The sequence below is a fragment of the Micromonospora sp. NPDC050495 genome (genome assembly GCF_040655175.1).
Lineage (GTDB): Bacteria > Actinomycetota > Actinomycetes > Mycobacteriales > Micromonosporaceae > Micromonospora.
In genome coordinates this window covers 113,849-170,261 of record NZ_JBFAJK010000004.1, presented here as the reverse complement: position 1 = coordinate 170,261, position 56,413 = coordinate 113,849, and the positions used below count along the sequence as shown (strand labels likewise).

Genomic DNA, 56,413 nt, shown 5'->3' with positions numbered 1-56,413 from the left:
CAACTTCTCTCCGTCCGGGTGGTTTGATCATGACTCCTTGACCGAACGGCCCCTGGCGACCTAGCCTCGCCATACAGGCTCACTTTGCCCGACCAGCGCAGGCTAAGCGCACAACATAGATCTCGTAACAGAACAGCATCACTTTGGCCAGCTTCACCGGCCCTTGACGGGTGCTCCGGAGCCTTCCGGAGCGTCCGACAACTGCAACCGGCCGTCAGCGGTGCCCCGCCGGGACACCGCCGACGAAAAGCTGCCCAGAGCCAGCCGCTCAGGTCGGGCGTCCAGAGCCGCAGGCGCGTGTCCTTCGCACGTGTCCTGCGGCGCCGACGTTCAGGGGGAGGCGGCCATGGCAGGGCGGCACAGGTTCAGCGGCGGTCTGCCACCCGGCCCCGATCCGTCCTCGGCGGGCGATACGGACCGCTCGGGCAACCAGCCCCGACAGCACGGCGACCCCAGGCAGCACGGCGACACCAGGCGGCACGGCGAAACCGGGACCGACCGGGTCCCCGGAGGGCGTCGGGCGGGCGTGTCCGCGTACCGGTGCGGAGCCGCCGGATGAGCGCCTTCGACATCGTCCTCCTCGTGGTCGTGCTGCTGCTCGTCGTGGTGGTGGTCGGCGCCGTGCTGTTCGGCGTGCGTACCCTCAAGCGACTCAGCCTGGCGCCCGCCCCGGAGGATCCGGCGTTCATCGCCGAGAAGGACCGGCAGGAACAGTCCCTGGCCGCCCTGCGCACCGCCGCCGACGAGGCGAACAGCACCATCGACGTGGCGAAGTCGGCGGCCGCGGCGGCGCGGACCGAGGCGGCCGCCGCCAAGGCCGAGGCGAAGGCGGCCCGGGCCGAGGCCCGGCGCGTCCTCGACGACGCCCGCGCCGAGGCGGACACCGTGCTGGAGCGCGCGCACAAGCAGGCCGAGGCGGACGCCGAGCAGCTGCGCACCACCGCCCGACGCAGCGGCGAGCGGGAGGTGGCGGTGCTCGCCGCGACCACCCGCGAGCAGGCCGCCGAGGTGGAACGACGGGCCGCCCGGATGGACGAGCGGGAGCGGCTGCACACCGAGGAGGTGGAGCGGCTCGCGGAGCGGGAGCGGCAGCTCACCGCCGCCAGCGCCGCCCTCGCCGCCCGGGAGGCCGCGCTGGTCGAGCGGGAGCGGGCCGTCACCGAGGCGGAGGAGGAGCGCCGCCGGGAACTGGAGCGGGTGGCCGGGCTGACCGCCGACGCGGCCCGCGCCGAACTGGTCGAGGCGATCGAGGGCCAGGCGAAGCGGGAGGCCGCGCTGCTGGTCCGGGACATCGAGGCCGACGCGCGCGGCACCGCCGAGCAGCGGGCCCGGCACATCGTGGTGGACGCCATCCAGCGGGTCGCCAGCGAGCAGACCGCGGAGAGCGTGGTGAGCGTCCTGCACCTGCCCGGCGACGAGATGAAGGGGCGGATCATCGGCCGGGAGGGGCGCAACATCCGCGCCTTCGAATCGGTCACCGGGGTCAACCTGATCATCGACGACACCCCCGAGGCGGTGCTGCTCTCCTGCTTCGACCCGGTACGCCGCGAGGTCGGCCGGCTCACCCTGGAGAAGCTGGTGCTCGACGGCCGGATCCACCCGCACCGGATCGAGGAGGTCTACGACCTGGCCCGGCAGGAGGTCGAGGAACTCTGCCACCGGGCCGCCGAGGACGCCCTGGTCGAGGTCGGCATCACCGAGATCCACCCGGAGCTGGTCACCCTGCTCGGCCGGCTGCGCTACCGGACGTCGTACGGGCAGAACGTACTCAAGCACCTGGTGGAGACCGCGCACATCGCCGGGATCATGGCCGCCGAGCTGAGACTGGACGTGCCGACCATCAAGCGCTGCGCGTTCCTGCACGACATCGGCAAGGCGCTCACCCACGAGGTGGAGGGCAGCCACGCCATCATCGGCGCCGACCTGGCCCGCAAGTACGGCGAGAGCGAGGACGTGGTGCACGCCATCGAGGCGCACCACAACGAGGTGCCGCCGCAGACCATCGAGGCGGTCCTCACCCAGGCCTCCGACGCCTGCTCCGGCGGGCGGCCGGGGGCGCGGCGGGAGAGCCTGGAGGCGTACGTCAAGCGGCTGGAGCGGATCGAGGAGATCGCGGCCGGCAAGCTCGGCGTGGAGAAGGTCTTCGCCATGCAGGCGGGCCGCGAGATCCGGGTGATGGTCAAGCCGGACGACGTCGACGACATCGGCGCGGCGGTGCTGGCCCGGGACGTGGCCAAGCAGATCGAGGAGGAGCTGACCTATCCCGGTCAGATCCGGGTGACCGTGGTCCGCGAGTCCCGGGTCACCGAGATCGCCCGCTGACCCGCAGCGCCTCGGCCCGCCCGGCAGGCGGTGGCCTCCGACGGACCGGCAGGCCGGGCCACCGATGGGACCGGCAGGCCCGGAGCTTTGACGACGAGGGCCGGCCCGGATCTCCGGACCGGCCCTCGTGAGGTCAGCGGGGGATCAGTTACCGCCGGTGCCCTCAGCCTGGGAGATGAGCGCGGCGATCGGAGCCTGCTGCGCCGGGGTACCGGCGGTCTTGCGGCCCCGGGCGAGCCGGCGCTGGACGAACTGGGCCAGCTTCGACAGCGAGTAGTTCACCGCGATGAACAGCACGGCGATCACGGCGTAGACCTGGATCGGGTTGCCCAGCACGCCGATGATCTGCTTGCCGATGTTCAAGGTCTCCTCGTAGCTGATGATGAAGCCGAGCGAGGTGTCCTTGAGCACCACGACGAGCTGGCTGATCAGCGCCGGGAGCATGATTCGGAACGCCTGCGGCAGCAGGATCATCCGGGTGGTCTGCGCGGGGGAGAGACCGATCGCGGCGGCGGCCTCCGCCTGGCCGCCGGGGAGGCCCTCCATGCCGGAGCGGAGGATCTCGGCGATCACCACGGAGTTGTAGACGGTCAGGCCGATGACCAGGTACCAGAGGTTGTCGAACGAGATGCCGAACTCGGGGAAACCGCGTGCCACGAAGAAGATCGTGAGGACGACGGGGAGCCCACGGAACACCTCGACGCAGACCCGGGTGACGGCGGACAGCAGCACGCTCAACCCGCGCAGCAGGTACGCCAGCGGCGCGGCCAGCCCGGTGAAGCGCCGCCGGGTGAGGCTCTTGAGCTGGATCCGCAGCACGGCGAGCAGGGTGCCGATGACCAGCGAGGAGAGGATCGCCAGCGCGGCGGCGGTCAGGGTGTGCTGCAGGCCGGCCCCGAAGCGTTCCCAGACCTGGGAGAAGTTCTCGTTCGAGGGGTCGATCAGCGGACCCCAGAGCTCCATCGAGAGCTGGCCCTTGTCGGCCAGCGGCCGGTAGATCAGGAAGTAGGCGCCGACGAGCACCACCACGGTGGCGATCAGGCTGCTGATCAGCGTGATTCGCCGCTGCCGCGGGCCGGGGACGTCGTAGAGGACGCTGGTCTGCTGGCTCACCGGGCCACCGCCTGTCGCTTCTCGATCCGGTCGAGGAGGGCGCCGAGCGGCACCGTCATGATCAGATAGCCGAGGGAGATGCCGATGGCGACCGGGATGAAGGCGTAGCCGCCGGCCGAGGTGAGCTGGTCGGCGGTCTGGGAGAGGTCACCGATCACGCCGAAGAAGCCGACCAGCGCGGAGTTCTTGATCATCGCGATGATGACCGAGCCGAGCGGCACGATCGACGCCTTCCAGGACTGCGGCAGCACCACGTACCGCAGGTTCTGGCCGAAGGTGAGGCCGAGCGAACGGGCGGCCTCGGCCTGCCCCGCGGGCACCGCGTTCACCCCGGAGCGCAGCGCCTCGCAGACGAACGCCGCGGTGTAGAGCGAGAGCGCGATCAGGGCGAACCGGAAGTACGGCAGGTCCGTGCCGAGCCGGCTGAAGATCGAGTCCAGCCCGGGGATGCGCAGGAAATTGGCGTTCGAGCCGACCGCGGGCAGGCCGAACGCGGCGAAGAACATCACCACGGTCAGTGGCATGTTCCGGAACACGGTCACGTACGCGGTGCCGAGCGCGCGCAGCGGCGGCACCGGGGAGATCCGCAGCACCGCCACGACGGCGCCCAGGATCAGGGCGCCGATCGCGGCGAGGATGCAGATCTGGAGGGTGAGCCAGAATCCACCCGCGAAGACGTCGAACTTGTCGATGAGCACACTCACGGGTCGGTTTCCTCCCCACCCTCCAGACCGGGACGGATCAGTAGCGGTTGATCGTCGGAGCGTCGCCCAGGGTGGCGCCGAACTTGCCGGCGGTGTCGTCCCAGGCCTTCTTCCAGCGGCCGTCCTGCATGGCCTTCTCCAGGACGTCGTTGATGAAGTTACGGAAGTCGGTGTCTTCCTTCTTGACACCGATGCCGTACGGCTCCTTGGTGAAGTTGTCGCCGGCCATCTTGAAGGAGGCCTCGTCCTTGGCGATGTAGCCGAGCAGGATCACGTTGTCCGTGGTGACCGCGTCGACCTGGCCGCTCTTCAGGGCGTCCCGGCACTTGTCGTAGGTGTCGAAGGGCACCACCTGGGTGGCGACGTCCTTGACGTACTTCTTGATCTCCTCGATCGGCGTGGAGCCGGTCACCGAGCAGACCTTCTTGGTGCCGTCCTTGAACGAGTCCGGGCCGCTGATGCTGCTGTCGTCCTTGCGGACCATGATGTTCTGGCCGGCCTCGTAGTACGGCCCGGCGAAGGCGATGCGCTCCTTGCGCTTGTCGTTGATCGTGTAGGTCGCGGCGACCAGGTCGACGGTGCCGTTGACGATCACGTCCTCACGGACCTTCGACGGGGTCTCGACGTACTCGATCTTGTCCTCGGGAATGCCGAGTTCCTTGACAATGATCTTGGCGACCTCGACGTCGAAGCCCTCCGGCTTGCCCGACAGGCCCTTCTGCCCGAAGCCCGGCTGGTCGAACTTGGTGCCGATCTTGATCTTCTGCGCCTTGTTGAGCTTCTCCATGGTGCTGCCGGCGGCGAAGGACTTGCTGCCGCTGCCGGTGCCCTCGTCGCCGTCGTCACCGCCGCAGGCGGCCATGCCCAGCGCCAGGGTCGCCGCCGCGGCGACCGCGGCCACGCGCATCAAACGCATACTCATCTCCTTCTTCGACGGAGCCACCGGGGGACGGCGCGCTCCACTACGGACGCTCAGTGGGTGAGGATCTTGGAGAGGAAGTCCTTGGCCCGCTCGCTGCGCGGGTTCGCGAAGAACTCGGCCGGCGGGGCCTCCTCGACCAGTTGGCCGTCGGCCATGAAGACGACCCGGTTGGCCGCGTGCCGGGCGAAGCCCATCTCGTGGGTGACCACGACCATGGTCATGCCGTCGCGGGCCAGCGAGGTCATCACGTCCAGCACCTCGCCCACCATCTCCGGGTCGAGCGCGCTGGTCGGCTCGTCGAAGAGCATCGCCTTGGGCTGCATGGCCAGCGCGCGGGCGATCGCCGCCCGCTGCTGCTGGCCGCCGGAGAGCTGCGCCGGGTACTTGTCGGCCTGGTTGGCGATGCCGACCCGCTCCAGCAGGGCCAGGCCGCGCTCGCGGACGGCGGCCGGCTTCTCCTTGCGGACCTTGACGGGGCCGAGGGTGACGTTCTCCAGGATGGTCTTGTGCGCGAAGAGGTTGAACGACTGGAAGACCATGCCGACCTCGCTGCGCAGCTTGGCCAGGGCCTTGCCCTCAGCCGGCAGGGGGGTGCCGTCGAAGGTGATGGTGCCCGAGTTGATCGGCTCCAGCCGGTTGATCGTGCGGCAGAGCGTCGACTTGCCCGAGCCGGACGGGCCGATGACCACGACCACCTCGCCCCGGCCGACGGAGAGCGACACGTCATCCAGCACGTGCAGGGGGCCGAACCACTTGTTGACCCCGTCCAGCACGATGAGCGGTTCGCCCGTCGCCACGTCGTTCACCGTCCCTGTCGTCCGTCTGGATTGCGGGGTCGATCGACCCCCGGTTGGGCAACTGTAGGCGGGGGGATGTGGCGGGACGCAACTCAAATGGTCACGGAGCGGTAACACCGGTCACCGGCGTACCCGGGCGTCCGAAATTCGTCACGCCACGGCCGGTACGAGTGGCGCAGCCACCGCCGGACCGAGATCATGGGGGGATGACCGAGCGGCTCCGGCTGACCGATTACGCCCGCGGCGGCGGCTGCGCCTGCAAGATCCCGCCGGGGGAGCTGGAGGCCATGGTCGCCGGGCTCGCGCCGCCCGCCGGCACCGCCGATCTGCTGGTCGGGTTGGAGCACGGCGACGACGCCGCGGTGGTCCGGCTGGACGAGCGGACCGGCCTGGTGAGCACCGCCGACTTCTTCACCCCGGTGGTCGACGACGCGTACGACTGGGGCCGGATCGCCGCGGCCAACGCGCTCTCCGACGTGTACGCCATGGGCGGCACGCCGCTGGTGGCGCTGAACCTGCTCTGCTGGCCGCGCGACGTGCTGCCCCTCGAGTTGGCGCGGGAGGTGCTGCGCGGCGGTCAGGACGTGGCCCGCGAGGCCGGCTGCCACCTGGCCGGCGGGCACAGCGTCGACGACGACGGCCCCAAGTACGGCCTCGCGGTCACCGGCGTGGTCCGGCCCGAGGAACTGATCACCCTGGACGCCGGCCGGGCCGGGCTGCCGCTGTCGCTGACCAAGCCGCTCGGTGTCGGCGTGCTCAACACCCGGCACAAGCGGACCGGGGAACGGTTCCCGGAGGCGGTCGCGTCGATGACCCGGCTGAACCGGGACGCCGCCCGGGCCGCGGTCGCCGCCGGCATCCGCTGCGGCACCGACGTCACCGGCTTCGGGCTGCTCGGGCACGCCGTGAAGCTGGCCCGAGCCAGCCGGCTCACGGTGGCGATCGACGCGGCCGCGGTGCCCTACCTGCCCGGCGCCCGGGAGGCGCTGCGTGACGGGTACGTCAGCGGTGGCACCCGCCGCAACCTGGACTGGGTGACCCCGTGGACCGACTTCGGCGGCGTCGACGAGGGGGAGCGGCTGCTGCTGGCGGACGCGCAGACCTCCGGCGGGCTGCTGGTGGCCGGCGAGGTGCCGGGCGGCACCGTCATCGGCGAGCTGCGGCCGGCCGGCGAGCACCTGATCCAGCTCCGCTGACGGCCACTGTCATCCAGGCCCCTGACAGTGATGTCATTCAACTCCGCTGACGGCCATGTCGCTGGTGGGCGAGCGGCACGATACCCGATAAACTGTCATCTTCCCGCTACTCTGGGCAACGCGGCCCGAGGAAATTTTGCCCGGAATGGTCACAGACCGGTAACTTGCCCCCGGCTGAGGTCAAATGCACCCCACCATCGTGAGTAAGGCCCGATCCGGAGGCCGGTGGGACGAGCACAGCGAGGAGGCGGCATGACCGAGCTGTGGAACTGGAGAATCGACGGCGCGGCGCCCGCGGAGGTCTACCCGGCGCTGGCCGAGGCGCTCGGGCGGGTGGTCATGCCGCTCGCCGTCGCCGACCCGGCCCGACTGCCCGCGTACGCGGTGGTCTGCGACGTCTGGGAGGCGCCGGGGGAGTACGGCACGGTGGTCGACTGCTACGGGGTGCCCGACGCCCTGCCCGAGCGGCCCAGCATCGCGGCGCTGGCCCGGCTGCTGGACCGCAACTGCCTGATGCGCGACGACACCCTGGACGCCGGGCGGCACCTGCTGGTCGCCCCGGACGGCACGATCCGCCCGGTGCACTTCGCCGTGGTCGAGACCGACGACGGCGAGGTGCTCAGCGACCAGCGTCTCTGCACCCTCGCCGACCCCGGCTGCCGCGGCTGGTCCCAGTGCCACCGCTCGCGCTGGGCGCCCGACACGATCGCCCCCGCCCTGGCCGCCGCCTGACGAGGCTTCGCCGCGCCGCCCCGGCCCCCGCCGGCCTCGCCGGCCCTCGCCGGCCGGGGCGCCGCGCCGCCGGCACCAGCCGGTGCTCGGCAACGACATGCGGCAGTTCGGGGCATCCCGGTCGCGGGTAGGCCCGAGTCGCGGCAATCCGTGGCCCCGACCGCCCGCCCGACGGTCCGCCCGACTGACCGCCCGACTGACCGACTGCCCGCCCGACTGCCTGCCCGACTGACCGGCGGGGTGGCCGGCGCGGTGGCCGGGCAAAGGGCAGGCGCGCGGCGGGCCGGTTGACAGGACGGCGATCGGGGCGCGGGTTGCGGCAACTCGGGGTATCCCGGTCGCGCGTAGGCGCGATTCGCCGCAATCCGTGGCCCCAGCCCCGGCCGCCCGACCAGCGGACCGCCCGGTGAGCCTGGCCGGGCAGGGCGTCGCCGTCCAGGCGGGCGGTCGACAGGACGGCGATCGGTGCGCGGGATGCGGCAACTCGGGGTATCCCGGTCGCGCGTAGGCCCGAGTCGCCGCAATCCGTGGCCCCCGCCCGACCGGGCCCCCGCCCGACCGGGCCCCCGCCCGACCGGGCCCCCGCCCGACCGGGCCCCCCCCGACCGGGCCTGCGCCCGACCGGGCGGCCGTCCAACCGACCGCCCGACCGGCCGGGCGGGGGTCAGGCGCGGGCGGTGGGTGCCTGGCCGCGTACCACCAGCTGCTCCAGCAAGGTGGCCGTGGCGGCGGCCACCGCGTCCACGGCGGCGTTGAACGCCTCGGCGTTGTGGGCGGCGGGGGTACGGAATCCGGAGATCTTCCGGACGTACTGCAACGCGGCCGCGCGGATGTCCTCCTCGGTGACCACGGGGACGTACGGCTCACGCAGGGTCTTGATGCTCCGGCACACGGCTCCTCCTCGTTCGTTCCGACCAGCTCGGCCCGGATACGCTGTCCGGGTCATGACTACCGCAGCCGCGGGCAGCCCGCGCACCTACCAGGTGCGTACGTACGGCTGCCAGATGAACGTGCACGACTCCGAGCGCATCTCCGGCCTCCTCGAAGCGGCCGGCTACATGCGCGCCGTCGAGTCCGACGAGCAGCCCGACGTGGTGGTGTTCAACACCTGCGCCGTACGGGAGAACGCCGACAACCGGCTCTACGGCAACCTGGGTCATCTGCGCCCCGTGAAGGCCAAGCACCCGGGGATGCAGATCGCGGTCGGCGGCTGCCTGGCCCAGAAGGACCGCGGCGAGATCGTCCGCAAGGCCCCCTGGGTGGACGTCGTCTTCGGCACGCACAACATCGGTGCGCTGCCGGTGCTGTTGGAGCGGGCGCGGCACAACGCCGCCGCCGAGGTGGAGATCCTCGAGTCCCTCGACGTGTTCCCCTCGACGTTGCCGACGCGCCGCGAGTCGACGTACGCCGGCTGGGTGTCGATCTCGGTCGGCTGCAACAACACCTGCACGTTCTGCATCGTGCCCTCCCTGCGCGGCAAGGAGAAGGACCGCCGCCCCGGCGACATCCTCTCCGAGGTGCGCGCTCTGGTGGACGAGGGCGTGCTGGAGGTGACCCTGCTCGGGCAGAACGTCAACTCCTACGGCGTCGAGTTCGGCGACCGGTACGCGTTCGGCAAGCTGCTGCGCGCCTGCGGCGACATCGACGGGCTGGAGCGGGTCAGGTTCACCAGCCCGCACCCGAAGGACTTCACCGACGACGTGATCGCCGCGATGGCCGAGACGCCGAACGTCTGCCACTCGCTGCACATGCCGTTGCAGTCCGGCTCCGACGACGTGCTGCGGGCGATGCGCCGCTCGTACCGGTCGGAGAAGTATCTGGGCATCATCGAGAAGGTCCGGGCGGCGATGCCGGACGCGGCGATCACCACGGACATCATCGTCGGCTTCCCCGGCGAGACCGAGGCCGACTTCGAGCGCACCCTCGACGTGGTCCGCGAGGCCCGGTTCGCCTCGGCGTTCACCTTCCAGTACTCCAAGCGCCCGGGCACCCCGGCCGCGACCATGGACGGGCAGTTGCCCAAGGAGGTCGTGCAGGAGCGCTACGAGCGGCTGATCGCCTGCGTCGAGGAGATCACCTGGGCGGAGAACCGCAAGCTGGTCGGGGAGACCGTCGAGGTGCTGGTCGCCGTCGGCGAGGGACGTAAGGACGAGCGCACCGGCCGGATGTCCGGCCGGGCCCGCGACGGCCGCCTCGTCCACTTCGCGACGAGCGCAGCCGGCCCGACCAGCGAACTCGGCGCGACGGGCGCGGCCGGCGCGACCGGCCAGCTCGGCGGTGCCGGCTCGCTGGCCGGTCAGATCCGTCCCGGCGACATCGTGCACACCACCGTCACCTACGCCGCCCCGCACCACCTGAACGCCGACGGAGTGCCGCTGGCGCACCGGCGGACCCGGGCCGGTGACGCGGCCGAGGCGGGACGCGCCCCGCGTACCCCCGGGGTGCTGCTCGGGCTGCCGGGCGTCGGCGCACCGGCCGCGGTGCCCGCGCCCACCGGCGGCTGCGCCGCCCACTGAGACGCGATCCGGGGCCGCGCCCTCGGGCCCGCGTCGCGCACTGAGACGCGGGCCGGGCCGCACCCACGGGAGCCCCGCGCCGCGCACGGAGACGCGGGGCGGGGTCCGCCGGCCGTGGCGGGCCCCGCCCCGCTGCACCGTCAGACGGTGATCCGGCCGGCGCCCGCGCCGCCGGTCACGATCGACTTGACGCTGCTCGCGCTGTCCAGGGTGTACGAGTACGGGATGCCGGCGACGCTGCCGCCGGTCTGGCCGCTGCCGGAGTTGACGAGGTAGTTGTTGCGGGCGACCAGGCTGCCCGGGCCGGAGTCGCCCTCGCCGAGGTGGTACGGGTCCTTGACGTTCTCGAAGTAGTTGCCCTCGACGAGGACCCCGGCGTTCATGGTGGAGGCCACGCCGTAGCCGCTGTTGTTGTAGTAGTAGTTGTTGTAGACGTGGACCGGGTTGCCGAAGCGGACCCGGGGGTGGCGCTGGGTGCTCGCGTCGAACCAGTTGTGGTGGTAGGTCACCCGCAGGTGGCCGGAGTCCTGGGCGCCGTTGTCGTCGCTGTGTCCGAGCAGCATCGTCTTGTCGTGGTTGTAGACCCGGTTCCAGGACACCGTGATGAAGTCCGAGCCGCGCTTGATGTCGACCGCGCCGTCGTACCCGTGGGTGAAGGTGTTGTGGTCGATCCAGACGTTGGTGGCCGACTCCTGGACGTTGATGGCGTCGTCGTCCCAGTCTCGGAAGGTCAGGTTCCGGATGATCACGTTGCGGTCGCCGCTGATGTTGAGGCCGCAGCCGGCGATGGTGGCGCCCGCGTTGCCGAGGATGGTCTTGTTGGACCGGACCCGCAGCATGCCGGAGCAGCTGATGGTGCCGGAGACGCGGATGACGGCCGCGCTGCTGGTGCCGACGGCGGCGCTGAGGGCGGAGGCGCTGGTGACGGTGGTGGCCGTCGCGTTGCCGCCGCCGCTGGTGCCACCGTTCTGGGTGGCCCAGCCGACCAGTCCGGTGGTGCTCGGCGGCGGGGTGGTGCCGCCGCCCCCACCGTCGACCCGGATCAGCTGCCACTGCTGGTTGTTGCCGTCCAGGTCGGCGTACTGGGAGATGATGCCGCCGTCCGCGGTGGACCACTGCCACAGGTCCAGCGCCTTGCCGCTGTGCCGGTTGATGAACCGCACGTAGCCACCGGCGGAGTCCCGGAGCGCGAAGTGCTGCTTGGTGTCGGTGCTCGCCGTCGTCTGGATGACCTGGGCGCCGTCGACGGCGTTGGGCACCGCGACGACCTTGCCGGAGTGCCGGTTGCGCAGCTGGTAGTAGCCGCTGCCCACGTCGACGAACTGGAACTGCTGGTTCCAGCCGTCGGTCCGGGTGTACTGCCGGATCTCGCCGCCGTCCGCGGTGGACCACTGCCACAGGTCCATCGCCTTGCCGCTGTGCCGGTTCACGAACACGTAGTAGGCGCCGGTGTCCACGCTCGCCGCGGCGGCCGGCGCGACGGCCACGGTGGCGATCGCCGCGGGTATGGCGAGCACGGCCGCGGCGATCACCGCGAGCCGTCGGACCAGGTGACGCTTGACGTTTGTCACGGGTTCTCTCCTTTCTGTGGGTGCGAACCGGGCGGTTGACGTGCTGGTACGTCCGCACCTCGGATGTCGGTGCCGGCCGGGGTCCGCGACGCCCGCTGGCCGAGGGAAGGGGGATCCCCTGTGGTCGGCCTGGCCCCCGTGCGCCTGGGAGGACGCCAGGCAAGCGCTTTCCTACCAGAAGAACACAGATGAACGTCGATGTAAACTCCTGGCGCTGCGGGAAGGCCCCTCGCCGACGGACCCGCCGGCGAGGGGCCTTCCGCGCCGCATCAGCAGGCGGTGCCGTTGAGCTTCACCGATCCCGGCGCGGAGGCCGTGCCGTTCGCGGTGAAGCCGATGGTCACCGAGGCGCCCGGCGCGAGCGACGGGGCCCAGGTTGGCGCGGCCGCGGTGACCGTGCCGCCGGACTGGGTCACGGTGGCGTTCCAGCCACTGCCCAGGGTCACCCCGGACGGCCAGGTCCAGGTCACCGACCACGGGTTCACCGAGGCGGTGCCGCTGTTCTTCACGGTCAGCTCGCCCTGGAAGCCGCCCTGCCACGCGTTGGTCTGCTTGTAGGTCGCCGTGCAGCCGCCGGTCGGGGCGGGTGTGGTGGGTGGCGGCGAGGTGTTCGAGGTGCCGGTCGGGGACGGGCTGGTCGTCCCGCCGCCGCCCACCGGCGCGATCAGGTACGGCTGGAGGATGTCCTGCTTGGCCTGGTTGATGGTGGTCCAGTCGTCGTTGGCGATGCCGCCGGTGTCACCCGAGTTCGGGTTCCACGACCAGTAGGTGAAGGACATCCCGTTCACCCCGGTCCCGGTGTACGCCATCAGGTTCTGCAGCCAGACCTTGTCCTTCGGGTCCTGCAACGTGCTGCCGAACTCGCCCATCATGATCGGCGCGATGTTCTGCTTGTACAGGTAGCCCCAGTACTTGTCCCAGATCGCCGGCAGGTTCGCCGGGTAGCTCGGGTCGTCGAACCAGGTCTGGTGGTAGACCGAGATCGCGTACTCGTGCGGGGAGTAGACCAGCCGGTTGGCCACGTTCAGCCGGACCGGGAACTGGCCGGCTTTGGAGAGGTTGCCGCCCCACCAGCCGCAGTCCTCGTCGTTGCTGGGGTCGTTGTCCCAGACGTTCGACAGGCCACCGCTCGGACAGCTCACCCCCTCCACGAAGATCAGCCAGTTCGGCTGCACGCCGAGGATCGCGTTGCCGGCCCGCTCGGCGGCCAGCCGCCAGTCCCGCGTCGTGTCGCCGCAGCCCCAGCAGGCGCCGGTGGCCGCCGGGTTGGTGCCCTCGGCGTGCGGCTCGTTGTGCAGGTCCGCGCCGATCACCGTGGGGTTGTTCGCGTACCGCTGGGCGAGCATCTTCCAGTCGTTGATCCAGGTCGCTTCGGAGACGCCCGAGGTGTACCAGAGCGGCGACTGACCGGCCGAGGTGGGCCGGTGCCGGTCCAGGATGACCCGCATCCCCTTGCTGCCCGCGTAGTCGATGACCTTGTCCAGGATCTGCAACGGGGAGAGCCCGATCAGGTCCGGGTTGACGAAGTCGTTGATCCCGGTGGCGGTCGCGCCCGACTTCAACGCGTCGTTCGAGTACGGGATGCGCAGCGTGTTGTAGCCCAGCCGAGCCATGGTGTCGAGCTGGCCGCGCCACGGGTTGCTCGACCACAGACCGTGGAAGGTCTTGTTGTCGGTCTCCATGCCGAACCAGTTGATGCCGGTGAGCCGGACCGTGGCTCCCGTGCTGTCGACGATCTTGTTGCCGCTGGTGTGCAGGTAGCCGGTGCCGGTGCCGCCGCTGGCGGCGACAGCCGGGGTGGTGCTGATGGTGGCGGCGACGAGGACGCCGGCCGCGGCGGTGGCGAGCGCCGCGAGGGCGCCGCCGAGGGCGGTAGGTCGGTGCATCTGGGCTCCACTTCGGATGCCCGCGCCGCGCGAGCGGCGCGGGCGGTGAGACCAAGGGAGACGGCCCGCTCGTCATCGAGTACGCGGACAGCGCGCGTCGGGCCGTGTCACGTGGACGGCCACCCGCAGAGGAAGACACCGGCGATCGTCGACGGCGGGATCGGCCGTCGTGCCCTCGTGCCGGTGCTGGAACCTGGCTCCGCCGCCCATTCTGATCAGTGCGGCTCGATGCCGTCAACGTGACGCGTCGCGCCGCTCGAACCGTGGTTCCGCTCCCGGGCGTCCTGCCTGGACACCCGTTCACCTTTTGCGTCTTCGGTCACGTTGTCGAGCGGCGGTCCCGATCCCGGCCAACGATGGGGCGGCAGCCGCAGGAGTACCGGGCCTCCAGCTACCCGGGCCGGGGCCTCGCCGTCGGTGATCTCACCGGCGACGGCCGGCCGGACCTTGTCCTCGCCGACTACAACAGCGGGCTCGTGGTGCTGCCGCAGGTCTGAACACCCCGGGCGGACACGCGGAAAGCCCCCGGTCCCGTGGCGGGACCGGGGGCCTCCGGGATGGATCGGGTCAGCCGGCCTGCTCGGCCAGCTGGAGGAACTGCCGCTTCGAGGCGAGCGCCTGCTCGGCCTCCTTGATCCGCCGGGCGTCGCCGGCGGCCTGGGCCCGGGCCAGCCGCTCCTCGGCCTCGGCGACCTGGGACCGCATCTGGGCCAGCAGCGGGTTGTCCTCCTTGGTGGTCCGCCGCCAGGCGGAGTCCATCACCTCGCGGACCTTGTCGTCCACCGCGCGCAGCCGGCGCTCCAGCCCGGCGGCGGCCTCGCGGGGCACCCGGCCGGCCTCGTGCCACTGGGCCTGGATCTCCCGCAGCTTCGCCTGGGCGCCCTTCGGGTCGCCGTCGACGTCCAGCGCCTCGGCCTCGGCGAGCAGGGCCTGCTTGCGCTCCAGGTTGGCCCGCTGCTCGTTGTCCCGCGCGGAGAAGACCTCGCTGCGCCGGGTGAAGAAGGCGTCCTGCGCCGCCCGGAACCGTTCCCAGAGCTTCTGCTCGGCCTCCTTGGACGCCCGCGGGGCGGCCTTCCACTGGGCCATCAGCTCCTTGAGCTGGTTGGCGGTGACGCCCCAGTCGGTGGACTCCTTCAGCTTCTCGGCCTCGGCGACCAGCTCCTCCTTGACCGTCTGCGCCTGCTTGCGCTGCTGGTCGAGGGAGGCGAAGTGGGCGCCCCGGCGGCGGGTGAACGCGTCACGGGCGGCCGCGAACCGCTTCCACAGCTCGCCGTCGGTCTTCTTGTCGACGCCGCGGATGGTCTTCCACTCGTCGAGGATCTCCTTGAGCCGGTCCCCGGCGGTCTTCCAGCCGGTCGACTCGGCGGCCAGCTTCTCCGCCTCCTCGACCAGGGCGGTCTTGCGGGCGAGGGCCTCGCCGCGGGCGGCGTCGCGGGCCGCCTTGGCCTCGCCGGCCTTCTCCTCGGCCACGACGGCCAGCTTGTCCAGGCGGGCGGCGAGCGCGTCGATGTCGCCGACCACGTGGGCCTCGGCCAGCGAGGCGCGGATCCGCCGGATCGTGGTCAGCGAGTGACCGGCGTCCGCCGCGCCCGAGTTGAGCCGGGCCTCGGTCAGGTCGACCTCCGTCACCAGGTCGGCGAAGCGCCGGGCGAAGTGGGCCAGCCCCTCCTCCGGGGCGCCCGCCTGCCAGGATCCGACCACCCGCTCACCCTCGGCGGTCTTGACGTAGACGGTGCCGTCCTCGTCCACCCGTCCGAAGGCAGTCCAGTCGCTCATGTGCCCATCCTCGTTCTCCCGGCGTCGATGGGACCACCCCCTCGATCGCCGCCACGGCGCAGCAAAGTCACTCCCGGCATTGTCACAGGTCCGACCCGGTCCGTGTCGAGCGCCTGTCGTCGACCGTGACCATACGGTGTCGTACCGCCGCGATGACCGGATCGGCGCGGGGACGCTCCGGTAGGTACGGATAGGTTGAACGAGTGCCTCTGGTCGCCGCCGCCGTCTGCCCCCACCCGCCCCTGCTCGTGCCGGAACTGGCCGGCGCCGCCGCCGGTGAGCTGGACGACCTCCGTTCCGCCGCGGACGCCGCCGTGGCCCGGCTGCTCGCCGCCGACCCCGAGGTGATCGTGCTGCTCGGCGGCGGGCCGGCGACCGCCCGCTTCAACGCCGCCGACTCCGGCTCACTGCGGCAGTACGGGCTGGACCGGCCGGTGCGGCTCTGGAAGGTGAACTGCGCCGGGGCCGAACGGCTGCCGTTGAGCCTGACCATCGGCGCCTGGCTGGTGAGCCGGTCCGGGACCGAGTTGCCCCGGTTCGCCCGGTCGGTTGCCGCCGACGCCCCGCCGGCCGAGTGCGCCGAGTTGGGGGCGACCCTCGTCGCCGAGGCGGAGCACCGGGTCGCGCTGCTGGTGCTGGGGGACGGCTCGGCCTGCCGGGGCGTCACGGCGCCCGGCTACGACGATCCGCGCGCGCCCGCGTACGACGAGGGGGTTGCCGCGGCCCTGGCCGGCGCGGACGCCGGGGCCCTGCTCGACCTCGACCCCGGGTTGTCGGCGGAGCTGCGGGTGGCCGGGCGGGCGCCGTGGCAGGTGCTGGCCGGCGCGGCGCGCGCCGCGGGCGGCGACTGGGGCGGCGACCTCAGCTACCGGCAGGCCCCGTACGGCGTTGCCTACTTCGTGGCGAACTGGGCGCGCGCATGACCGGCACCGTCGTCGCCGTGCTCGGGCCGACCGCGGCCGGGAAGTCGGCGCTGAGCATCGCCCTGGCGCACGCCCTCGACGGCGAGGTGGTCAACGCCGACTCGATGCAGCTCTACCGGGGCATGGACATCGGCACCGCGAAGCTGACCCCGGCCGAGCGCGACGGCGTGCCGCACCACCTGCTCGACATCTGGGAGGTGACCGAGCCGGCCAGCGTCGCCGAGTACCAGAAACTGGCCCGCGCGGCGGTCGACGGCATCCTCGCCCGGGGCCGGGTGCCGCTGCTGGTCGGCGGCTCCGGGCTGTACGTGCGGGCGGTGCTGGAGCAGTTCGAGTTCCCCGGCACCGACCCGGCGGTTCGCGAGCGGCTGGAGGCGGAGCTGGCTGAGGCCGGCCCGGCCCCGCTGCACGCCCGCCTCGCCACGGCCGACCCGGCGGCGGCGGCGAGCATCCTGCCGACCAACGGGCGGCGGATCGTCCGGGCGCTGGAGGTGATCGAGTTGACCGGGGCCCCGTTCACCGCGGCGCTGCCCGCGCCCACGCCGTACTACCCGTCGGTGCAGCTCGGGGTGGACCTGGACACCGCGCTGCTGGACGAGCGGATCGCGCTGCGGGTCGACCGGATGTGGGCCGACGGCCTGGTCGCCGAGACCCGGGATCTGGTCGGGCGCGGCCTGCCCGCGGGGCGTACGGCCAGCCGGGCGCTCGGCTATCAGCAGGTGCTGCGTTTCCTGGCCGGGGAGATCTCCGAGGTCGAGGCGCACGACGAGACGATCCGGGCCACCCGGCGGTTCGTCCGGCGGCAGCGCTCCTGGTTCCGGCGCGACCCGCGCATCCACTGGCTGGACTCGGCGTCGCCCGCGTTTTCCGACACTGCGCTGCGGGTGGTCGCCGAGCATCGGCGATGATGGGGGCGTGGAGTTCACCAAGGGCCACGGCACCGGCAACGACTTCGTCATCCTGCCCGACCCGGACGGCGCCCTCGACCTGACGCCCGGCCTGGTCGCCGCGCTCTGCGACCGGCGGCGCGGCCTCGGCGGCGACGGCGTGCTGCGGGTGGTGCGGGCCGCCAAGCACCCGGACGGCGCGGCGCTGGCCGGCGAGGCCGAGTGGTTCATGGACTACTGGAACTCCGACGGCTCCTTCGCGGAGATGTGCGGCAACGGCGCCCGGGTCTTCGTCCGCTACCTGCTGGCCACCGGGCTGGCCACGCCGTCCGGTGGGGCGCTGCCGCTGGCCACCCGGGCCGGCCTGGTCCGGGCCCGGGTGGAGGGCGAGGCCGTCGCCGTCGAGATGCGCCGCCCCCGGCTGTACGACGCGGCCACCGCCACCATCGGCGGCCTGACCCTGCCCGGCGCGGCGGTCGACGTGGGCAACCCGCACCTGGTCTGCGCCCTGCCCGCCAGCCTGGACCTGCCCGCCCTGGACCTGACCCGGGCCCCCGAGGTGGACCCGTCGGTCTTCCCGGCCGGGGTGAACGTCGAGTTCACCGCCCCCGGGGAGCCGGTCGACGGGACCGACGGGCACGTGCTCATGCGGGTCTACGAGCGGGGCTCGGCCGAGACGCTCTCCTGCGGCACCGGCGCCTGCGCGGTCGCCGCGGTGGCGCTGCGCGACGCCGGCCTCGACACCGGGACGGTGACGGTGGACGTGCCGGGGGGACGCCTCACCGTCACGGTGACCGCCGATTCCTGCTGGCTCTCCGGCCCCGCCGTCCTGGTCGCCACCGGCGAGGTCACCGCGTCTGCCCTGCTTCCCTGACCGGGGCCGTCCGGCACCCAGCGCCCGCCGGCGTTGCCCGCGCGTGCGTCACGCCGGAGCCGGCCGCGCCCGGCGGGCGTCGGCCGCGCCCCCAGCCAGCCACGCCACGCGCGGGCCGGACCGCGTCACGCCGGCCGTACGGCACGGCGGGCGAGCCGGTACGACGGGCAGGCCGGCCCGCCGGCGGCGTCAGGGGGTGGCGCTGGCGTTGGCGGCGATCTCGGGGAGGTCGGCGGGGCCGGGGTCGGCGGCCGGCGGCGGCGTCGCGGCGGGGTTCTGGGCGGCGGCGCGGACGGCGGCGGCGACCGCCGGGGCGACCCGGGCGTCGAAGACGCTCGGCACGATCACCGTCGGGTTGATCTTGTCCTCGCCGACCACGTCCGCGATGGCCCGGGCCGCGGCGATCGCCATCTCCTCGGTGAACTCCTCGGCGTGCGCGTCGAGCATGCCGCGGAAGACGCCGGGGAAGGCGAGCACGTTGTTGATCTGGTTCGGCTGGTCCGAGCGGCCGGTGGCGACCACGGCGGCGTACTTGCGCGCCTCCCGCGGGTCGACCTCCGGGTCCGGGTTGGCCAGCGCGAAGACGATCGAGTCCTTGGCCATGGTGGCGATGTCCTCGCCGGTGAGCAGGTTCGGTGCGCTCACCCCGATGAACACGTCCGCGCCGCGCAGCGCGCCGGCCAGGTCGCCGGCGTAGTTCTCCTTGTTGGTGTTCTCGGCCAGCCACTGCCAGGCCGGGTTGAGGTCGGGCATCCCGCGGTGCAGGGCGCCCCGGCGGTCGGAGGCGATGATGTCGCCCACACCCTGGCGGAGCAGCAGCTTCATGATCGCGGTGCCGGCCGCGCCGGCGCCCGATACCACCACCCGGACGTCGCTGAGCTGCTTGCCCACCACGCGCAGCCCGTTGGTCAGCGCGGCCAGCACGCAGATCGCGGTGCCGTGCTGGTCGTCGTGGAAGACCGGGATGTCCAGCGCCTCGCGCAGCCGGGCCTCGATCTCGAAGCAGCGCGGCGCCGCGATGTCCTCCAGGTTGATCCCGCCGTACGCGGGCGCGATCGCCTTGACGATCGACACGATCTCGTCGGTGTCCTGGGTGTCCAGCACCACCGGCCAGGCGTCCACCCCGCCGAAGCGCTTGAACAGCGCCGCCTTGCCCTCCATCACCGGCAGCGAGGCGGCCGGGCCGAGGTTGCCCAGGCCCAGCACCGCGGAGCCGTCGCTGACCACGGCCACCGTGTTGCGCTTGATGGTGAGCCGGCGGGCGTCGGCCGGGTTCTCGGCGATCGCCTGGCAGACCCGGGCCACCCCGGGGGTGTACGCCCGGGACAGTTCGTCGCGGTTGCGCAGCGCCACCTTCGAGCTGACCTCGATCTTGCCGCCGAGGTGCAGCAGGAAGGTTCGGTCGGAGACCTTGCGGACGTCCACGCCGTCGAGCGCGGTCAGCGCGTCGACCACCTGGTCGGCGTGGGTGGCGTCGGCGGTGTCGCAGGTGAGGTCGACGATCACGGACGCGGGGTCGGAGTCGACCACGTCGAGGGCGGTGACGATCGCGCCGGCCTCACCGGCCGCGGTGGTCAGCCGGCCGATGGAGGAGGCGTCCGCGGGTACCGCGATCCGGATCGTGATCGAGAATCCGGCACTCGGCAGTCGGGTATTGGCCACGTGGAACTCCTCCGTCAGCGCTGAGCGGTTCGCCTGGCATTTCTACTCGCCCGCCCAGGTGGGCCGGTATCCGGGCTCGCTACCGGTTAGTAGCGCCACGGGCATATAGCGGGTGCGCCCGGCGTTGCTACATGTCAGGATGCTCATGCGAACGGGAAATGCCCCGGCAATAGACATAACGGACAGGAGTCGCGATTTGCGAGAGCAGGAGACCTACCGTCCCTACGAGGACGACGAGCTCGACGCCACCACCGGCGAGTTCGAGCTGTCGGAGCGACAGGCACTGCGGCGGGTCCCCGGCCTCTCCACCGAGCTCAGCGACATCACCGAGGTCGAATACCGCCAGCTTCGGCTGGAGCGGGTCGTCCTGGTGGGCGTCTGGACCGAGGGGACCCAGGACGACGCCGACAACAGCCTCACCGAGCTCGCGGCGCTGGCCGAGACGGCCGGCTCGCAGGTGCTCGAGGGGCTGATCCAGCGGCGCAACCGGCCCGACCCGGCCACGTACATCGGTCGGGGCAAGGTCGACGACCTGGGCGCGGTGGTGCTCGCGACCGGCGCCGACACGGTCATCTGCGACGGTGAGCTGTCCCCGTCGCAGCTGCGCAACCTGGAGCAGCGCACCAAGGTCAAGGTGGTCGACCGGACCGCCCTGATCCTCGACATCTTCGCCCAGCACGCCAAGAGCAAGGAGGGCAAGGCGCAGGTCGAGCTGGCCCAGCTCGAATACCTGCTGCCGCGCCTGCGCGGTTGGGGCGAGACGCTGTCCCGGCAGACCGGTGGTAGCGGTCGCGGCGGTGGCGCCGGCGGCGGCGTGGGCCTGCGCGGTCCCGGTGAGACCAAGCTGGAGACCGACCGGCGGCGCATCCGGCACCGCATCGCGCGGCTGCGCCGCGAGATCAAGGGCATGGCGACGGTACGCCAGACCAAGCGCGCCCGGCGCACCCGCAACTCGGTGCCCGCGGTGGCCATCGCCGGCTACACCAACGCCGGCAAGTCCAGCCTGCTCAACCGCCTGACCGGGGCGGGCGTGCTGGTGGAGAACGCGCTGTTCGCCACCCTGGACCCGACCACCCGCCGGGCCACCACGTCCGACGGGCGGCTCTACACGCTCTCCGACACGGTCGGGTTCGTCCGGCACCTGCCGCACCAGATCGTCGAGGCGTTCCGCTCGACGCTGGAGGAGGTCGCCGACGCCGACCTGGTGGTGCACGTGGTCGACGGCACCCACCCGGACCCGGAGGAGCAGGTCCGCGCGGTTCGTGAGGTGCTCGCCGAGGTGGGCGCCGACCGGCTGCCGGAGCTGCTGGTGGTGAACAAGACCGACGCCGCCGACGAGGAGACCCTGCTGCGGCTCAAGCGGCTCTGGCCGGAGGCGGTCTTCGTCTCCGCGCACAGCGGGCGCGGGATCGACGGGCTGCGCGAGGCGGTCGAGCAGCGGCTGCCGCGGCCGGCCGTCGAGGTCCGGGCGGTGCTCCCGTACGACCGGGGTGACCTGGTGGCCCGGGTGCACCGGCAGGGCGAGGTGCTCAGCACGGCGCACCTGCCCGAGGGCACCCTGGTGCACGTCCGGGTCGGTCAGGCGCTCGCCGCCGAGCTGGCGCCGTACCGGGCGGGGGACCGGCTCACCACGGACGAGCGGGTGGGCGTCGGGGGCTGAGCCCTCCGGCGGGTCACCCGCCCGAAACGCGGGTCGTGCGACACTGGGCGGCATGCGGCACGCTGTCTCCTCGGTCACGATCGCGCTCAGCCTGGTCGGCGCTGTCGTGGCGCCGGCCGGGCTCGCCTCGGCGGCACCGGCCGCGGCCCCCGCGCGGGCCGCGGTTCCCAAGAAGAAGTGCACCGTCGAGGACAAGCGACTGCGGGAGCTGTCCGGCCTGGTGGCCACCGCCAGCGGCTACGTGGTGATCAACGACGGCACCGAGGACGACAGCCGCGAGCGGATCTTCTTCCTCGACACCAAGTGCGAGATCGCCAAGGACCCGGTCCGATACCCGGATCCCGGGCCCCGCGACACCGAGGACCTGGCCGTCGGACCGGACAAGAAGACGCTCTGGATCGCCGACACCGGTGACAACGTCGAGAGCAAGACCCGGCGGGACCGGGTCGCGGTCTGGACGATGCCGCTGAACGGGTCCAGGAAGCCGGTGCTGCACCGGCTGACCTACCCGGGCAACGAGCCGCACGACGCCGAGGCGCTGCTGGTCGGCAACGACAACCTGCCGCTGGTGATCACCAAGGAGCTGTCCGGCAAGTCGGAGATCTTCACCCCGACGGCGAAGCTGAAGACCGGCGGCGATCCCGTGCCGGTCCCGATGAAGAAGGTCGGCGAGGTCGCCCTCCCCAAGACCAACACCGACAACAAGCTGGGCTCGCCCGGCCGGCTGCTGATCACCGGCGCGGCCCGCTCGCTCGATGGCAGCAAGGTGGTGCTGCGCACCTACGCCGACGCCTTCGAGTTCGACGTGACCGGCGGCAACATCGTCGCCGCGCTGACCTCCGGCAAGCCCCGGGTCACCCCGCTCGCGGACCCGTTCGGTGAGGCCATCGCCTACACGCCGGACGGCAAGTCCTTCGTCACGGTCTCCGACGGCGGCCAGCTGGACGACAGCGACCCGATCGACATCCTGAGCTACACGCCGGCCACCACCGGCGTCGAGGCGCTGCCCAACGTGGGCAAGGGCGGCCCGAAGCCGGCCGCCGAGAAGTCCTGGATCGAGGGGCTCAGCCTCGACGAGATCACGTACCTCATCGCGGCCGTCGGCGTGCTCGGCGCGCTCCTGGTCGGCGCGGGCATCTTCGGCATCCTGCGGGCCCGGCGCAAGCCGGCGCCGCGCGCCGAGCCGACCGACCAGCGCGACGACGACTTCCCGGTCAATCCCGGCTTCGCGCCGCCGGTCAACCGGCCCGACGTCCCGCCCCGCGGCGGGGTCTACGGCGGCCAGGGCGGGGTCTACGGCGGTGCGCCGGCCAACGGCGGCCGGCCCGGCGGCGGGGTCTACGGCGGGCAGCCCGGCGGCGGCCGTGGCGGCGGGGTGTACGGCGGTGGCCGCCCACCGGGCGGGCCCCAGCAGGGCGGCGGTCGCCCGGGCGGCGGTTACGGCGGCGGCCAGCAGGGTGGCGGCGGCTACGGCGGGGGCCGGGGTGAGCCGCCGCGCCGCGAACCGGACTACCGGGATCCGCGCGGTGGCCGGCGCGACGGTGGCTACGGCGACCGGGGCCAGTACGGCCAGGTCTCCGGCGGCCGGGAGTACCGGGGCGACCGCTACTGAGACGACGAAAAAGGGGTGACCGCCGGCCCGGCGGTCACCCCTTTTTTCGGGTCGTCAGATCCGGCGGAGCACGGCGACCACGCGACCCATGATGGTGGCGTCGTCACCGGGGATCGGGTCGAAGGCCGGGTTCTGCGGCATCAGCCAGACGTGCCCGTCGCGCCGCCGGTAGGTCTTCACGGTCGCCTCGCCGTCGAGCATGGCGGCCACGATGTCGCCGGCCTCGGCGGTCGGCTGCTGGCGGACCACCACCCAGTCGCCGTCGCAGATCGCGGCGTCGAGCATCGAGTCACCCTTGACCTGGAGCATGAAGACCTCACCCTCGCCCACCAGCTCGCGGGGGAGCGGGAAGATGTCCTCCACGGCCTGCTCGGCGAGGATCGGGCCACCGGCGGCGATCCGGCCGAGCATCGGCACGTACGCCGGGGTGGGCCGCTGGGCGCGGGCCGCCTCGTCGTCGACGTCGCCGGGGGAGCGGACGTCCACCGCGCGCGGCCGGTTCGGGTCGCGGCGCAGGAAGCCCTTCTTCTCCAGCTCCTTGAGCTGGTAGGCGACGCTGGACGGGGAGACCAGGCCGACCGCCTCGCCGATCTCACGCACGCTCGGCGGGTAGCCGTGGCGCTCCACCCAGGTGCGGATGAACTCCAGGATCCGGCGCTGCCGCGCGGTGAGGTCGACCGTCACCGGGTCGGGGAAGCTGCTGACCACCGGCGTGACCGGTCGCACGCCGGGCTGGGCGGCCCGGCTGCGCGCGGTGCGGGGTCGACGGGTCGCCGGCGGACCCGCCCCGTCGATCGACTGCGGGTTCTTCTGCCGGCTGGCCCGGTCCTCGGTCACGTCCGTCCTCCCTGGTCGGCGCTGGGTGCCTCGTCGGCTCGTGGTGCGTGCTCAGGTGCGCTGCCGACCGGTCGGACGGAATCCGTCCCGCCCGGTCGTTGTTGACCGTATAGGTGAGATCGGTCATTTTCAAACATCTGTACGACCTGTTGTCGGCGTGTCGCACCGAAATCCTGGATTTCCGAACGCCTGTTCTGGTAAATGGTACGTCGCTCTCGTACGCATGTTCTATCGTCGGCTCCCGTGACCCCGGCGGCGGCCGGCCGTTGGGCTCCTCGGTGAGGTCGGCGACCCGGCGTCCCGGCGCGTGATTCTGATGACGCGCCGGACACGCCGACCAACTTGACCTCGCTAGTGCGACGGCATACGGTCGACCCCTAGATGTAGTGGTTACACGGGCGTAAGTCGCCTACAGGTTGGGTCCGGTTACCGACCGCACTCCCGTACGCCGATCCGGCGGGGGTCATCGAGAGATGGCACCGCCGCGGTCCCGCGTGCCCGGAGGCGGCCCGGTGTGGCTCGCGAGCGAAGAAGGAGGTCAGGCGATGCGCTGTCCGTACTGCCGGCACGCCGACTCCCGGGTGGTCGACTCGCGGGAGGCCGACGACGGCCAGCTCATCCGGCGGCGGCGGTCCTGCCCGGAGTGCGGCAAGCGGTTCACCACCGTCGAGGAGGCGGTGCTCGCGGTGGTCAAGCGCAGCGGGGTGACCGAGCCGTTCAGCCGCACGAAGATCATCGGCGGGGTGCGCAAGGCGTGCCAGGGCCGGCCGGTCGACGACGACTCGATCGCGCTGCTGGCGCAGAAGGTCGAGGAGACCGTCCGGGCCAAGGGGGCCGCCGAGATCCCCAGCCACGAGGTCGGGCTGGCCATCCTGGGCCCGCTGCGCGACCTGGACGAGGTGGCCTACCTGCGGTTCGCCAGCGTCTACCGGTCCTTCGACTCGCTCGCCGACTTCGAGCGCGAGATCGAGACGCTGCGGGCCGCCGCGCGGGCCCGGGAGGGCGCCGGGGCGGAGCCGGCCGAGGCCGGCCGGACAAGCTGAGTTTCTGCGGATTTCTGACAGTTGACGATGCGCGGTGGGTGACCGCGCTGACGAGGGGGGCGAGGGCGTGACGACCAGCAAGTCACGGAACAAGGCCGGGGCCGGGCTGAAGATCGAGCGGGTCTGGACGACCGAGGGGGTGCACCCCTACGACGAGGTCGCCTGGGAGCGCCGCGACGTCGTCATGACGAACTGGCGGGACGGCTCGATCAACTTCGAGCAGCGCGGGGTGGAGTTCCCCGAGTCCTGGTCGGTCAACGCGGCCAACATCGTGACCACCAAGTACTTCCGGGGCGCGGTGGGGACCCCGGAGCGGGAGTGGTCGCTCAAGCAGCTCATCGACCGGGTGGTCGACACCTACCGCACCGCCGGCGAGGAGTACGGCTACTTCGCCACCTCGGCCGACGCCGAGGTGTTCGCCCACGAGCTGACCTGGATGCTGCTGCACCAGGTGTTCAGCTTCAACTCGCCGGTCTGGTTCAACGTCGGCACGCCGTCGCCGCAGCAGGTCAGCGCCTGCTTCATCCTGGCCGTCGACGACTCCATGGACTCGATCCTCGACTGGTACAAGGAGGAGGGGCTGATCTTCAAGGGCGGCTCCGGCTCCGGCGTCAACCTGTCCCGGATCCGCTCCTCCCGGGAGCTGCTCTCCTCCGGCGGCAACGCCTCCGGCCCGGTCAGCTTCATGCGCGGCGCCGACGCCTCCGCCGGCACCATCAAGTCCGGCGGGGCCACCCGGCGCGCGGCGAAGATGGTCATCCTCGACGTGGACCACCCGGACATCCAGGAGTTCGTGGTCACCAAGGCGCGCGAGGAGGACAAGATCCGCGCGCTGCGCGACGCCGGGTTCGACATGGACCTGGGCGGCGCGGACATCGTCAGCGTGCAGTACCAGAACGCCAACAACTCGGTCCGCGTCTCCGACGAGTTCATGACCGCGGTGGAGAACGGCGGCGGCTTCGACCTGCGCGGCCGGCTCGACGGCCAGGTCATCGAGACGATCGACGCCAAGAACCTGTTCCGGAGCATCGCCCAGGCCGCCTGGGAGTGCGCCGACCCCGGCCTGCAGTACGACGACACGATCAACGACTGGCACACCTGCCCGGAGACCGGGCGGATCACCGCGTCGAACCCGTGCTCGGAGTACCTGCACCTGGACAACTCCTCGTGCAACCTGGCCTCGCTGAACCTGATGAAGTTCATGCGTGCCGACGGCGGCTTCGAGGTGGAGAAGTTCGTCAAGTCGGTCGAGTTCGTCATCACCGCGATGGACATCTCGATCTGCTTCGCCGACTTCCCGACCGAGAAGATCGGCGAGACCACCCGCGCCTACCGGCAGCTCGGCATCGGGTACGCCAACCTGGGCGCGCTGCTGATGGCCTCCGGCCTGCCGTACGACTCGGCGCAGGGCCGGGAGGTCGCCGCGTCGATCACCTCGCTGATGACCGGCACCGCGTACCGCCGCTCGGCCGAGCTGGCCGGCATCGTTGGCGCGTACGACGGCTACGCCCGCAACGCCGAGGGGCACAAGCGGGTCATGCGCAAGCACGCCGCCGCCAACGACACGATCAAGCCGACCGGCACGGTGGCCACCGCCATCCAGCGCGAGGCCACCAAGCAGTGGACCCTCGGCAACAAGGTCGGTGACAAGTTCGGCTGGCGGAACTCGCAGGCCAGCGTGCTCGCCCCGACCGGCACCATCGGCCTGATGATGGACTGCGACACCACCGGTGTCGAGCCGGACCTGGCCCTGGTCAAGTTCAAGAAGCTGGTCGGCGGCGGCTCGATGCAGATCGTCAACCAGACCGTGCCGCGCGCCCTGCGTAGCCTCGGCTACCCCGAGGAGCAGGTCGAGGCGATCGTCGAGCACATCGCCGACCACGGCCACGTGGTGGACGCCCCGGGCCTGAAGCCGGAGCACTACCCGGTCTTCGACTGCGCCATGGGCGAGCGCTCGATCGCGCCGATGGGGCACGTGCGGATGATGGCGGCGGTCCAGCCGTTCATCTCCGGCGCCATCTCCAAGACGGTCAACATGCCGGAGCAGGCGACCGTCGAGGACGTCGAGAAGATCTACTTCGAGGGCTGGAAGCTCGGCCTCAAGGCCCTGGCGATCTACCGGGACAACTGCAAGGTCGGCCAGCCGCTGTCGGTGGCCAAGCCGAACAAGGCCACCGCCGAGACCCAGGCCCCGGCCGCCGCGGCCGAGAAGGTCGTGGAGAAGGTCGTCGAGTACCGGCCGGTGCGCAAGCGGCTGCCGAAGAAGCGCCCGTCGGAGACCATCTCCTTCTCGGTCGGCGGCGCCGAGGGCTACCTCACCGCCTCGTCCTACCCGGACGACGGTCTCGGCGAGGTCTTCCTCAAGATGTCGAAGCAGGGCTCGACCCTGGCCGGCGTGATGGACGCCTTCTCGGTGGCCATCTCCATCGGTCTCCAGTACGGCGTCCCGCTGGAGACGTACGTCAGCAAGTTCACCAACATGCGCTTCGAGCCGGCCGGCATGACCGACGACCCGGACGTGCGGATGGCGGCCTCGGTGATGGACTACATCTTCCGTCGCCTGGCCCTGGACTTCCTGCCGTACGAGCGCCGCGCGGAGCTGGGCATCTTCACCGCCAAGGAGCGGGCCGCCCAGCTCGCGGCCGAGGCGGAGGCGGAGGCGAGCGGTGCGGACCTCACCGCGATGGCCGCCTCCGCCCCGGTCGAAGCGCCCGAGCCGAAGGCGGTCGCCCAGCCCAAGCAGGAGGTCGCCGAGGTGGCCGCCGTCAAGCCGGCGCCGTCGGTGGGTTCCAGCACCGAACTGCTGGAGGCCGTGATCGGCAAGGCCGCGGACGCGCCGCTCTGCTTCACCTGCGGTACGAAGATGCGGCCGGCCGGTAGCTGCTACGTCTGTGAGGGCTGCGGCTCCACCAGCGGCTGCAGCTGACGTCACAGGTAAAGCTGCCCCGACCCCTGAGTGGGGTCGGGGCAGCTCCCGGTAACAGCAGAACGAGGGTCTGCGAAGAGCGTATGAGAAGGTCCTCGGGACGCTAGCCAAGAGTGAGTGAGCCCCTGCCCGACCGGGCAGGGGCTCGTCGTATCTCCGCTTGTGGAGGTCCCGGTCAGCGGTCCTCGGCGCCGTCAGTCGGGCGGGGCGGTCGGTTGTGCCGCGCCCATTCGTCCACCTCGTCGGCGTCCCAGACGGTCATCCCGATCAAACGGGCGATGGGCTCGGGAAAGCCCGGTCTGCGGGTGATTTGCAGGACCCGCTGCCGCGACACGCCGAACACCGAGGCCAACTCGCCGGGTCCGTACAAGCGTGGTCGCTTCACGGCTTGAACGTAAGGGCGTCCTCCCCTGTACAATCGTCACTTACAGATCGTCAACCCCTGCGTGGGGATGCGAAGTAGGGGATGGAAGGGAGAACGGATGCCGAAGCGGGTGTCGTACGACGACTACCTGCTTGCGGCCGCGCTGACGCTGGCCCGCCGGCACCGTCCGGTGTGGTCGTGGCGGCTGTGGCGCCGGACCTGCCGGTGCGGCGCGGAGTTGCCCTGCCGCGCCCGGCACCGCATCCCGATCCGACGCGGCCACTGGCCGGGGGAGGAGCAGGCGTGATCGAGGGTCAGGCCGAGCAGGTCCTGTCCGTGCACCTGCCCGGCGTCGACGGCCTCTGCGTCGGCTGCCGGTGGTGGTGGGCGCGGCTGGCTCCGTACCCCTGTTATCAGGCCGAATGGGCCTGCCGCTGGCATGCTCGCGTCGCCACCCGGCGCTTCCTGGACGGCCTGGCGTGACCACGCACGGCCCGGTCCTGCCGGTGTGGACCTGCGGCGGCTGCGGCGGTCCGTGGCCCTGCGCGACCCGGCGCGACGAGCTGCGGGCGGAGTTCGCGGGCACGCCGGTCTCGCTGGCCCTCTACATGGGTTCCTACCTGGTGTGGGCGGCTGAGGATCTGACCTGGGTGCCGGCCGGGCTGCTGCACCGACGGTTCCTGGGATGGGTCCGGTGAGCATCATCCGGCGCGGCGACGAGCGGTTCCACTACAGCGACGGGTCACACAAGTGGATCCCGCCGGACCCGGACTACGACCAGGAGGTCTGGGACGAGATGGTGCGACTGCACCAGCGCCAGCACCTGGCGGAGATCTCGGCTCGGCGGAAACCACGGGAGCGTTCCTAGGCTGCCGGCATGCGGCTCAGATCGCCGTGCCGGGTGGGGACTTCAGGAGCGACGCGACCTCCGGCGGGTAGCCGCCGCGGCCCGCGCGCAGCGCGCTGGCGGCGATCCGGAGCAGGTCGATGTTGACCCCCGCGGCGCCACTCGGGTCGTGCACCTTCAGCCGCAGGTCCAGGCTCACCGCCGTGCCGCCCCACCCCTGCGCCTCGATGTTGATGTGGGCGATCTTCTGCGACCGCAGGTGCGGAAGGTAGCCGAGGGGAGCGACCTGAACCTGGTCGGTCCCGAGAGCGTTCAGTTTGGACTGCCCCTTGGTGTTGGGGTTCTCCACCAGGTTGCGGAAGTCCTCCGTACCGCCCAGGTTGACCTGATAGGAACTGGTCAGCGTGACCCCGCGTTCCTGGAGCAGGCGTAGCAACGCGTGGTGCACCACGGACGTGCCGAACTGGCTGGCCAGGTCGTCGCCGAGCAGCGGCAGGCCGGCATCCGTGAACCGCCGGAGCAGGGACGGGTCCCGGGCGACCGGGTCCGAGGTGGTGTTGACGAAGGCCACCCCCGCGGCCAGCGCCGCCTCCGCGTACGCCCGGGCGGTGTCCGGCCGGCCGCTCGGCGCCGAGTACAACAGCACCTCCGCCCCGGTCAGGGCCTCCGCCACCCGCTCGACCTCCGTCGAGTCCACGAGGCCGCGCCGCACCAGCACCCCGGACGGCGGCAGGTCGACGTCGAGGCGGGGAAAGTTGTTGGGCGGTACGAAGATCGCCTCGTGCAGGTCCCGGCCCATCTTGCCGTCGGAGCGGGCGAACGCCGCGACGACCTCGACGTCGGCCACGCCCAGCCCCGCTATCTCGGGGCGGTGGATGCCCACCAGGCTGCCGGTCGCCCGATAGAAGGCGATTCCCTGTACGAGCGCGGAGGTGTTGTTGCCGACCCCGACGACCGCGACCCTCACCTTTTCGATCATGGTCACGAGGGTAACCGGCTGTCCGCGTCGACAAGTCCCGCCGAGGGCGGGTCGGCGCCGGCACCCGGCGGCAGCCTCGGGTCGGCGGAATCCGCAGGAGCGTTCATAGACTGCCGGCATGGTGACCGCGCCGCCCGTCGTGCCGGAGTTCGGCCGGGAGTTGGCCGCGCTCGGCTGGGTCACCGACCTCCTGGTCGCCGGGTCGCTGGCCACCGGCGACCACCGTCCCGGCGTCAGCGACCTCGACCTGGTGGCGCTGACCGACGGCCCGGTCGACGCGCCCCGACAGGACGCCCTCGCCGCCCTGCACCGCCGCGTCGACGCGGGGGCCGGCGCGGGGCTCAAGCTGGGCTGTGTGTACGTCGACGGCGCGACTGTCGCCGACGTTCAGCTCCGGCATCCAACCTGGACGCACGGCCTGCTCGTGCGGCGCATCCTCTCCGGGATCACGCGGGCGGAGCTGGTACGGCACGGGTACGCCGTCTTCGGCCGCCCGCCCCGCGACGTCCTGCCGCCGATGAGCGACGACGACGTACGGGCCGCCGCGCGCGCCGAGCTGACCGGCTACTGGGCCTGGGCGGCCCGACGCCCGTGGCTCTGGCTGGACCCGGCGCTGGCCGACCTCGGGCTCACCTCGATGGCACGGGGCCGGCACGCGCTGCGGCACGGTGACCTGCTCAGCAAGTCCCGGGCCGTCGAGCAGGCGCACGCCCCGGCCTGGCTGGTCGACCAGTTACGCGCCCGACGCCGAGGGGAGGACGTCTCGTCGCCGCGGATCCGTACCGCCCTGATCGCCTGGCGGGACGCCCGCCGCACCGTGGCCACCGCCCGCCACCCCAACCGAGCCTGACCCCTCCCATCCGGCTGGCCTCCTACCGTGCCTGGCCTCTCTCATCGGGCTGGCCTCCCACCGCGCCCGACCCTCCCGAACCGGGCCTGACCTCTCCCGCCAGGCGCGCCCGCCACTCCACGCAACCCCCGGGTCTGACGTCGCCACGCGTCGGGCCCGGTGTCCACGGCGTCGCCACGTACCGGGCCCGGTGTCCTCGGCGTCGCCAGGTACCGTGCCGGCGTCTCGATGCAGCCCGGAGTGGCGTCTCGAAGGCAACCGGAGCATGCACCTGCCCCGCTCATCTATCTCCCGCAAATTGAGAAGTGCCGTCCACATGGCGGAGCCGGAGTAGATCTTGGTAGCAAATGGCCCCTAGAGGGGCCGTTTCCTACCAAGATCTCCGGGCTCGGGCTCGGGCTCGGGCTCGGGCGCGGGGCGCGGGTGCGGCGCGGGGTGTGGGCGCGGGGTGTGGGCGGTGGGCGGGCGCGGCAGGCGCGGGCGCCGGGGTGTGCGGGGTGGGGCATGGCAGGCGAGGGATGTCGAGGCGCGATGAAGGTCACCACGCCGAGGGCGGTCGGTGTCGGTGGCGGGCTGGGATGCTCGGGGCATGTCGACAGTCGAGGCGTACGCCCGGTTCGCCGCCCGGGAGGTTCGCGGCGTGTCACCGACGTACGAGCGGTTGGCGCTGGCGGTCGCCGGGGACGCCGAGGTGCTCGCCCGGCTCGGCGCGCTGCCGCCGGCCAAGCGGCAGCCCAACCTGCTCTTCGGGGTGGTCCGACTGCTCGGCGGCCCGGTCGAGGACCCGGCGGCGTTCCACGACTTCGTGGTCGCCACCTGGCCGGCGATCGAGGCGGAGATGCGGGTCCGGGCGACCCAGACCAACGAGGCCGGGCGGTGTGCCGTACTCCTGCCGGTGCTGGCGTCGCTGCCGCAGCCGCTCGCCCTGCTGGAGGTCGGCGCCTCCGCCGGCCTCTGCCTCTACCCCGACCGGTACGGCTACCGCTACGGCGACCACCTGCTCGACGGCGCTCCGGTGCTCGACTGCGTGCTCGACGGCGCCGCCCCACCGCAGCGCCGGCCCGAGGTGGTGTGGCGGGCCGGGCTCGACCTGAACCCGCTCGACGTCACCGATCCGGCCGACGTCGCCTGGCTGGACGCGCTGATCTGGCCGGAGCACGCGCACCGGCGCGACCGGCTGCGGGCGGCCGCCGCCGTGGCCGCGACCGATCCGCCGCTGCTCGTCCGGGGTGACCTCGTCGACGACCTGCCGGCGCTGGCCGCGCAGGCGCCGCCCGACGCCACCCTGGTGGTGTTCCACACCTCGGTGCTCTACCAGGTGCCGAAGCCGCGGCGCGACGAGTTCGTCGAGGTGGTCCGCGGGCTGGCCGGGCACTGGATCGCGAACGAGGCCCCGGACGTGCTGGCCCACGACGGACTGCCGGCCCCGCCCGGCGACGCCCACCACAACGTGCTCGCGCTGGACGGGACGCCGCTGGCCTGGACCCGCGGCCACGGCCAGGCGATCACCTGGTTCGGGCCGCCCCTGCCCCTCGACCCCGACGCGGTCCGGCGAACAACACCGTCATGATCAACCGGCGGCGGTGACCTCGCTGAGGCGGGCGGTGAGGAAGTCGCGTTCGGCCTCGTTGTCCACCAGATCCAGCGCCGCCCGGTATGCCGTCGCCGCCTCCGCCGGCCGGTCGAGGCGGCGCAGCAGGTCGGCGCGGATCGCCGGGAGGTAGTGGTAGCCGGCCAGCCGGGGGTCGGCCGCCAGGGCGTCGACCTCGGCGAGGGCCGCCGCCGGGCCGTCCACCATCGACACCGCCACCGCTCGGTTCAGCGCGACCACCGGCGACGGCCAGCGTTTCCGCAGCTCGTCGTAGAGGCGGACGATCTGTGGCCAATCGGTCGCGGCGTAGCTGGGGGCGACCGCGTGCAGCGAGGCGATGGCGGCCTGGAGGGCGTACCGGCCGACCCGACCGGTCCGGAACGCGCCCAGCACCAGGTCGTTGCCCTCGACGATGGCGGCCCGGTCCCAGCGCGACCGGTCCTGATCCGCCAGCACCAGCAGCCGCCCGGCCTCGTCGGTGCGGGTGGCCCGGCGGGCGTCGGTGAGCAGCAGCAGCGCCAGCAGCCCGCGTACCTCGGGCTCGTCGGGCATCAGGGCCAGCAGCATCCGGGTCAGGTGCACCGCCCGTTCGACCAGGTCGACGCGGACCAGGTCGGCACCGGTCGGCGCGGTGTGGCCGGTGGTGTAGAGCAGGTGGATCACGGTGAGCACGGCGTCGAGCCGTTCGGGCAGCTCGGCGGCCTCCGGCACCCGGTACGGGATCCGGGCCGCGGCGATCTTCTTCTTGGCCCGGGTGACCCGGGCGGCCATGGTCGTCTCGGAGACCAGGAACGCCCGGGCGATGTCACCCGTGCTCACCCCGCAGACCAGCCGCAGGGTCAGCGCCACCTGGGCATCCCGGGCCAGCGCCGGGTGGCAGCAGGTGAACACCAGGCGCAGCCGGTCGTCGGGCACCGAGTCCTCGCCGGGCTCGACCGGCACCTCGACCGTCACCGGCTCGACCAGCAGCGGCATCTTCGACCGGAACACCTTGTCGCGGCGCAGCACGTCGAGGGCCTTGCGCTTGGCCGTGGCGGTCAACCAGGCGGCGGGCTTGTCGGGTACGCCGTCGCGCGCCCACGCCGCGAGCGCGGCCAGGTACGCGTCCTGCACGCACTCCTCGGCGACGTCGAGGTCACCGGCGACGCGCGCCGTCGCGGCGAGCACGAAGGCCCACTCGCGACGGTGCGCGTCCGCCACGGCCCGCTCGGCGGCGACGGCCCGCTCGGCGGCCACGCCGCGTTCGGCGGTCACGCCGGGTTCGGGGGCGGGGTCGCTCACTCGGCCGGCGGCTGGAAGAGCGGCCGGACCTCGACCCCGCCGTCGATGGTGGCCGGGTTCGCCTTGGCGATCTTCAGGGCCACGTCCAGGTCCGGCGCCTCCAGGATGAAGAACCCGGCGACGACCTCCTTGGCCTCGATGAACGGGCCGTCGGTGACCACGTCGCCGCGGATCGCCGTGGCGGTGGTGCTCGGCTGCAGCGCGAAGCCGGTGACGATCTGCCCGCCCAGCTCGGCGACCTGGTCCCCGTACCGCTCCAGCAGGGCCACGTAGTCCGGGGTCAGCTGCATCGGGTCGGCGGGCGCGGGCGAGTAGACGAGGACTGCGTACTGGGCCATCGGATTCTCCTTGCGGTTGTCGTTTCCCTCTTCTGCCTCACCGACGGACGGGTCGGGCCGGATTCGACAGCGGTGCGGAAAAATCTTGCCTGTTCTCAGCCGGCGGCGAAGTCCCGCATCCGGCGCAGCGGCGAACAGACCACGAACAACGCGGCACTCCACATGCCGAGCACGCAGACCAGCAGCGCCGTACGCAGCCCGAGGTGACTGGCGAGCGCGCCGCCGAGCAGGGCACCGAGCGGGATGACCCCGTAGCAGATCCACAGGAAAGCGGCGTTCACCCGGCCGAGCAGCCCGGCCGGGGTGACCCGCTGCCGGTAGGAGACGGCCGCCACGTTGAACAGCACCGTGTTCGCGGAGAAGGCCGCGTACCCGGCCGCGAAGAGCAGCACGCCCCACCCCGGACGGGCCAGCGGGATGAGCAGGTAGAGCGGACCGGGCGCGGCCATCGCCACCCAGATCACCCGGGCGGTGCCCAGCCGGCGGGCGACCCGAGCGGCCAGGGCGCCGGCAACCACCCCGCCGACCGCTCCGGCGGAGAAGACCAGCCCGACCACCACCGGCGCGGCGTGCAGTTCGCGGCGCAGGAACGGCACCTCGATGGAGCTGGCCGCCATCACGAAGAAGTTCGCCGCGCTGGTGGTGCCCAGGAGCTTCACCAGGATCGGCTCCCGGCGGATGAATCCCAGCCCTTCGCCGAGCGCCGCCCGCAGGGTCACCCGGCCGCCGGCGGCCGGTGCGGACTCCGGGGCGGTCCGGATGAGCAGCAGGGTGACCGCGCTCACCACGAAGGCGAGGCCGGTGGTGACGAACGTCCGGGCCGCACCGACCAGCCCGATCAGCACCCCGCTCACCGTCGGGCCGGCCAGCTCGGCGCCCTGCTGGCTGGTGACCAGCTTGGCGTTGCCGTCGACCAGCCGGTCGGCCGGCACCAGCCGGGGCAGCGTGCTCCGGTACGCCACCGTGAAGGCGACGGTCAGCACCCCGGAGAGCCCGACCACGGCGTACAGGAACGCCAGGTTGAGGTGACCGGCCAGCGCGACCACCGGCACCGAGGCCAGCAGCACCGCCCGGCCCAGGTCGCAGCCGATCATCAGCCGCCGCTGGTCGACCCGGTCGGCCAGCACCCCGGCCGGCAGCGAGAAGATCAGGTACGGCAGCCAGGCGAGAACGGTCAGCAGGGAGATCTGGAAAACCGTGGCGTCGAGCACGTCCGCCGCCAACAACGGCACCGCCACCCCGGAGATCCGGGTGCCGACCTCGCTGACCGTCTGGCCGCTCCACAGCAGCAGGAAGTTCCGGCTCCGCCAGAGCGACGTGCCGGTGGTCCGGTCCTGCGTGAGCTGCTGCGGCACTGCTCTGCCCGTCCCTCGAAGATCATGCGGCGACCCGGCACGGTAACCCGACACCCGATGCCCGGCACCACAATTTGGGCCGGATCGTGCCCGGTCCGGGCCAGGCCGGGATCCGGGCGGCGCGGAGGCTAGGGTTCCTGATCGGCTGAGGTCGCCCGGCGGAAGGAACCACGTGAGCATCGCCCTCTACACCCTCGGCGGCACGATCGCCATGGCCGGGACCGGGGCGCAGGGCGTGGTCAGCCGGCTCAGCGGCGCCGACCTCACCGCCGCCGTACCCGGGCTCGCCGAGATCCCGCTCGACGTGCGCGACGTCGAGGCGGTGCCCAGCGCCGCCCTGTCGTACCGGCAGATCCTGGACCTGGTCGACGCGGCGGGCGCGGCGGTGGCCGCCGGAGCGACCGGCGCGGTGGTCACCCAGGGCACCGACACGCTGGAGGAGACCGCCTTCCTGGCCGACCTGGTCTGGCCGCACCCGGCGCCGCTGGTGCTCACCGGCGCCATGCGCAACCCCACCCTCGCCGGGCCGGACGGCCCGGCGAACCTGCTCGCCGCCGCCCGGGTCGCCGCCGCGCCGGCCGCGCGGGACCTCGGCGTGCTGGTCGCGCTCAACGACGAGGTCCACGCCGCCCGGTTCGTCCGCAAGACCCACAGCACCAGTACGGCCACCTTCGCCTCGCCGAACGCCGGCCCGCTCGGCCACGTGATCGAGGGAGAGGTACGCCTGCTCACCCGGCCGTCCCGGCACAGCCCGCTGCCACCGGTGGACGCCGACCGGCTCGCCGCCACCCGGGTGGCGCTGCACACCGTCACCCTCGACGACGACCCGGCGCTGCTCGACCGGCTCGCCGCCGGCCTCGACGGGCTGGTCGTGGCCGGCTTCGGGGTCGGGCACGTGCCGCCCCCGTTCGCCCCGGTGCTCGGCGCGCTCGCCGAACGGATTCCGGTGGTGCTGACCTCGCGCACCGGCGCCGGGTCGGTGCTGCGGCATACCTACGGCGCGGTCGGCTCGGAGACCGACCTGGCGCGGCGCGGCCTGATCTGGGGCGGGCTGCTCGACCCGTACAAGGCGAAGGTGCTGCTGCGGATGCTGCTGGCCGGGGGAGCGGAGCGGGCGGCGGTCGCCGAGACGTTCGCCCGGCGCGGCTGAGCCGTCGGCGACATCCCCTCGACGTCGTCCGGCCAGCGGGGATGCTGCCTCCGGCCGGGCTCGGCGTCCGGCCGGGCCGGTCTCCGTAGACTCGCCGGGTGACCGGAGAGCGACGACCCCTGGCGGATCGGCCGCTGACCGAGCCGCACCCGTCCCGGCTGTCGCCCGAGCACCCCGACCGGGCGCGGATCCTGGCCGCGCACGCCGCCGCCCTCGCCGCCGGGGAGGCCGGCTACCTCGACCCGGCGACCGGCCTGTTCGTGCTCACCGCCGGATTCCTGGCCCGCCGGGGCACCTGCTGCGGCCGCGGCTGCCGTCACTGCCCGTACGTGACCGACTGACGCCCCGGGTCTTCCGCGCCGGCGGGGTTGGCCGTACGGTGTCCGACGGACATCCGGTGGGCGCCCCCCGCCGACAACCGCGGAGGTCTCCCACGTGCACGCCAGGACCGGGCTCGCCGCTGTCGCCGTACTGCTGACCGCCGGCTGTGCGGCGGAGGCCCCGCGGGTGGCGGTGCCGGCGGCGGAACCGGCCACGGTCGAGATGGCGGCGGCCTCGTCGGGCGGCGCCTGCCGGCTGCTCGACTTCTCGGTGATCAGCAAGCACACCGGCGGGAAGTTCGACGTGGCCGCCGCGGTGGACAAGGGCGACACGCACACCTGCGTGGTACGCGCCGAGCGCGCCCTGCTGCCGGAGTTGACCCTCACCGTCACCGACACCTCGATCGACACCTCGGGCTTCACCATGGACGTGCTGCCCCGGGGCGCGAAGAAGGTCACCAAGCTGGGAAAGATCGCCTACAAGCAGACCCTGCCGAAGGCGGGCCGGGCCGGCCCGGCGGCCGAGGTGGGCTGGCTCGCCACCGAGGGACGGCTGATCACTCTGCGGTGGACCGGCCCGCGCAGCGGGACGGCGGCGCAGGCGGAGAAGATGGCGGCGCGGCTGGTCGGCCTGGCCCAGGCGCTGGACACCCGCAAGTTCTGACCGCCGGATCAGCGAACGGCCGGACCCGCGGCGCCGGCGAGCGGGTCGCCTTCCAGGGCCTGCCGCCGCACCGCGGACCCGCGAACGGGCGGAAACCGCCGGGTCAGCGGGCGGCGACGAACACCCGGGAGGCCACCTCGCGGGGCAGCCGGACCCGGTCACCGGAGCGGTCGATGGACACCCCGTCGCGCTCCTGGGCCACGGTGACCGTGGCGCCCGGGTCGACGCCGGCCGCGTGCAACTGGCGCAGGACGTCCGCGTCGGTCTGCACGCTCTCGCAGATCCGCCGCACCACGACCTGACCGGAGAGCCCTGGGAAGGCCAGGTTCCGTTCGCCCTCCGCCGGCTCGGTCTCCGGCTGCCCGGCCTCGCCCAGCTCCTCCAGCCCCGGGATCGGGTTGCCGTACGGCGAGCGGGTCGGGCGGTTGAGCAGGTCGTAGACCCGCTTCTCCACCGCGTCGCTCATCACGTGCTCCCACCGGCAGGCCTCCTCGTGGGCCTCCTCGTAGGGCATCCCGATCACGTTGACCAGCAGCAGCTCGGCCAGCCGGTGCTTGCGCATCACCGAGACCGCGGAGCTGCGGCCCAGCCCGGTGAGCGTCAGGTGCCGGTCGCCCTCGACGGTGAGCAGGCCGTCCCGCTCCATCCGGGCGACGGTCTGGCTGACGGTGGGGCCACTCTGCTTGAGCCGCTCCGCGATCCGGGCCCGCAGCGGCGGCACCCCCTCCTCTTCCAGCTCGAGGATGGTGCGCAGGTACATCTCGGTGGTGTCAACAAGGTCGTGCTTCACGATCAGTGGCCTCCCAGCGATCGATGCTACCCCGGACCAGCGACGATCGGCCGCCGCCGAACCGCGAGGTCGCTACCCGGATGGTGTTGACTGGACCGCATGTCCGGAACCGCTGACCTGCTGGTCGAACCCGACCGGCTCGCCGCCGAACTCGACCACGCCGACCCGCCCGTCCTGCTCGACGTGCGCTGGCGGCTGGCCGGGCCGCCCGGCCGGGACGACTACCTCGCCGGGCACCTGCCCGGCGCCGTCTTCGTCGACCTCGACACCGAGCTGTGCGGCCCGCCCGGCACGGCCGGGCGGCACCCGCTGCCCGACCCGGCGGCCCTGCAGGCCGCGCTCCGGTCCGCCGGCGTCCGCGCCGGTCACCCCGTGGTGGTGTACGACGGCGGCGACGGCATGGCCGCCGCCCGCGCCTGGTGGACGCTGCGCTGGGCGGGTCACCGGCCGGTCCGGGTGCTGCACGGCGGCTTCCCGGCCTGGGTCGCCGCCGGCCGGCCCGTCTCCACCGAGGCGCCCAGCCCGACCCCGGGGGACGTCACCGTGGCACCGGGCGCGCTGCCGGTGCTCGACGCCGCCGAGGCCGCCCGGCTGGCCGCCGCCGACCCCGGGGTGCTGCTGGACGTGCGGGCGGCCCCGCGCTACCGGGGCGAGACCGAGCCGGTCGACCCGGTCGCCGGCCACGTGCCGGGGGCGGTCAACCTGCCCGCCCCGGAGTACGTCACCGACGGCCGGTTCCCCGCCGCCGCGGCGCTGCGCGAGCGGTTCGCCGCCGCCGGGGTGGCCCGGGACACACCGGTCGGGGCGTACTGCGGCTCCGGGGTGACCGCCGCGCAGGCCGTGCTGGCCCTGCACCTCGCCGGCCGCCCCGACGCCGCCCTGTACGTCGGGTCGTGGAGCAACTGGGTGGCCGACCCGGACCGGCCGGTGGCCACCGGCGCGACACCGCCGCCCTGACCAGCGCGTGCGGCGCGCGCGCGTGCGACCATGGCCGTATGGCCGACGACACCGTGGTGGTCTGGGACGAGGCCCTGCTCGCCTACGACATGGGTGACCATCCGCTGGACCCGGTCCGGGTCGAGCTGACCATGGCGCTCGCCCGCGACCTCGGGGTGCTCGACCGGCCCGGGGTGCGGCTGGTGAAGCCGGAGCCCGCCGACGACGCGCTGCTGACCCGGGTGCACGACCCCCGCTACCTGGACGCGGTACGCGCCGCGCCCCGGGACCCGCTCTTCGCCGGCTTCGGCCTGGGCACCTCGGACAACCCGGTCTTCGACGGGATGCACGAGGCCAGCGCGCTGATCGCCGGGGCGAGCGTGGCCGCCGCCGAGGCGGTGTGGCGGGGCGAGGCCCGCCGGGCGGTCAACGTGGCCGGCGGGCTGCACCACGCCATGCCGGCCCGCGCCTCCGGGTTCTGCGTCTACAACGACCCGGCGGTGGCCATCGCCCGCCTGCTCGACCTCGGCGCGGAACGGATCGCGTACGTGGACGTCGACGTGCACCACGGCGACGGGGTGCAGGAGATCTTCTACCGGGATCCCCGGGTGCTCACGGTCAGCCTGCACGAGACCCCGCTGGCGCTCTTCCCCGGCACCGGGTTCCCGGACGAGACCGGCGGGCCGGGCGCCGAGGGCAGCGCGGTGAACCTGCCGCTCCCGCCGGGCATCGGCGACGGCGGCTGGCAGCGCGCCTTCCACGCCGTCGTGCCGTCGGTGCTGCGCGCGTTCCGGCCGCAGATCCTGGTCACCCAGTGCGGCGCCGACGGGCACCGGCTCGACCCCCTGGCCGACCTGCACCTCTCCGTCGACGGGCAGCGCGCCACCTACCTGGCCCTGCGGGCGCTCGCCGACGAGCTGTGCGAGGGGCGCTGGGTGGCCACCGGCGGTGGCGGGTACGCCCTGGTCGAGGTGGTGCCCCGGGCGTGGACGCACCTGCTCGCGGTGGCCACCGGCGAGCCGGTCGACCCGGCCACCCTCACCCCGCCGGGCTGGCGGGAACTGGCCGCGAAGCGCCGGCCCGGGCACGAGATCCCGCTGCGGATGACCGACGACGTGGACCCGGCGTACGAGCCGTGGCAACCCAACGGCGAGCCGGACGCGGTGGGGCGGGCCGTGGCGGCCACCCGCCGGGCCGTCTTCCCGCTGCTCGGGCTCGATCCGCACGACCCCCGCGACTGACCGGTGACCACTGTCGAGCAACCGGTGGACGTGCTGCTCAGCGACGGCACGACCGTCCAGCTGCGACCGATCCGCCCGGACGACGCGGCGGCCATCGTGGCGATGCACTCGCGCTTCTCCGAGCGCACCCGCTACCTGCGCTACTTCTCGCCGTACCCGCGCATCCCCGAGCGGGACCTGCACCGCTTCGTCAACGTCGACCACCGGGACCGGGAGGCGTTCGTGGTGCTGGCGGGCGACCTGATCGTCGCCGTGGGCCGCTACGAGCGGCTCGGCCCGGCCTCACCGGAGGCCGAGGTGGCCTTCGTGGTGGAGGACGCCTACCAGGGGCGGGGGATCGGCTCGGTGCTGCTGGAGCACCTGGCCGACGCGGCCCGCCGGTACGGCATCGTGCACTTCGTCGCCGAGGTGCTCCCGGCCAACGGGACGATGCTGCGGGTCTTCTCCGACTTCGGTTACCAGGTCCAGCGCCAGTTCGCCGACGGCGTGGTGCACCTGACCTTCCCGATCGCCCCCACCGAGGCGACCCTGGAGGTGCAGCGTGGCCGGGAGCATCGCACCGAGGCCCGCTCGATCGCCCGGCTGCTCGCCCCGCGCGGCATCGCCGTGTACGGGGCCAGCACCACCGGTCAGGGCGTCGGGGCGGCCCTGCTCGGGCACCTGCGCGACGGGGGGTTCACCGGCGGAATCGTCCCCGTGCACCCGAGCGCGGCCACCGTGGCGGGGCTGCCCGCGTACCCGTCGGCGGCCGACGCCGGGATCGACGTCGACCTGGCGGTGGTGGCCGTCGCCCCCGAGGCGGCCATGGACGTGGTCGCCGACGCCGCGCGGGCCGGCGCGCACGGCCTGGTGGTGATCTCGGCCGGCTTCGCCGAGGCCGGCCCGGCGGGCGCGGCCCACCAGCGGGCCCTGGTCCGCGCCGCGCACCTGGCCGGGATGCGGGTGGTCGGCCCGAACTGCCTCGGCGTGGCCAACACCGACGACAAGGTACGCCTCAACGCCACCCTCGCCCCGGTGCTGCCCGCCCCCGGCCGGGTCGGCGTGTTCAGCCAGTCCGGCGCGTTCGGGGTGGCCCTGCTCGCCGAGGCGTCCCGGCGCGGGCTGGGCCTGTCCAGCTTCGTCTCGGCCGGCAACCGCGCCGACGTCTCCGGCAACGACCTGCTCCAGTACTGGCAGGACGACCCGGGCACCGACGTCATCACGCTCTACCTGGAGACGTTCGGCAACCCGCGCAAGTTCGCCCGGCTGGCCCGGCGGATCGGCCGGGACAAGCCGGTGGTGGCCCTCGCGTCGCTGGCCCGCCCGCCCGGGGTCGGCGACGCCCCGGCGTTGGACGCGGTCGCGGTCAGCGCGCTCTTCGCCCAGTCCGGGGTGATCCGGGTGGACACCGTCGCCGAGCTGCTCGACGTCGGCGTGCTCCTGGCCCACCAGCCGCTGCCGGCCGGCCGGCGGGTGGCGGTGGTCGGCAACTCGTCGGCGCTGACCGGGCTGGCCGCGACCGCCTGCGCCGCCCAGGGCCTCACCGTCGCCGACGGCTACCCGAACGACGTGGGTCCCCGGGCCGGCGCCGCCGCGTACGCGGCCGCGCTCGCCGCCGCCGCTGCCGACGAGCGGGTGGACGCGGTGGTGGCGCTCTTCGCGCCGCCGCTGCCCGGCCAGCTCACCGATCCGGAGGCGGACTTCACCGCCGCGCTGCCCGACGCGGCGGCGGTCGGCAAGCCGGTGGTGGCGACCTTCCTCGCCGGTCGGGTGCCCGCCGGGGTGCCGGCGTACCCGAGTGTGGAGGAGGCCGTCCGGGCCCTCGCCCGGGTCAGCAGGTACGCCGACTGGCTCCGCCGGCCGCCCGGCGTGCTGCCCGAGCTGGACCGGGTGGACCGGGCGGCCGGGCAGGCCGCGCTGCGGGCCGACGGCGCCGACCCGGCCGCGCTGCTGCGGGCGTACGGGATCGACGTGGTGGAGTCGGTGCCGGCGGGCTCGGCCGACGAGGCGCTCGCCGCGGCCGGGCGGCTCGGCTGGCCGGTGGCGCTCAAGGCCGCCGCACCGGGCCTGCGGCACCGGCTCGACCTCGGTGCCGTGCGGCTCGACCTGGCCGACCCGGTCGCGCTGCGCCGCGCGTACGCCGAGATGGCCCCGCTCTTCGGCGCGGACGTCCTGGTCCAGCCGATGGTCCCGCCGGGCGTGGCCTGCGTGGTGGAGCTGATGGAGGACCCCGCGTTCGGGCCGGTGGTCGGCTTTGGCCTCGGCGGTGTGGCGACCGAGCTGCTCGGCGACCGGGCCTGGCGGGCGGTGCCGCTGACCGACCGGGACGCCGCCGAGCTGGTCGACGAGCCGAGGGCCGCGCCGCTGCTGCGCGGGCACCGGGGTGCCGCCCCGGTGGACCGGGCGGCCCTGGTGGAGCTGCTGCTGCGGGTCGGTCGGCTCGCCGACGAGCAGCCCCGGGTGCGCTCGCTCACCCTCAACCCGGTGCTGGCCCGGCCGGACGGCTTCGCGGTGCTGCACGCGACCGTCCGCACCGGCGCCGAGGCGCCCCGCCCAGACACCGGCCCCCGCCGGTTGTGAGGCGGGGGCCGGTGTCTGGGCCTGCGGGTGCGCTCAGCAGGCGTACGCCTCCAGGCGGTTCGCCCGCTCCGGGGAGCGCAGCTTCAGCAGGGTGATCTTTTCGATCTGCCGGATCCGCTCCCGGGACAGGCCGAACTCGCGGCCCACCTCGTCGAGGGTGCGCTGCCGGCCGTCGTCCAGGCCGAACCGCAGCCGGATCACCGCCTGCTCCCGCTGGGAGAGGGTGGCCAGCACGATCCGCACCTCGTTGCGCAGCTCGCCGTCGGCGGCGGCGTCGCCCGGCTCCTGACGCGGGTCCACCGCCGCGACGAAGTCACCGAGCGCGCTCTCGCCGTCCTCGCCGACGGCCTGGTCCAGGCTCACCGGTTCCCGGTCGTACGAGATCAGCTCGATCACCTGGTACTCGGGGATCTCCAGCGCCCGGGCCACCTCGGCCACCGTGGGCTCCCGGCCCAGCGTGACCGACAGCTCCCGGCGGACCCGGACCATCCGGTTGACCTGCTCGACCATGTGCACCGGGATGCGGATGGTGCGGGCCTGGTCGGCCATGGCGCGGGTGATGGCCTGGCGGATCCACCAGGTGGCGTAGGTGGAGAACTTGTAGCCCTTGGTGTAGTCGAACTTCTCGACCGCGCGGATGAGGCCGAGGTTGCCCTCCTGGATCAGGTCGAGGAAGGCCATGCCACGGCCGGTGTAGCGCTTGGCGATGCTGACCACCAGCCGCAGGTTCGCCTCCAGCAGGTGGTCCTTGGCGGCGCGGCCCTCGGCGGCGATCAGCTCCAGGTCGGCGCGCAGGTCGGGGGAGAGCGGGCGGCAGGCGGAGAGCTTCTCCTCGGCGAAGAGGCCGGCCTCGATCCGCTTGCTGAGCTCGACCTCCTGTGCGGCGGTCAGCAGCTTGGTGCGCCCGATGCCGTTGAGGTACGCCCGAACCAGATCGGTGGAGACGCCGCGCTCGTCGGTGGCGTCCAGGTCGGTGAGGGCGTCGGAGCCGAGCTCGGCGTCGATGGTGGCAGCCGGGCGGGTCTGGTGCTCGATCATCTGCAGGGCCATCTCTGTCTCTCCCCGTGTCCTTTGTGCCGCGTACCGGAGTCCGTGCCGCGCACCGGCGCGGTGGTGCCGGTGAGGAACAGCTTGGCGGTCGGGGCGTGAAACGGGAGTGAGGCGATCGGGGACCCGACAGCAATCGCGGCGGAACGCCGGCTGCCGGTTGCCCGATCCGGTTACCGTGCCAGCGGCCGGCCATCCGGACCGGCACGTACAGCGATCGGAGGACGCGGTGGTCTTCAAGCGGCTCATGCAGGCGATGGGTGTGGGCGGTCCGTCGGTGGAGACGGTGCTGGCCAACCCGAACTGCCGGCCCGGCGGCCAGCTCGAAGGCCGGGTCCAGGTGCTCGGCGGGGACCATCCGGTCGACGTGAGCTACGTCGCACTCGGGCTGGTGACCAGGGTCGAGGTGGAGAGCGGCGACTCCGAGTACGACACCACCCAGGAGTTCGGCCGCCGGCAGGTGACCGGGGCGTTCCGGCTGGAGCCGGGGCAGCGCTACGAGGTTCCGTTCCGTTTTGACGTGCCCTGGGAGACCCCGCTGACCGACCTGTACGGCCAGCACCTGCACGGCATGACGATGGGGCTGCGGACCGAGCTGGAGGTGGCCCGGGCGGTCGACAAGGGCGACCTGGACCCGGTGGCGGTGCACCCGCTGCCGGCGCAGGAGCGGCTGCTGGAGGCGCTGCTGCGGCTGGGCTTCCGGTTCGCCCGCGCCGACGTCGAGCGCGGCCACCTCTACGGCGTGCACCAGAGCCTGCCGTTCTACCAGGAGATCGAGTTCTACCCGGCGCCGCAGTACGCGCGGGCGATGAACCAGCTCGAGGTCACCTTCGTGACGAACCCGCAACAGGTGCAGGTCGTGCTGGAGCTGGACAAGCGGGGCGGCCTGTTCACCGAGGGCCGCGACGCCTTCGGCCGGTTCACCGTCGACCACGCCACGGCCGACCGGACCGACTGGGCGGCCCAGCTCGACGCCTGGCTCCGCCAGTCGGTGCAGCGCCGCGGCCTGTTCTTCTGACCGTGGCCGGTGGGCCACGGGCCACGGCCCGTGGCCCACCGGTCGCGAGGCGTGGCCCACGGGCTGCGGCCCGGCGGCCGGCTGCGGCCCGTTGGCTGGCTGCGGCCCGTTGGCTGGCTGCGGCCCGGCCGGTGGCGGCGGTCAGGCCGGTGGCGGCGGTCAGGCCCAGTGGTGGCGGGCGGCGTGCCAGCCCAGCTGCATCCGGGTCTGCACACCGGCCAGGTCCATCAGGTGGCGCAGCCGCCGCTGCAGGGTCCGCAGCGAGAGGTCCAGCTGGGCCGCGACGACCTGGTCGGTGAGCCCGGCCAGCAGCAGCGCCAGGACCTTGCGGTCCAGCTCGGTCAGGCCGTCCGCGTCCTCGCCGCCCGGGTGGTCGCCCGCCGCGCCGGTCAGCGCCTCGGCGTCGAGCGGGTGGGCGTGCCGCCAGACGTTCTCGAACAGGGCGTCCATGGCCGTCAGCAGTCCGGTCCGGTGCAGCAGCACGGCGGCGGGCTCGCCGCCCGGCGTGGCGGTCATCGGCACCAGCGCCAGCTCGGCGTCGGCCAGGATCAGCTTGATCGGTAGGGACTCGACGACCCGGACCTGGACGCCGTCGCGCAGGGACTGGAGGGTCTCGGCGATCACCCCGGGCTCGGCGAGGGTCGGCCGGTCGATCACCACCCGGAACCGCACCCCCTGCGCGACCGCCACCGACTCCACCGGGTTCTCGCCGGGCGGCACGGCGATGAAGGGCGAGGTCACGAAGGTCCGGACCTCGGCCCGGGCGGCGTGCTGCACCTGCGCGAACCGGTGCCCGACGGCGTCGCGGCCGGTGACCACCTCGATGAGCTCGTCGATGGCCCGACCCGCGGTCGCCGCGCGGTACTCCTCGGCGAGCGTGACCAGGGCCAGTTCGGCGCTGCGCAGGGCGCTGCGCTGCTCGCTGATCAACGCGCCGAGCGCCACGGCGGGCGGCGCCACCGAGAACTCGTCGTTCGGCCCGTGCTTGACCAGGCCGCCGGCGATCAGGTGGGCCAGTGCGGCGCGGACCGTGGCGACCGGCATCCGCAGGGCGGCGGCGAGCGCGGCGGGGTCCGCCTGGGCCCGCCGGACCAGCAGACCGTAGACCGCCTCGTCGTCGGGGCCCAGACCCAGCACGCCCAGCATCGGTGGCTGCCTCCCTCCGCGCGCGGCAGGGAGAGTATCGGCCACAACCATGGATCTTGAACAGGGGTTGGAGCGGGACGAGACCCAGGTGGGGCCCCCGGACGGTGCCGGTCCGGGGGCTCCACCGGGGCTGCTCATCGCAGGCCGTACGCCCGGATGAGTTCCTGCCGGATGCCGAAGCCGGCGTCGGTGCGCGCCTGGGCGCGTACCGAGACGAAGCCGCCCGGCCGCTTCGGCAGGGCCAGCGAGCCGGACCACCGGTCGCCGGCGCCCCGGCTCAGCGTCACCGGCTGCCAGCTGGCGCCGTCGTCGTAGGAGACCTCCAGCCCCACCGAGGTGACCGTGCCGGTGCCGCTGCCGCCCGGCTGCGGTCGCGCCGTGACGCTGATCGGCTGCCGGGTGCCCGCCCGCACGTCGCCGCGCAGGTCGGTCTCCAGCGCGTAGTCGAGCTGGAGCAACGCGAACGGGACGAAGGTGTCCGCCTGGTTGGAGCCGGAGACGAAGTCCCACTCGGTGTGCGTACGGGTGGACAGCCGCCACTCCTGCGCGGGCCGCGACGCGTCCAGCACCAGGCGGTACGGCAGCGTGCCGGCCGGCACCTCCGCCCACTGCAGGTCGGCGTTGTACGGGTTCTCGTGCAGCAGCGTGTCGCCCTGGTAGAGCTTGAGTGACGTCGGCACCGAACCCCACTCCAGGTTGCCGCCGTGCTCGAGCACGTCGTCCGACGGGCTCCACGCCTGCACGTTCAAGGTCAGGTAGTCCTGGTAGCGGCTGTTGCGCACCCCGAACGCCCGGTTGAAGGCGGGCCGGACGGCGGGCGCGAACCAGTCCAGCCCGGTGGTCGTGCCCCGGCGGTAGGTGTTGAAGTAGGCCGTGTCGGTCCAGGTGCCCTGGCTGTGCACCTCGTGCCAGACCACGTCCGGGGTGACCCACTCGGTGCGGGTGCCGGGGTGCCACTCGGACTCCGGGAAGCCGACGGCGGGGCTGAACGTCATGTCGTACCGGTAGCCGGCGCCGGGCGTGTCCCGGACCGCGTGGTAGCGGGCGTCGACCCGGGCCAGGTCGTGGCGGCCCGGCCGGTAGCTCAGCGCCCGGTCCGGCACCTGGCCGGGCCAGACCTGGGTGAGGTCGTAGACGTAGCTCGCGTACGGCGTGCGGGTGACGGTCAGCTTCGGCGCGCCGGCCTTCGCCACCTTGATCAGTTCCGCGCCGGCGTCACGGTGCACCGTGGCGACCGGGATCGGGGACTCCCCGACGTATTCGTTGAGGATGCCGGGACCGTCGTTGACGACGAGCAGCAGCTTCGCGCCGGCGGCCGCCGCGGCCGCCGCCCGGTCCGGCGCGGGGACCGCGTCGCTGCGGGTCACCACGGCGATCCCACCCTGGACGGCGAGGCCGGCGTACTCGTCGGGACCGCCGGTGCCGGCGTAGACCGGCCGCAGCGTGTCGGCGCCGGCGGTGAGCGTCGCGCCGGGCTGCACGGTGGCGTCGATCGGCAGCCGGCCGGAGGCCGTCAGGCGGAGCATCGGCTCGCCCTTGCGCCAGCGGGCCGCCATGGTGAACGACCCCTGGGTGACCTTCTCGGTCGGCAGCACGTACAGGTCGTCGTAGCTCACCGGGAGCTGGTACGCCTCCCGGAAGCTGTCGCCGTCGGCGTAGCGGACCTCGAAGTCGAGCCGGCGCTGCCGGTCCTCGGTGGGCTGCGGCGCGGTGGTCTCCAGCAGCCGGGCCCGACTGGCGTCCAGCACCACCTCGGCGGCGCGGTCGAGCACGGTCTCCGGGTCCACCAGCAGGGCGAAGCCCAGCGCGTCCGAACGCCGGCCGGGGACGTCCAGCGCGGCCTCCACGGTGTACGTCCCCGGCGGCAGGCGCAGGGTCCGCTCGCCGTTCACCGCGTACTGCCACGGGTACCACTCCCCGGCCTTCTTCACCACGACGGTCGCGTTGGCCGGCGTGCCGTCCCGCCCGCGCAGCTTGATCGTCAGGTCGTACCGCTCGTCCTCCTTGAGCAGGGCGAGGGCGGTGCGGGTGACCGCCTTGCCGGTGGCCCGGTCGGTGCCGACCAGGTAGCCGGTGAGCTCGCCGTAGGCGGTCCCGCGCGGGTCGCCGGTCACCGGGACGGCCACGCTGGCGCCGGCCGGCACGGTCACCGAGGAGGCGCCCGGCGTGAACGGCCCGTCGCCGGTGACGGCCAGGTCGAGGGTGACGGCCGCGGCGCCGGAGTTGGTGAACGTCACCGGCCGGGTGACCGGGGCGTCGGTGGGCTCGTGCGGCCACTCGAAGTTGCCGAAGAAGGCCGAGCCGGTGGCGCGTACGGTGTTCCGCACGGCGGCGGCCACGTCCAGCCGGCCGGTGCCGACCTGGTACGGGGTGTAGCTGTCGGCGAGCCGCTTCGCGCTGCTCGTCAGCGCCTCCTTGAGCTGCTGGCCGGACCAGTCCGGGTGCCGTTGGGCGAGGATCGCCGCGGCACCCGAGACGTGCGGGGTGGCCATCGAGGTGCCGTCCATGCTCTGGTACCTGCCGGAGCCCGCGCTGCTGCCCGAGCGGGCTGCGGTGATGCCGACGCCCGGCGCGGTGAGGTCGGGCTTCAGGCCCCCGCTGCCCGTCAGCGGGCCGGTGCTGGAGAACCAGGCCAGCTCGTCCTGCTTGTCGACCGCGCCGACGGTCAGCGCGCTGCCGGCGGTGCCCGGCGACCCGATGGACTGCGGCCCGGCGTTGCCGGAGGCGATCACGAACAGCGTCCCGTACCGCGCGGAGAGGCTGTCCACCGCGAGCGCCATCGGGTCGGTGCCGTCGGTCAGGGTCGCGTCGCCGAGGCTCATGCTGATCACGTCGGCGCCGGACTCGGCCGCCCACTGCATGCCGGCGAGGATCCAGGAGTCCTGGCCGTAGCCCTCGTTGTTGAGCACCTTGCCGACGATCAGGTCCGCGCCCGGCGCGACGCCGGTGTAGTCGCCCCCGGAGGCCGCTCCGGTGCCGGCGATGGTGGAGGCCACGTGGGTGCCGTGCCCGTGGACGTCGGCGGTGTCCTCGCCGGGCACGAAGCTGACCTTCTCCTCGATCTGGCTGGCCAGGTCGGGGTGGCTGGCGTCGACCCCGGTGTCCAGCACCGCGACCGTCACCCCGGCGCCGTCGTAGCCGGCGGCCCACGCCTCGGGCGCGCCGACCTGCGGCACGCTCTCCTTGAGGTTGACCGTCACCCGGCCGTCCAGCCACAGCTTGTCCAGCCCGGCGCCGAGGGCGGCGCCCGACCGGGTGGCCGCGGCGGGCGCGACGGTGGACCAGAAGGCGCGGGCCTGCTTCTTGTCGGCGGCCAGCGCGGTGCCGGTGACGCTGGGCAGGTCGCGTACCTGCCGGCTGCCCCGGGGCGGGGCCGGGCGGGCCGTGCGGGCCTTCGTCCTCGGGTAGGTGGCGATCAGCGGCAGCGCGGCGCTGCGGGCGTCGTCGTACCCCATCTCGATCAGGTCGGTGACGTTGAACAGCCGCCGGTCCAGCCGGTTGCTGCCCAGCAGCGGCAGCGCCTCGTCGGGCAGCACGTACAGGTCGCCGCCGCTCTCCTGGACGCGGACGCCGCCGGTGGCCTGGGCGGGCCGGTCGACGTCGGCCGTGGACCGGCCGTCGGCGAGGGTGGTCACGGTGACCACGTCACCGGTGATCAGCGTGACGGTGTGCCGGTCCCGGGTGGGGGTCTGCGGGGCGGCCGGCGAACCGGCCGCCCCGGCGGGGCTCGGTATCGCGGTGAATCCGCCGGCGATCAGGCCGGCGGCCGCGGCGGCGGCGAGCAGGCGCCGCCGGGTGCGGCGGGACGGGGTGGGGGGTGAGGACGGTGACATGCGACGGTTCTACCGCCACCGCCGGGCCCGCTGAACGGCCGGCGTCGGCGGAGTACCGCCGTGGCGGGACTCCGCCACGGCGGTGGCCGGGCCGGTCGCCGCCGCCGGTGGTCAGAGTTCGAGCAGCACGGTACGCGGCCCGACGTTCACGCTCTCCACCAGCATGTGCGCCCGGAAGCGGCCGGTCTCCACCGGGGCGCCCCGGTCGCGCAGCGCCTCGACCAGCGCGTTGACCAGCGGCTCGGCCACCTCGGCCGGGGCGGCGGCGGTCCAGGTCGGGCGGCGGCCCTTGCGGGCGTCGCCGTAGAGGGTGAACTGGCTGACCACCAGGATGGCGGCGCCGGTGTCGGCGGCGCTGCGCTCGTCGTCCAGGATGCGCAGCTCGTGAATCTTGCGGGCCATGGTGGACGCGAGCTGCGGGGTGTCGGAGTGGGTCACGCCGAGCAGCACCAGCAGCCCGTCGGTGATCTCGCCGACCACCTCGCCGTCGACGGTCACCGCGGCCCGGCTGACGGTCTGCACCACCGCCCGCATCAGTCCGCCACCGGCTCGACGATGCCCCGCTCGACCAGGTGCGCCACGATCGGCCCGGCCGCCTCGGCCAGTTCGTCGGGGGTGACGTCGTGCGCGGCGGCGAGCAGCGCGAGCTGGTCGCGCAGCGGCAGCCGGCCGTCCGCCCCGCCGACCAGGGCGAGCACCAGCGGGTCGATCTCCTCGGACCAGCGCAGGCCGCGCGGCATGGCGAGGACCTGCCGGTCCACCGCCCAGCCCTCGTCGCCCATGGTGGCCTCCTGCCGCAGCTGGAGCCCGTCGGCGGCGCGGTAACGGGCGGCCAGCAGCCCCTCGGTGCCCTGGTCGCGCAGCCAGTCCTGCCGGTCGAACCACTCGGTGATCCGGTCGCCCAGCGGCGGCTGCACCCGCTGGCGCAGATCCTCCACCCGGAGCACCGGCTGGTCGTGGCCGGAGCGGCGCAGCGAGACGATGCCGAAGCCGATCGCCTCGACCTTGTGCGCGTCGAACCAGTCCAGCCAGGCGGCCATCCGCTGCGGATCGGCGGACTCGCCGACGTCGGTGAGCCAGAGGTTGACGTACGCCATCGGGTCGGCCACCTCCCGCTGGATCACCCAGGCGTCCAGCCCGGTGCCGGCGAACCAGCCGGTGACCCGCTCGGCCCAGTCCTCGCCGGTGACGTGCACCCAGTTGGCCAGGTACTGCATGGTCCCGCCCTCGGTGAGCAGGTGCGGCGCGGCGGCGGCGAGTTCGGCGCCGATCGCGTCGCCGACCCGGCCGGAGTCCCGGTAGACGTGGGTGGTGGTGCCGGGTCCGACCACGAAGGGCGGGTTGCTGACCACCAGGTCGAACCGGCGGCCGGCCACCGGGGCGACCATGTCCCCGCGCAGCAGTTCCCAGTCCTGCCCGTTGAGCGCGGCGGTGGTGGCGGCGAAGCGCAGCGCCCGTTCCGAGACGTCGGTGGCGGTCACCCGGTCGGCGTGGGTGGACAGGTGCAGGGCCTGCACACCGGAGCCGGTGCCGAGGTCGAGGGCGGTGCGTACCGGCCGGCGGACGGCCGCGCCGATCAGCGTCTGGGTGGCCCCGCCGATGCCGAGCACGTGTTCGGCGTGCAGCGGCCGGCCCGGTCGGGCGCTGGCCGGCACGTCGGCGAGCACCCACCATTCGTCGCCGTACGGCTCCAGGTCCACGCCGGCGCGCAGCCCGTCGCCGTGCCGCTCGACGATGCCCCCGGCCAGCGCCTCGTCGACGGTCAACGGGGCGAGCGCGGCGGCCACCACCGCCGCCGGCTCGGTCTGATCGCAGATGAAGACCCGGATCAGCGTCCCGAGGGGGTCGCGGTCCTCGGTGGCGCGCAGCGCGGCGCGGAAGTCGTTGCGGGCCACACCGCCGGTGGCCTGCGGGCCGAGCCGGTCGGCGATGCCGTTGGCGGTGTAGCGCGCCCGGCCCAGCGCGGTCCGCAGCGCCTCGACGCCGGCCGGGGAGAGCAGCATGTCATCACGGTCCACCTCGTCATCCTGCCTCCCTCCGGTGTCCCGGCGGCCGGCACCCGGGAGATCCGTGCCGCGACCGGTCTACATAGGCAACCATCTCTTTCATGGACTTCGATGTCTGACTATCATCGCCTCAACATCCGTCGATGGGTGCCCCGTGGTCACGAGCCCGGGTGCGCCCGGTAGGGAGCCAGACGATGCCCCACGTGTCCGTTCCCCGGCGTCGCGTGCTGCGCGCGTTCGCCGTCACGGCCGCCGCCGCGGCCCTCACGGCCGCCGCCGCCACCCCCGCCCTCGCCGCACCGACCGGGCAGATCCGCTACGCCGCCGCACCCGACGCGATCAGCGGCAGCTACCTGGTGGTGCTGAAGACCGACTCGGTCGGCACCGCGAACAGCCTCGCCGCCCGCACCGCCGTGCCGGACCGGGCCGCCGGCCTCGCCAAGCGCTACGGCGGCAGCGTCGGCACCGTGTGGAGCGCCGCGCTCACCGGCTACCGCGCCACGATGGCCCCGGGGCAGGCCCGCCGGCTCGCCGCCGACCCGGCCGTCGCCTACGTCGAGCAGGACCGGGTGGTCACCACCCAGGGCACCCAGACCGGCGCCACCTGGGGCCTGGACCGGATCGACCAGCGCAACCTGCCGCTGAACAGCACCTACACCTACCCGAACACGGCCAGCAACGTGCGGGCGTACATCATCGACACCGGCATCCGGACCACCCACAGCCAGTTCGGCGGCCGGGCCACCTGGGGCACGAACACCGTGGACAGCAACAACACCGACTGCAACGGCCACGGCACCCACGTCGCGGGCACCGTCGGCGGCAGCACGTACGGGGTGGCCAAGGGCGTGCGACTGATCGCCGTGAAGGTGCTCAACTGCTCCGGCAGCGGCAGCACCTCCGGCGTGATCAGCGGCGTCAACTGGGTCACCGCCAACGCGGTCAAGCCGGCGGTGGCCAACATGAGCCTGGGCGGCGGGGCCAGCAGCACGCTGGACAACGCGGTGGCCAACTCGATCAGCTCCGGCGTCACGTACGGCATCGCCGCCGGCAACTCCAGCGCCAACGCCTGCAACTCGTCGCCGGCCCGGGTCGCCTCGGCCATCACCGTCGGCGCCACCACCAGCACCGACGCCCGGGCCTCGTACTCGAACTACGGCTCCTGCGTGGACATCTTCGCGCCCGGCTCGTCGATCACGTCCGCCTGGCGTACCAGCGACACCGCGACCAACACGATCAGCGGCACCTCGATGGCCACCCCGCACGTGGTCGGCGCGGCGGCACTCGTCCTCGGCGCCAACCCGTCCTACACCCCGGCGCAGGTGGCCAGCTACCTGACCACCAACGCGACCACCGGCAAGGTGACCAACCCCGGCTCCGGCTCGCCGAACCGGCTGCTCTTCGTCGTCAACTGACCCACCCGCCGGCACCCGGCCCGGTGGACCCGACCCGGTCCACCGGGCCGTGCCGCGGGGAGTCGGCGGCGCGGACCGCGGCCCGCCCGGCAGGATGGGGGCATGACGCTCTCGCTGCCCATCGACCCGCAGGCCAACGAGCTGCTGGCGCGCAGCCCGCTGGCGCTGCTCCTCGGCATGGTGCTCGACCAGCAGGTGCCGATGGAGAAGGCGTTCTCCTCGCCGTACGTCCTGGCCCAGCGGCTGGGCCACGAGCCGGACGCCCGGGAGCTGGCCGGGTACGACCCGGAGGCCCTGGTCGCGCTCTTCGCCGAGCCGCCGGCGCTGCACCGGTTCCCCAAGGCCATGGCGGCCCGGGTGCAGGAGGTGTGCCGGGTGCTGGTCGAGCGGTACGACGGCGACCCGGCCCGGCTCTGGTCGGAGGCCGCCGACGGCCGGGACCTGCTGCGCCGGGTCGGCGAGCTGCCCGGCTTCGGCCGGCAGAAGGCACAGATCTTCGTCGCGCTGCTCGGCAAGCGGTTCGGCGTCACCCCGGAGGGCTGGCGGGAGGCGGCCGGCGGCTACGGCGACACGGACGCGTACCGGTCGGTGGCGGACGTGACCGATCCCGACTCGCTGCGCCGGGTCCGCGAGTTCAAGCAGCAGATGAAGGCGGCCGCGAAGGCCGGGAAGGGCTGACCCGCCGCCGGCCGCGCCGCGCCGACCGGCCGCCCATGGGTCGCAACCGACCGGGCGGCCGTCTCGTTGGAGGCGGGGACGGCGTACGGGGGAGCGCGGATGGCGGAGCAGCGCGGCATGGCCCTGCTGCGTACCCGGGCGACGTCCGGCCGGGCCACCTTCCTGGAGCTCTTCTTCGACCTGGTCTTCGTCTTCGCGCTGACCCGGGTGTCCCAGCGGCTCTTCACCGACCTGCCGGCCACCGGCTGGGCGCTGGCCGCCGGCGTCAGCCGGACCCTGCTGCTCTTCCTGGTGCTCTGGCTGGTCTGGACGATCACCGTCTGGGTGACCAGCCGGTACGAGCCGGAGCGGACCATCATCCAGGCCGTCGTGGTGGGCACGATGTTCGCGAGCCTGGTGATGGGAGTGACGCTGCCCCGCGCGCTGGAGGAGCGGGCGCTGCCGTTCGCCCTCGCGTACCTGGCGGTGATGCTGGGCCGGCCCCTGGTCATCGCGACCGCGCTGCACGGTCACCCGCGGCGGCTGGTCCCGCTGCGGCTGGCCACCTGGGCGACGGCGACCGCGCCGCTCTGGTTGGCCGGTGCGCTAGGCCCGGACGACCTGCGCCTGCCGCTCTGGGCCCTCGCGCTGACCGTCGACTACGCCGCGCTCTTCACCGGCTGGCCGCTGCCCCGGCTCGGCTCCGCGCCGACGGCCAGCTGGCGGATCGCGGGCGAGCACCTGGCCGAGCGGTACCAGCAGATCTTCCTCATCGCGCTCGGCGAGTCGATCCTGGTCATCGGGGTGACCTACAGCGGGGAGAGCTTCTCCGGTGACGCCGTCGGCCCCTTCGTGGCGGCCTTCGTCACCACGGCGCTGCTCTGGCGGATCTACTTCCACCGGGCCGGGCACCTGCTGGTCGAGGCGTTGCGGCTCGCGCGCGTGCCGGGCCAGCTCGGCACGTCGGCCACGATCACCCACCTGGTCCTGGTGCTCGGCGTGCTCACCACGGCGGTCGGCTACGAGGTGGTGGTCGCCGAGCCGTTCCACCGCTCCGATGCGGGCCTGCTGCTCTTCGTGGTGGGGGGCCCGCTGCTCTTCCTGGCCGCCCGGGCCCGCTTCGAGTACGAGATCTTCGGCCGGATCTCGTCGCCCCGGGTGCTCGGCGCGGGCGTGCTGATCCTGCTCCTCCCGCTGCTCGCGCACGGCCCCGGCGTGCTGTCCCTGTCCCTGGTGGCCGGCGTGCTGGCCGCGGTGGCGCTGGGGGACGCACTGCGCAGCCGGGGGCGTCCGCCCGAGATGTCGGCCTCCCCGATCGGGCGGGAGGGGTCGGAGAACAGTGGCCCGGAGGCGTGAGCCTCAGGCGGCGGTCGGCCGGGAGAGCGCGGCCAGGGCGCGGCGCACGTCGGCCAGGGAGACCGTGGCGGAGTCGTCCAGGTCGGCCAGGCCGGCCTCGATCCACTGGCGCATCAGCGTGGTCACGCCGATGCCGCGCGCGTCGGCGGCCGCCCGGACCCGTTCGTAGGTCTCCAGCGGCAGCCGTACCGAGCGGCTGACCATCGGCACGTCGGTGTCGGGGGCGGGCAGTTCCGCCGCGGGACTCTCGTCGATGAGGTCGGCGAGGGCGTCGCCGCCGTCGTGGAACCGCTTGGTCGCGTCGTTACGGTGCATCGTGACCGCCTCCTCGTCGGCGTGATCTCCGCACCGCCTCGTCGTAGCGCTTGGCCTCGACGTCGCTCAGCTCGCGGGCGGAGAGGATGTCCCAGTCGTTGTCGGTGCCGTCGGCCTCGGCCAGCAGCACGGCGAGGCGCCGCCCACGGTGGTCGGTCGCGTAGACCACCATGACGTCGTCGCCGAGGTGCCGGATGACCCGCCGGGTGCTGTGCAGGGCCTCCCAGACTTCCCCGGGCGTGACGTCGTAGACCCGCAGGTTGGCCAACGCCTCGTCGGTGAAGCTGAACCGGTCGCCCACGGGGCGAGCGTACCACGCACGTAACACGCACCGCCCTTGTCACGATTTTGGCCGATCAGCCGTCGAGGGTGACAGGATGAGGCGTAATCCCCTCG

The 56,413-nt window shown here is 73.3% G+C and carries 51 protein-coding genes; 28 read left to right on the top strand and 23 right to left on the bottom strand.

Features of this window, described 5'->3' with window-relative positions; translation table 11 throughout:
* Positions 1-555 precede the first annotated feature (555 nt).
* Positions 556-2,322 carry a ribonuclease Y gene (gene rny / locus AB0I11_RS07540; RefSeq protein WP_357314858.1) on the top strand — a complete coding sequence of 589 codons (1,767 nt, stop codon included), beginning with the start codon at positions 556-558 and terminating at the stop codon, positions 2,320-2,322.
* Between the two features lie 144 nt (positions 2,323-2,466).
* Here rny and AB0I11_RS07535 read toward each other — a convergent pair whose 3' ends face one another.
* The 4 genes from AB0I11_RS07535 to AB0I11_RS07520 are packed head-to-tail and all read right to left on the bottom strand — an operon-like array spanning position 2,467 to position 5,867.
* Entirely contained in the window at positions 2,467-3,435 is a 969-nt protein-coding gene (locus tag AB0I11_RS07535; protein ID WP_357314856.1) for an amino acid ABC transporter permease, read from the bottom strand.
* Positions 3,432-4,139, bottom strand: a complete 708-nt coding sequence (locus AB0I11_RS07530; protein ID WP_357314853.1) for an amino acid ABC transporter permease — start codon at positions 4,137-4,139, stop codon at positions 3,432-3,434. Before AB0I11_RS07530 ends, AB0I11_RS07535 begins: the two co-directional genes overlap by 4 nt.
* A 37-nt stretch (positions 4,140-4,176) precedes the next feature.
* Positions 4,177-5,055, bottom strand: a complete 879-nt coding sequence (locus tag AB0I11_RS07525; RefSeq protein ID WP_357314850.1) for a glutamate ABC transporter substrate-binding protein — start codon at positions 5,053-5,055, stop codon at positions 4,177-4,179.
* Positions 5,056-5,111: 56 nt separating this feature from the next.
* Positions 5,112-5,867, bottom strand: a complete 756-nt coding sequence (locus AB0I11_RS07520; protein WP_357314848.1) for an amino acid ABC transporter ATP-binding protein — start codon at positions 5,865-5,867, stop codon at positions 5,112-5,114.
* A gap of 197 nt (positions 5,868-6,064) precedes the next feature.
* Between AB0I11_RS07520 and selD the strand changes: the two genes are divergently transcribed.
* Entirely contained in the window at positions 6,065-7,054 is a 990-nt protein-coding gene (selD, locus tag AB0I11_RS07515) for a selenide, water dikinase SelD (protein ID WP_357314845.1), read from the top strand.
* Positions 7,055-7,306: 252 nt separating this feature from the next.
* Entirely contained in the window at positions 7,307-7,786 is a 480-nt protein-coding gene (locus AB0I11_RS07510; RefSeq protein ID WP_046565669.1) for a hypothetical protein, read from the top strand.
* A gap of 664 nt (positions 7,787-8,450) precedes the next feature.
* Here the strand turns inward: AB0I11_RS07510 and AB0I11_RS07505 are convergent.
* Positions 8,451-8,678, bottom strand: coding sequence for a DUF2277 domain-containing protein (locus AB0I11_RS07505; RefSeq protein WP_357314842.1), 228 nt, complete (start codon positions 8,676-8,678; stop codon positions 8,451-8,453).
* Positions 8,679-8,730: 52 nt separating this feature from the next.
* On the opposite strand from AB0I11_RS07505, the gene miaB reads away from it, so the two are divergent.
* Positions 8,731-10,302, top strand: a complete 1,572-nt coding sequence (gene miaB / locus AB0I11_RS07500) for a tRNA (N6-isopentenyl adenosine(37)-C2)-methylthiotransferase MiaB (protein WP_357314840.1) — start codon at positions 8,731-8,733, stop codon at positions 10,300-10,302.
* A 140-nt stretch (positions 10,303-10,442) separates the two neighbouring features.
* On the opposite strand, the gene AB0I11_RS07495 is transcribed toward miaB, so the two are convergent.
* Positions 10,443-11,873 carry an RICIN domain-containing protein gene (locus AB0I11_RS07495; RefSeq protein WP_357314835.1) on the bottom strand — a complete coding sequence of 477 codons (1,431 nt, stop codon included), beginning with the start codon at positions 11,871-11,873 and terminating at the stop codon, positions 10,443-10,445.
* 269 nt (positions 11,874-12,142) lie between these two features.
* Positions 12,143-13,759: a cellulase family glycosylhydrolase gene (locus AB0I11_RS07490; protein ID WP_357314833.1), complete on the bottom strand. Its 1,617-nt coding sequence runs from the start codon at positions 13,757-13,759 to the stop codon at positions 12,143-12,145.
* 356 nt (positions 13,760-14,115) lie between these two features.
* On the opposite strand from AB0I11_RS07490, the gene AB0I11_RS07485 reads away from it, so the two are divergent.
* Positions 14,116-14,256, top strand: a complete 141-nt coding sequence (locus tag AB0I11_RS07485) for an FG-GAP repeat protein (RefSeq protein WP_357314830.1) — start codon at positions 14,116-14,118, stop codon at positions 14,254-14,256.
* Between the two features lie 70 nt (positions 14,257-14,326).
* On the opposite strand, the gene AB0I11_RS07480 is transcribed toward AB0I11_RS07485, so the two are convergent.
* Positions 14,327-15,535, bottom strand: a complete 1,209-nt coding sequence (locus AB0I11_RS07480; protein WP_357314828.1) for a DUF349 domain-containing protein — start codon at positions 15,533-15,535, stop codon at positions 14,327-14,329.
* 203 nt (positions 15,536-15,738) lie between these two features.
* On the opposite strand from AB0I11_RS07480, the gene AB0I11_RS07475 reads away from it, so the two are divergent.
* Genes AB0I11_RS07475 through dapF form a run of 3 tightly spaced genes read left to right on the top strand, consistent with a single transcriptional unit; the run spans position 15,739 to position 18,219 of the window.
* On the top strand, positions 15,739-16,458 hold the full coding sequence (locus tag AB0I11_RS07475; protein WP_357314826.1) for a hypothetical protein: 720 nt from the start codon (positions 15,739-15,741) through the stop codon (positions 16,456-16,458).
* Complete coding sequence (gene miaA / locus AB0I11_RS07470) at positions 16,455-17,366, top strand: tRNA (adenosine(37)-N6)-dimethylallyltransferase MiaA (protein WP_357314823.1); 912 nt, start codon at positions 16,455-16,457, stop codon at positions 17,364-17,366. The genes AB0I11_RS07475 and miaA overlap by 4 nt, the downstream gene beginning before the upstream one ends.
* 7 nt (positions 17,367-17,373) lie before the next feature.
* Positions 17,374-18,219, top strand: a complete 846-nt coding sequence (gene dapF, locus AB0I11_RS07465; RefSeq protein ID WP_357314821.1) for a diaminopimelate epimerase — start codon at positions 17,374-17,376, stop codon at positions 18,217-18,219.
* Between the two features lie 189 nt (positions 18,220-18,408).
* Here dapF and AB0I11_RS07460 read toward each other — a convergent pair whose 3' ends face one another.
* On the bottom strand, positions 18,409-19,881 hold the full coding sequence (locus AB0I11_RS07460; protein WP_357314819.1) for an NAD-dependent malic enzyme: 1,473 nt from the start codon (positions 19,879-19,881) through the stop codon (positions 18,409-18,411).
* 196 nt (positions 19,882-20,077) lie between these two features.
* On the opposite strand from AB0I11_RS07460, the gene hflX reads away from it, so the two are divergent.
* Both hflX and AB0I11_RS07450 read left to right on the top strand, forming a co-directional pair.
* A complete protein-coding gene (hflX, locus tag AB0I11_RS07455; protein WP_357314816.1) occupies positions 20,078-21,541 on the top strand; it encodes a GTPase HflX in 1,464 nt (487 codons plus the stop codon).
* A gap of 52 nt (positions 21,542-21,593) precedes the next feature.
* Positions 21,594-23,153 carry a hypothetical protein gene (locus AB0I11_RS07450; RefSeq protein ID WP_357314813.1) on the top strand — a complete coding sequence of 520 codons (1,560 nt, stop codon included), beginning with the start codon at positions 21,594-21,596 and terminating at the stop codon, positions 23,151-23,153.
* Between the two features lie 54 nt (positions 23,154-23,207).
* Here the strand turns inward: AB0I11_RS07450 and lexA are convergent, their stop codons facing one another.
* On the bottom strand, positions 23,208-23,990 hold the full coding sequence (gene lexA / locus AB0I11_RS07445; protein WP_357314810.1) for a transcriptional repressor LexA: 783 nt from the start codon (positions 23,988-23,990) through the stop codon (positions 23,208-23,210).
* 545 nt (positions 23,991-24,535) lie between these two features.
* Between lexA and nrdR the strand changes: the two genes are divergently transcribed.
* Both nrdR and AB0I11_RS07435 read left to right on the top strand, forming a co-directional pair.
* On the top strand, positions 24,536-25,033 hold the full coding sequence (nrdR, locus tag AB0I11_RS07440) for a transcriptional regulator NrdR (protein ID WP_357314808.1): 498 nt from the start codon (positions 24,536-24,538) through the stop codon (positions 25,031-25,033).
* A gap of 34 nt (positions 25,034-25,067) precedes the next feature.
* Positions 25,068-27,959 (top strand): vitamin B12-dependent ribonucleotide reductase, encoded by a 2,892-nt coding sequence (locus AB0I11_RS07435; protein ID WP_357314806.1) that lies wholly within the window; start codon positions 25,068-25,070, stop codon positions 27,957-27,959.
* A gap of 175 nt (positions 27,960-28,134) precedes the next feature.
* Here AB0I11_RS07435 and AB0I11_RS07430 read toward each other — a convergent pair whose 3' ends face one another.
* Positions 28,135-28,302 (bottom strand): DNA-binding protein, encoded by a 168-nt coding sequence (locus AB0I11_RS07430; protein WP_357315099.1) that lies wholly within the window; start codon positions 28,300-28,302, stop codon positions 28,135-28,137.
* A 139-nt stretch (positions 28,303-28,441) separates the two neighbouring features.
* On the opposite strand from AB0I11_RS07430, the gene AB0I11_RS07425 reads away from it, so the two are divergent.
* Genes AB0I11_RS07425 through AB0I11_RS07410 form a run of 4 tightly spaced genes read left to right on the top strand, consistent with a single transcriptional unit; the run spans position 28,442 to position 29,191 of the window.
* Positions 28,442-28,630, top strand: a complete 189-nt coding sequence (locus tag AB0I11_RS07425) for a hypothetical protein (RefSeq protein WP_357314803.1) — start codon at positions 28,442-28,444, stop codon at positions 28,628-28,630.
* Positions 28,627-28,806, top strand: a complete 180-nt coding sequence (locus AB0I11_RS07420; protein ID WP_357314801.1) for a hypothetical protein — start codon at positions 28,627-28,629, stop codon at positions 28,804-28,806. The genes AB0I11_RS07425 and AB0I11_RS07420 overlap by 4 nt, the downstream gene beginning before the upstream one ends.
* Positions 28,803-29,021, top strand: coding sequence for a hypothetical protein (locus AB0I11_RS07415; protein WP_357314799.1), 219 nt, complete (start codon positions 28,803-28,805; stop codon positions 29,019-29,021). The genes AB0I11_RS07420 and AB0I11_RS07415 overlap by 4 nt, the downstream gene beginning before the upstream one ends.
* Positions 29,018-29,191, top strand: coding sequence for a hypothetical protein (locus AB0I11_RS07410; RefSeq protein ID WP_357314797.1), 174 nt, complete (start codon positions 29,018-29,020; stop codon positions 29,189-29,191). Before AB0I11_RS07415 ends, AB0I11_RS07410 begins: the two co-directional genes overlap by 4 nt.
* A gap of 16 nt (positions 29,192-29,207) precedes the next feature.
* Here the strand turns inward: AB0I11_RS07410 and AB0I11_RS07405 are convergent, their stop codons facing one another.
* Positions 29,208-30,149 carry an inositol-3-phosphate synthase gene (locus tag AB0I11_RS07405; protein WP_357314795.1) on the bottom strand — a complete coding sequence of 314 codons (942 nt, stop codon included), beginning with the start codon at positions 30,147-30,149 and terminating at the stop codon, positions 29,208-29,210.
* Positions 30,150-30,267: 118 nt separating this feature from the next.
* On the opposite strand from AB0I11_RS07405, the gene AB0I11_RS07400 reads away from it, so the two are divergent.
* A complete protein-coding gene (locus AB0I11_RS07400; RefSeq protein ID WP_357314794.1) occupies positions 30,268-30,999 on the top strand; it encodes a nucleotidyltransferase domain-containing protein in 732 nt (243 codons plus the stop codon).
* Positions 31,000-31,588: 589 nt separating this feature from the next.
* On the top strand, positions 31,589-32,569 hold the full coding sequence (locus AB0I11_RS07395; protein WP_357314791.1) for a DUF2332 domain-containing protein: 981 nt from the start codon (positions 31,589-31,591) through the stop codon (positions 32,567-32,569).
* On the opposite strand, the gene AB0I11_RS07390 is transcribed toward AB0I11_RS07395, so the two are convergent.
* The 3 genes from AB0I11_RS07390 to AB0I11_RS07380 form a co-directional block, all read right to left on the bottom strand.
* Complete coding sequence (locus tag AB0I11_RS07390; protein ID WP_357315096.1) at positions 32,570-33,757, bottom strand: DUF6596 domain-containing protein; 1,188 nt, start codon at positions 33,755-33,757, stop codon at positions 32,570-32,572. It abuts the gene before it with no gap.
* Positions 33,758-33,867: 110 nt separating this feature from the next.
* Entirely contained in the window at positions 33,868-34,209 is a 342-nt protein-coding gene (locus AB0I11_RS07385) for a YciI family protein (RefSeq protein WP_357314789.1), read from the bottom strand.
* 95 nt (positions 34,210-34,304) lie between these two features.
* On the bottom strand, positions 34,305-35,564 hold the full coding sequence (locus AB0I11_RS07380; RefSeq protein WP_357314787.1) for an MFS transporter: 1,260 nt from the start codon (positions 35,562-35,564) through the stop codon (positions 34,305-34,307).
* A gap of 172 nt (positions 35,565-35,736) precedes the next feature.
* Between AB0I11_RS07380 and AB0I11_RS07375 the strand changes: the two genes are divergently transcribed.
* From AB0I11_RS07375 to AB0I11_RS07365, 3 genes are all read left to right on the top strand, one after another.
* Positions 35,737-36,714 (top strand): asparaginase, encoded by a 978-nt coding sequence (locus AB0I11_RS07375; RefSeq protein WP_357314784.1) that lies wholly within the window; start codon positions 35,737-35,739, stop codon positions 36,712-36,714.
* A 98-nt stretch (positions 36,715-36,812) separates the two neighbouring features.
* Complete coding sequence (locus tag AB0I11_RS07370; RefSeq protein ID WP_357314782.1) at positions 36,813-37,055, top strand: DUF5522 domain-containing protein; 243 nt, start codon at positions 36,813-36,815, stop codon at positions 37,053-37,055.
* 94 nt (positions 37,056-37,149) lie between these two features.
* On the top strand, positions 37,150-37,698 hold the full coding sequence (locus tag AB0I11_RS07365) for a hypothetical protein (RefSeq protein ID WP_357314778.1): 549 nt from the start codon (positions 37,150-37,152) through the stop codon (positions 37,696-37,698).
* A gap of 103 nt (positions 37,699-37,801) precedes the next feature.
* Here AB0I11_RS07365 and AB0I11_RS07360 read toward each other — a convergent pair whose 3' ends face one another.
* Positions 37,802-38,488, bottom strand: coding sequence for a metal-dependent transcriptional regulator (locus AB0I11_RS07360; protein ID WP_357314776.1), 687 nt, complete (start codon positions 38,486-38,488; stop codon positions 37,802-37,804).
* Between the two features lie 99 nt (positions 38,489-38,587).
* Between AB0I11_RS07360 and AB0I11_RS07355 the strand changes: the two genes are divergently transcribed.
* The 3 genes from AB0I11_RS07355 to AB0I11_RS07345 are packed head-to-tail and all read left to right on the top strand — an operon-like array spanning position 38,588 to position 43,224.
* Positions 38,588-39,445 (top strand): sulfurtransferase, encoded by an 858-nt coding sequence (locus tag AB0I11_RS07355; RefSeq protein ID WP_357314774.1) that lies wholly within the window; start codon positions 38,588-38,590, stop codon positions 39,443-39,445.
* 38 nt (positions 39,446-39,483) lie between these two features.
* Positions 39,484-40,665, top strand: coding sequence for an acetoin utilization protein AcuC (locus AB0I11_RS07350; RefSeq protein WP_357314772.1), 1,182 nt, complete (start codon positions 39,484-39,486; stop codon positions 40,663-40,665).
* Between the two features lie 3 nt (positions 40,666-40,668).
* Entirely contained in the window at positions 40,669-43,224 is a 2,556-nt protein-coding gene (locus tag AB0I11_RS07345; RefSeq protein WP_357314770.1) for a GNAT family N-acetyltransferase, read from the top strand.
* 33 nt (positions 43,225-43,257) lie between these two features.
* Here AB0I11_RS07345 and sigB read toward each other — a convergent pair whose 3' ends face one another.
* Entirely contained in the window at positions 43,258-44,262 is a 1,005-nt protein-coding gene (gene sigB, locus AB0I11_RS07340; RefSeq protein ID WP_357315093.1) for an RNA polymerase sigma factor SigB, read from the bottom strand.
* 238 nt (positions 44,263-44,500) lie between these two features.
* Between sigB and AB0I11_RS07335 the strand changes: the two genes are divergently transcribed.
* Complete coding sequence (locus AB0I11_RS07335) at positions 44,501-45,289, top strand: sporulation protein (RefSeq protein ID WP_357314768.1); 789 nt, start codon at positions 44,501-44,503, stop codon at positions 45,287-45,289.
* Between the two features lie 159 nt (positions 45,290-45,448).
* Here AB0I11_RS07335 and AB0I11_RS07330 read toward each other — a convergent pair whose 3' ends face one another.
* The 4 genes from AB0I11_RS07330 to AB0I11_RS07315 form a co-directional block, all read right to left on the bottom strand.
* A complete protein-coding gene (locus AB0I11_RS07330) occupies positions 45,449-46,435 on the bottom strand; it encodes a helix-turn-helix transcriptional regulator (protein ID WP_357314765.1) in 987 nt (328 codons plus the stop codon).
* A 134-nt stretch (positions 46,436-46,569) separates the two neighbouring features.
* Complete coding sequence (locus AB0I11_RS07325; protein ID WP_357314763.1) at positions 46,570-50,268, bottom strand: S8 family serine peptidase; 3,699 nt, start codon at positions 50,266-50,268, stop codon at positions 46,570-46,572.
* Positions 50,269-50,379: 111 nt separating this feature from the next.
* Positions 50,380-50,802 (bottom strand): D-aminoacyl-tRNA deacylase, encoded by a 423-nt coding sequence (gene dtd, locus AB0I11_RS07320; RefSeq protein ID WP_357314760.1) that lies wholly within the window; start codon positions 50,800-50,802, stop codon positions 50,380-50,382.
* On the bottom strand, positions 50,802-52,286 hold the full coding sequence (locus tag AB0I11_RS07315) for a methyltransferase (RefSeq protein ID WP_357314758.1): 1,485 nt from the start codon (positions 52,284-52,286) through the stop codon (positions 50,802-50,804). Before AB0I11_RS07315 ends, dtd begins: the two co-directional genes overlap by 1 nt.
* 182 nt (positions 52,287-52,468) lie before the next feature.
* Here AB0I11_RS07315 and AB0I11_RS07310 point away from each other — a divergent pair, with 182 nt between their 5' ends.
* From AB0I11_RS07310 to AB0I11_RS07300, 3 genes are all read left to right on the top strand, one after another.
* Entirely contained in the window at positions 52,469-53,689 is a 1,221-nt protein-coding gene (locus AB0I11_RS07310) for a S8 family peptidase (protein ID WP_357314756.1), read from the top strand.
* Positions 53,690-53,791: 102 nt separating this feature from the next.
* Entirely contained in the window at positions 53,792-54,367 is a 576-nt protein-coding gene (locus tag AB0I11_RS07305) for an HhH-GPD-type base excision DNA repair protein (protein WP_357314754.1), read from the top strand.
* 99 nt (positions 54,368-54,466) lie between these two features.
* Positions 54,467-55,702 carry a low temperature requirement protein A gene (locus AB0I11_RS07300; RefSeq protein ID WP_357314752.1) on the top strand — a complete coding sequence of 412 codons (1,236 nt, stop codon included), beginning with the start codon at positions 54,467-54,469 and terminating at the stop codon, positions 55,700-55,702.
* A gap of 3 nt (positions 55,703-55,705) precedes the next feature.
* Here AB0I11_RS07300 and AB0I11_RS07295 read toward each other — a convergent pair whose 3' ends face one another.
* Complete coding sequence (locus AB0I11_RS07295) at positions 55,706-56,017, bottom strand: hypothetical protein (protein WP_357314750.1); 312 nt, start codon at positions 56,015-56,017, stop codon at positions 55,706-55,708.
* Positions 56,007-56,318 carry a hypothetical protein gene (locus tag AB0I11_RS07290; RefSeq protein WP_357314747.1) on the bottom strand — a complete coding sequence of 104 codons (312 nt, stop codon included), beginning with the start codon at positions 56,316-56,318 and terminating at the stop codon, positions 56,007-56,009. Before AB0I11_RS07290 ends, AB0I11_RS07295 begins: the two co-directional genes overlap by 11 nt.
* Positions 56,319-56,413 lie beyond the last annotated feature (95 nt).

What these genes read in the sequence shown, in the direction of transcription:
- nrdR (WP_357314808.1), top strand. Translation starts at nt 24,536, where the DNA reads ATGCGCTGTCCGTACTGCCGGCACGCCGACTCCCGGGTGGTCGACTCG.
- rny (WP_357314858.1), top strand. Translation starts at nt 556, where the DNA reads ATGAGCGCCTTCGACATCGTCCTCCTCGTGGTCGTGCTGCTGCTCGTC.
- AB0I11_RS07490 (WP_357314833.1), bottom strand. Translation starts at nt 13,759, where the DNA reads ATGCACCGACCTACCGCCCTCGGCGGCGCCCTCGCGGCGCTCGCCACC.
- miaB (WP_357314840.1), top strand. Translation starts at nt 8,731, where the DNA reads ATGACTACCGCAGCCGCGGGCAGCCCGCGCACCTACCAGGTGCGTACG.
- AB0I11_RS07510 (WP_046565669.1), top strand. Translation starts at nt 7,307, where the DNA reads ATGACCGAGCTGTGGAACTGGAGAATCGACGGCGCGGCGCCCGCGGAG.
- dtd (WP_357314760.1), bottom strand. Translation starts at nt 50,802, where the DNA reads ATGCGGGCGGTGGTGCAGACCGTCAGCCGGGCCGCGGTGACCGTCGAC.
- AB0I11_RS07310 (WP_357314756.1), top strand. Translation starts at nt 52,469, where the DNA reads ATGCCCCACGTGTCCGTTCCCCGGCGTCGCGTGCTGCGCGCGTTCGCC.
- AB0I11_RS07480 (WP_357314828.1), bottom strand. Translation starts at nt 15,535, where the DNA reads ATGAGCGACTGGACTGCCTTCGGACGGGTGGACGAGGACGGCACCGTC.
- miaA (WP_357314823.1), top strand. Translation starts at nt 16,455, where the DNA reads ATGACCGGCACCGTCGTCGCCGTGCTCGGGCCGACCGCGGCCGGGAAG.
- selD (WP_357314845.1), top strand. Translation starts at nt 6,065, where the DNA reads ATGACCGAGCGGCTCCGGCTGACCGATTACGCCCGCGGCGGCGGCTGC.
- AB0I11_RS07355 (WP_357314774.1), top strand. Translation starts at nt 38,588, where the DNA reads ATGTCCGGAACCGCTGACCTGCTGGTCGAACCCGACCGGCTCGCCGCC.
- AB0I11_RS07305 (WP_357314754.1), top strand. Translation starts at nt 53,792, where the DNA reads ATGACGCTCTCGCTGCCCATCGACCCGCAGGCCAACGAGCTGCTGGCG.
- AB0I11_RS07295 (WP_357314750.1), bottom strand. Translation starts at nt 56,017, where the DNA reads ATGCACCGTAACGACGCGACCAAGCGGTTCCACGACGGCGGCGACGCC.
- AB0I11_RS07325 (WP_357314763.1), bottom strand. Translation starts at nt 50,268, where the DNA reads ATGTCACCGTCCTCACCCCCCACCCCGTCCCGCCGCACCCGGCGGCGC.
- sigB (WP_357315093.1), bottom strand. Translation starts at nt 44,262, where the DNA reads ATGATCGAGCACCAGACCCGCCCGGCTGCCACCATCGACGCCGAGCTC.
- AB0I11_RS07350 (WP_357314772.1), top strand. Translation starts at nt 39,484, where the DNA reads ATGGCCGACGACACCGTGGTGGTCTGGGACGAGGCCCTGCTCGCCTAC.
- AB0I11_RS07485 (WP_357314830.1), top strand. Translation starts at nt 14,116, where the DNA reads ATGGGGCGGCAGCCGCAGGAGTACCGGGCCTCCAGCTACCCGGGCCGG.
- AB0I11_RS07395 (WP_357314791.1), top strand. Translation starts at nt 31,589, where the DNA reads ATGTCGACAGTCGAGGCGTACGCCCGGTTCGCCGCCCGGGAGGTTCGC.
- AB0I11_RS07400 (WP_357314794.1), top strand. Translation starts at nt 30,268, where the DNA reads ATGGTGACCGCGCCGCCCGTCGTGCCGGAGTTCGGCCGGGAGTTGGCC.
- AB0I11_RS07385 (WP_357314789.1), bottom strand. Translation starts at nt 34,209, where the DNA reads ATGGCCCAGTACGCAGTCCTCGTCTACTCGCCCGCGCCCGCCGACCCG.
- AB0I11_RS07330 (WP_357314765.1), bottom strand. Translation starts at nt 46,435, where the DNA reads ATGCTGGGCGTGCTGGGTCTGGGCCCCGACGACGAGGCGGTCTACGGT.
- AB0I11_RS07300 (WP_357314752.1), top strand. Translation starts at nt 54,467, where the DNA reads ATGGCGGAGCAGCGCGGCATGGCCCTGCTGCGTACCCGGGCGACGTCC.
- AB0I11_RS07525 (WP_357314850.1), bottom strand. Translation starts at nt 5,055, where the DNA reads ATGCGTTTGATGCGCGTGGCCGCGGTCGCCGCGGCGGCGACCCTGGCG.
- AB0I11_RS07425 (WP_357314803.1), top strand. Translation starts at nt 28,442, where the DNA reads ATGCCGAAGCGGGTGTCGTACGACGACTACCTGCTTGCGGCCGCGCTG.
- AB0I11_RS07405 (WP_357314795.1), bottom strand. Translation starts at nt 30,149, where the DNA reads ATGATCGAAAAGGTGAGGGTCGCGGTCGTCGGGGTCGGCAACAACACC.
- AB0I11_RS07450 (WP_357314813.1), top strand. Translation starts at nt 21,594, where the DNA reads ATGCGGCACGCTGTCTCCTCGGTCACGATCGCGCTCAGCCTGGTCGGC.